Origin of the sequence: Aquimarina sp. MMG016, assembly GCF_018100805.1 — a bacterium.
Lineage (GTDB): Bacteria > Bacteroidota > Bacteroidia > Flavobacteriales > Flavobacteriaceae > Aquimarina.
The window spans coordinates 1-56,132 of the sequence record NZ_JAGJEA010000003.1 but is presented as its reverse complement, the minus strand read 5'-3'; the positions used below and the strand labels follow the sequence as shown (position 1 = coordinate 56,132).

Sequence of the window (56,132 nt, the reverse complement as noted above, 5' to 3'; positions counted from 1 at the left end):
GTAACCTTTTTGTTCAAAACGGCCATATAAACGTATGAAGAGTTCACTAAGAACAGAAAAGTAGCCGGAGTCTACTCGATCCCAATTATCGTTAAACCGAATGACAAAATTTGGGATTTCAAAACGTTTACTAGAATAATAACCTCGAGTTCTAATATGAGGTAGCACTTGATTTGTTACCCATTTCCTAAATTTTTTGGCATTTTCAGTGTCACTTTTGAAAAGTAAAGCGTACAAACCGCTTTCTGAAATTAATTCAACAAACTGGCGTTTCCCATTTCTAGTTAACCTTTTGGAAAAACGCTCTTCTTTGTCTAAAGTGTCTAGGATTTCTGTAAAATCTTCATTTAACTTCAAAATACGAATAACATCTTCTGCTATAAACCAAACTTGTTCTTTAATTTTTATTGATGGGAACTGTTGAAAATAATTAGGAGTTTCTTTTTTTGTTATTTCCATAATCATTAAAATTCTTTATTTTAAACTTCCATAAATTTCAGAACCTCATAAATAAGTATTGCAGGCCAGACAATAGCTTTTAAAAAACCTAAAACACCTATCCAAAAACCAGTTGCCTGACTAATAAAATAAATTGCCGCTCCAATAAACCCTAAGCCATAAATTGGATTGGAAGTAGTGTGCTTTTGTACTTTTTCTTTCATAAAAGAACTGTTTTGAAGATTATTTATTTAGCCTTCCAATAGCGCAACTTACATAAGATTTAGCTTTTCGGCCTAAGCTGTTTTTATCTCCCTCGATTGGATATCCTAGTTTTGTCAATTCCTTTTGTACGGTTTCTATACCGTCATCAGTTTCATAACGAAAAGAAACGGTACAATCCACGGTATTGACAGATATATCCTTAATTCCAGAGAGTTCGTGAAGTTTTTTTGCAATGGTACTTTCACATCCACTACATTTTAAATTCTGAATAGCTACAGTTGTCTTCATCATCTTAGTTTTAGGTTTGTCAAAATACAGGTACAATAACAACTAAACTATGATAAATGTCAGGGCTATTAAGGTTTTCACCTGATTTATATCATTTTTATTGCCTTAAGGCACTTTTATCTTTGGGTAATGTCTTAATTAGTTATTCATGACTCAATCACTTCGAATAGTAGAAAGAACAAAAGCTTTTTTTACAGAGATTGGCGATTTGTCATTTTTTGCTGGGCGATTTTTTAAAGAAGTATTTTCCAGACCTTTCGAATTTCGTGAATTATTAAGGCAGTGTTATCATATGGGAAACCGTTCATTACTATTAGTTGGAGTGACAGGGTTTATTCTTGGGTTGGTATTTACTTTACAGTCTAGACCAACTTTAATGGAGTTTGGTGCAGAATCGTGGATGCCTTCAATGGTTGGTATTTCTATAGTTAGAGAAATAGGGCCTGTGATTACTGCATTGATTTGCGCAGGTAGAATTGGTTCGGGAATTGGAGCAGAATTAGGTTCGATGCGAGTGACGGAACAAATTGATGCTATGGAAGTATCCGGGACTAATCCTTTTAAATATCTGGTTATTACTCGTATTACCGCAACTACCTTGATGCTTCCCATATTGATTGTTTTTGGAGATGCTATAGCTTTGTTTGGTTCCGCTATTGTAGAAAACCTAAAGGGAGCAGTATCCTATCAATTATATTTTAATCAGGTTTTTGATGCTATTGAATACAGTGATATAGTTCCGGCAACCATAAAATCTTTCTTTTTCGGTTTTGCCATTGGATTAGTAGGATGTTATAAGGGGTATCATTGTAAAAAAGGAACTGCCGGGGTTGGAGAAGCCTCAAACTCGGCAGTAGTGTATACATCCATGCTATTATTTATTATTGACTTTATAGCTGTATTTCTGGCTGATATTTTTTTTGAAATCTAATGGAAACAAAAATAGATATAGAACCCGTTTTACAGATCAAAGATCTGAGAAAAAGCTTTGGAAACAATCATGTGCTGAATGGGTTTAGTTTACAGTTATTTGAAGGCGAAAATTTAGTGGTAATGGGTAAGTCCGGTTCGGGTAAATCAGTTATGATCAAATGCCTTGTGGGTTTGATGCAAGCTGATAGTGGTAGTATTCGTATCAAAGGTCAGGATATTACTATCCTTGGTCAAACAGAACTAGATCTGTTGAGAACAGAAATAGGGTTTTTATTTCAGGGGAGTGCTTTGTATGATTCTATGACGGTTCGTGAAAACCTGGAATTTCCGCTGCGTAGGCATAAAGATAAATTAAATATGACCGGACATACTGAGACATTGGTTTTGGAGGCTTTAGAAAATGTGGGTTTGGCTGACGCAATTGATTTAATGCCTGCTGAGCTTTCTGGAGGTATGCAGAGAAGAGTAGCATTGGCAAGAGCACTTATTTTAAAACCCAAAATCATTTTATATGACGAACCTACCACAGGATTAGACCCAATTACAGCAAAAGAGATTATTCAGTTGATGCGAAATATACAGAAGAAATATGGTACTTCTTCATTGATTATTACCCACGATGTGGATTGTGCTCGAGTAATTTCTAACCGAATTATTCTATTGGTAGATGGTATCAATTATGCAGAAGGAACGTATCAAGAATTATTACATGCTGATGATCCACAAATAAAGGCATTTTTTAAGCATTAGAAACATAAGAAATAGTGTTATGAAAAAATCAACTTCACAAAAATTAAAATTAGGTGTTTTTGTAGTTGTAGGTACGCTAATATTAATTGCAGCCCTATACTCAATTGGAAACAGGCAGAATTTATTTGGGAGCAATATTAGACTGCTGACTCAATTTACCAATGTCAATGGCCTTGAATTAGGAAATAATGTTAGGTATTCTGGTATTAATGTAGGAACAGTTAGTAAGATTAAAATGATTGATGATTCCAAAATTGTTGTTGAAATGATTATTAAAGATGATATCGTAAGACATATTAAAAAAGATGCAGTGGCAACTATCGGTTCTGATGGATTGGTTGGTAATATGATTGTAAATATTATTCCTAGAGAAAGTAGAAAACCTCCGGTAGTTTCTGGAGATACAATTCAATCCTACAGCAAAATTGGCACTGATGATATGTTAACCACATTAAATGTTACGAATGAAAATGCAGCACTATTAACTGCAGATTTGCTAAAGATAACTACAGAAATTGTAGAAGGTAAAGGAACTATTGGATTATTGGTTAATGATTCTGTAATGGCAAGAGATCTTAAATTAACCATTTATGAACTAAGAAAAGCAAGTAAAGGAGCTTCTCAAGCAATTGTAGAGCTCAGAGATATTATTTCTACCATTGATAAAAGTGAAAGTGCTATTGGCGTTCTTCTAAATGATAGTTTATCAGGTCAAAAAGTTAAGACGATTATTAATAATCTGGAAAAATCAAGTGACGAAATAGGAGAGGTCACTCAAAATCTAAATATTATGATGAAAAATGTTTCAGAGGGTGAAGGAGCACTAAACTATTTAACAAGTAATCAGGATTTAGTAAAAAATATAGACTCTACAATGAATAATATCAAAGAAGGGACTACTAGATTTAATCAAAATATGGAAGCTTTAAAGCATAATTTTCTTTTCAGAGGGTATTTTAAGAAGTTAGAAAAGGAACAAAAAAAGAAGGATAAAAAAGGATAAAGATGTTGATTAATTTTAAACCGAAGTATAATGAAAATAGAACATCTAGAAGAGCGAGTTATTGACTATAGAAACTCTATTAAGACAGTAGTAGATAAAAGGATGCTTTGGAAAACGAGTACAAGACCTTTACTTGTCAAAACGTTACAAACTATTACTGAGCAATACAACATAGGTTGGAAAGTTCAGGAATTAAGTTGGATTCATAATAATGAAGCAGTAAATATAACATTTGATTCATTTCCTCCAGAGCTTATTGATTGCACAAACTTAATCCCGGCATATCAATTTATACCTGGAGGAGCTTTAGTATTTTCTCAGTCTTATAATGGAGATATTTATGTTGTGATGATATACCCTGAGATAGAGAATGCGCCCCAAGAAAGTAATCTGATCGAGCTAGGGATCTATGCTCCAAAATCTCTAACAGAGAAGTTAATCGTAGAAAAGGTAGATGAATTTCTAAAAGAAATGATAAGGTGGGAAGTCCCTCAATTGAAGAACAAAGTTGGATTTTAGGTGATTGGATATAACTATCATTTTTGTTTGATGGTTCTTATTAAATATGATAAATTGATTTGGTTAATACAGCATAAATGAAACCATTACCACTCCAAAAAATGCAATTGGGACAATAAACATTAAATAAATGAAAGAAATAGTATTGGCTTTAAAAAAAGCTCCCAACCAACTACTTTTATAAAAATTTCGGAGGGCTATCATCAAATAGACCACAAAAGATAAAAACACCAGAACTTCTAACCATGTTGGAATTCCGATTAATATATTTGCCAGAATTAAGATACAAAAAGATGTGAAAAGAAAGGTGAAAAAATAAAAACTAAATACCATATGATGTGCAAAATCAGCACGTTTCCAATAAAATAACTTTAATAAGAAACCAAATAGAGGTAACATTAAGAACATTGTAATAGGGATGGTGTCATATAATACCTTTAGAATACCACCACCTTGTTTTTCATAGAACTTTAGTATTTGTGCATAAAATTTTTGAGTAACAGCACCAGCATCTTCTTCCAATCCCATGGCCTTTAACTTATCTCCTTCTGGGGCATCAATTGCAATAAGAGAATCTAACTTATTTCTCTGAAAACTAAATGATACAGAAGGCTCCTTTTGCTTGGCAGATATAACTGAGTCAATTGCTTTAATATCCTCATCTGATACCCCTATTAATACTGAGTTGTCTTTAATAGCATTTTTGGCTCTTTCTAAACCAATAGAATCTTTTTTTAACTGTAACGAATCTATAACTACTCCTTTTTTAAAACCTTCTTTTAATACCTGTGTAAATTTATTATCTGCTTTTCTTATGCTAAAAGAGAAAATAAAAAAAAATACCACAGAGATAAAGAGATAGAATTGTGCCGGATGTAAATATGTGAGTCGCTTACCATCAACAAAACGCCTAGCCAAAACTCCAGGTTTTGTCATTAGTGGAATAAAACTTCTGAAGAAGCGAGCATCTATAGAAAAGTAATTGCTTATGGTATTACTAAACAGTACACTAAAAGTAAGTTTATCTGTTGTTTCTTGCCCACAATAAGGACAATAATCGAAGGATTCATCAAAAGATTTTTCGCAGTTTTTACATTGGTTAGTCGAAGGCATTACTAAGAATTTGCCTAAAAGTACAAAAACAATTTACAATTATTCTAAGGATATCATAGAGCTCGAAATGATATTCATCATAATCAAATATTTATAACATTCAGGTGTTCATGGTGTAGTAGGTTCTAAGTTATAATCGATGATATCAGCTTTAAAGTACTCTAATCTTGTATCTTTAAGATCCCAAATAGCGGTCATTGTTTCTGGAATTAATACCCCATCATAATCTTTGTATTTACCCACTTCTCCAATGAAATTTTCTAATACAGTATCTCTATATCTTTTGGTTTTGAATGAATCGATCATCCCATTTTCATCAAAGATGAAATGCCCTTCTAGCTTTATGCCTCCTTTAGATATGACACCTTTTACAGTTTTAGTATCTAATTGCTCCCAGAAAATATCAGAATCCAAAAAACCTATCGGAAACCATATCAACTCACCAAAATATCTCCCCAATGAGCTTTGATCCACCTCTGGACCCGAATGTTGAGCTATTTTTTTAAGGCCTAGCAAGCTTATCTTAACCTCTCCGTTTTCTTCTTGATATTTATCTCTGATGAGCATAGGAAAAGCTTTTGCGTTCCATATAAAACCTGGATTATAAGAAGAAATATATTGTGTGGCAGTAAAAGGTAACCAGTCTTTTTCTGGATTGGTTCTGATTTTGCCTTTTTGAGAAAAAACTGCATTACAATATTTTGGTTTCCCGATAACCTTAACATTGATTAAATAATTTTTCATCAAATCAGGAAATGAATCCAGGTCATCTTTTGAAATCAGTTTATCCTCATTGTTAGAAGTAAACAGAGCATTCTTTTCCTGATTAACATTTCTTTGAATGGAAGATATTCCTATAAAAACTATAGTAACGATAACTACAATGGTTATTCCAATAATAATTAATGTCATTTTGATTAGTTTTTGTTTCATTGTCTTCCGTTCGGATAGTGTTGGAATTAGCAATGTATATGATAGTATATCGAACAAAAATGATTTATATCATTTCTGGTTTGTTTATAATATGATAGCTTCATTCTTTCAACCTGAAACTCATAGAAATCATGAAAACTATTCTCTATTCTACTGATTATTCGGAACATTCTATATCTTCTTTACAATATGCTTATGATCTAAGTATGAAGCTACAGGCAGAATTGATCGTTTTACATATATTTGATGTTCCTACATTTTCTGGGACAACAATAATAAGTTCCTTAAGACAAACACAAAAAAGAGCTTATCAAGAACAACGTTCTATCATTGATGCTTACTGTACAAAACATTTAGGAGATAAAAATAAGCTAAAGAATGTACGAACTGAAGTGTTGAAAAGCATATCTATTGTTGATGGAATTCTAGAAATGGCCAAAAAACTATCTGCTGACATGATTATAATGGGAATGAAGGATAAACACAGTAATAGAGGTGTTTTGGTTGGAGATATAGCGAAGCAATTGTTAACCAAAGTTCCTTGTCCATTATTGATTCTTCCCGACAATAGTAGCGCTAAGGAAATAAAAAATATAGTATACGCTACGGATTTTGAAGAAGAAGATGTTTTTGCGATTGAAAAATTGGCAATACTTGCAGCAGCATATCAAGCAGAAATCCGTGTAATTCATATTTCATCTAAGAAGGAGTCGGATGGAGAAGATCAAATGTCCTGGTTTAAGGAAATGGTAAAGGAAAAAGTTGACTATGAGAATATAGATTTTGATATTGTTTTTTCGAATGATGTTTATGAAAAATTAAATGATTATGTCAATACTAATGAAACTGATATTGTTGCTTTATTGGAACGTGAAGATCGAGGCTTCTTTAATAGGCTATTTCATCGAGATTTAGTAAAACAGGTAGGGGCAAATACGGTAATTCCTTTATTGAGCTTTAATGCTAAGTAAATCAAAGTATTCTTCCATCGCCCATTTCTATAATGCGATCGGTTTTATTGGCAAAATCGATATCGTGAGTAACAACCAGGAGAGACAAACCTTGTTCATCACTTAGTTGTTTAAAAATATTAAACACATTATCAGAATTATAACTATCTAAATTTCCTGTGGGCTCATCCCCCATTATGATTGCAGGATCATTAATCAAAGCACGTGCAATGGCAACCCTTTGTTTTTCCCCTCCAGATATTCTGGAAGCTCTTTTTTTTGCTAGATGATCAATACCAAGAACACGAAGTTTTTCCATTGCATGATGTTCAATCTCTGCAGCAGTTTTTTCTCCAAGTTTTTTAGCTGGAAGCATTACATTTTCGAGCACTGAAAATTCAGACAACAAATAATGAAACTGGAATACAAAACCAATATGTTTATTCCTAATAAAGGAAAGTTTTTCCCTCTCTTGACCGGTAACAAGTTCATGATTCAGATATAACTCACCTTCATAATCGGTATCCATCGTAGATAAGATATAAAGCAGCGTTGATTTGCCACATCCAGATTTTCCCATAATAGAAGTGAATTCTCCTTCTTTTATTTTAAAACTAATGTCCTTCAGTACATGGAAAAGCACTGGTTTTCTGAAGTATTTGTTGATATTTTTAGCTTCGAGAACTGTATTCATATTTACTTTTATTGGCCTCTTATGATTTTAACCGGGTCAATCTTTTTTGCCTTACGAGAAGGTAAAAAGCCTGCCATAAAAGTTGAAATCATCGCAAATGTTATTCCTATAACATAAAACCAAGGATTATGATTTATTGGGTATGTTTCTATAGTAGGTAATGCCTCTGTCTGAAAAGGCACCTGATCAATGATATTGGATAATATAAAACCGATGAGTAAACCTAAAATTCCTCCAACTACTCCAATGATCATGGCTTGACTCATAAAGATCATTTGTACATCTTTACCAGAAAACCCCGTTGCTTTTAGGATTGCTATATCGTTCATCTTTTCATAAATAAGCATATTGAGTATGTTATAAATACCAAATCCTGCTACAATTAGTAAAGTGATGGAAACAGCATATGTAATTAGATTTCTAATAGTTGTTCCTGTCTCGAACTGGGCGTTAGCAGTATTAATATCAATTGCTTTGAGTTTAAACTGTTGTTCAATTTTCTTGGATAAAGGAATTGCATTATCAATATCATATAGTTTTACATTAATATCAGTAATGTAATTTTCGGCCTCACCTAAGATTCGTTGTACAGTTTTTATATTAGTAAAACTTTGAATATTATCAATATCTGCTATACCGCTTTGATAGATACCGACTATTTTTAATGGAAAAACGTCCCCTTTAATAGGACTTATCTGTACTCTGTCACCTATATCAAGAGACATTTTATCTGCAATTCCTGATCCCAATAAAATTCCATTCTCATTGTTTTTTAAATCTTGTGGTTCGCCTTTTACAATATAGTCTTTGAAGTTAAAAAGTTCTACCTCTTTCATAATATCAACACCAGTAATATTTCCACCTATTTCAATCGATCCTGCGATATAAAAAGCCTGTGTTTTTATCTGTGGAATTGCGCCGCGAACCTGAGGGTCTTTATTTAAATAATTAATGATTGGAAGCACATTGTGAATACGTTTCTGACTTTGTTTTGGTTTAATAGAATGTACTATGTTAAGGGTGTTTTCAAGTTCATGATATAGATCGACCGGTTGTTTTTCAGAAGGTTCTATTTCGTTATAGATATGAATATGCGGGGTTTGATTAAGAATTAAATCATCGAGCATTCCATTAAGCCCGGTCATAAAACATACCAGGGTAATATATGCTCCAATGCCAAATGTCACTCCAAGAGCAGCGGTTGCGGTTTGCTTGATTTTAGTCAGCAGATGTGTTTTGGCAATGTTCAATATGACTTTCCAGTTGATCATTATTTAGGTTTATAAATCCAGGTCTCTTTGGTGATTCCTGATACAACTTCTACGGTATCCATACTTTGTAATCCGGTGACAATTTCTATAATCCCATTTTCAGTTTTTACTTTGGTATCATCAATCAGATATTGTTTTGGAATTGTGAGCACATCCTTTTTTTTCGAAATGATGATATTTCCTTCACCTGATAATCCGGGGTATAAAACTTCTGGAGTTCTGTCAAACAAGGCTTCAACCATAAAAGTTTGATTACGTTCGTCTTTTTTAGGATAAATTTTACTCACTTTGGAAGTAAACACCTCTGCATTATACGCATCCAATGTGATGATTACCTTTTGGCCTTTTTTAATCTTTACAATATCCACTTCATCCACCAACATCTCTATAACAAATACTGTAGTACTGCCTACAGATGCTATAGGCTCCATAGTATTTACGATTTCTCCCGGGTTTTTGTATAAGGCGTATACCTTACCATTGATCTTGCTACTAATTGTGAAATCTTTAGTAGTTATAAGGGAAGTTTTATAATTGTTTTCTGCCTGTTTCAATTGTGTTTCTAATTCTTCCTTAGTTCTATCATATTTGTTCTTTAGCAGATCTAGTGAATTTGTAGAAAGTTCATAAGCTAGTTTTTTAGTATCATATGCTACTTTAGATCCAATTTGCTGATCCCAAAGATTTTTTTGTCTGCAATAGTTGATAGAATCATTATTCATTTTTAAGATAGCGGCATCAATTTCCTCTTGAATACTTCTAAGTATTGCAGCACTACCTTGATAATTGTTTTTTGCGAGCTCAAGAGATAGTTTGGCGTTCTCTGTATTTAATTTAGGACTATTATTGATAATTTGGATTAACGGGGTCTCTTTGGTTACCAGATCTCCTTCTTCTACCAGGTTTTTATCCAAAATACCATTTACAACTGAATGTACTTCGTATAAACTATCAGGTTGTATGATTATTGAGGAATAAACCGATTCGGTAATATCGGTTATGGCCGGAAGTATTCTTTCTTCTTTACTGTTACAGGATACTATAAGCACACTAAACAGAATCACCAAAACAGGCTTGTTCATAGGTTTTAATTTTGATTCAAATTTCAGGGATAGCCGTGATTTTCGGAATGATATTTATCATATTTAAAATGAAGGAGAGCTACTATTTTTGAATAGATGATAAAAATTAAAGAATATGGATGTGTCTGTTTTTTTAGCGAAGTTCTGGGGGTGGTATCTTATTATTTTTTTCTTCATTTTGAGTTTTAATCCATCCAGGATAAAGCAGATTTTCGAAGATTTAAAAGACCAGAAGTTTCTAATCATAACCTCCTTTGTTGCCATTCTTGTAGGATTACTTAATATACTTTTTCACAATGTATGGGAACCTAACTGGAAGTTTATCATTACAGCCATCGGTTGGATTGCCTTAGGAATGGGATTATTGTTATTTATTTTTCCAACGGGTACAGGTAAGTGGCTGGAATTTATCAATATAAAATTAGTGCAGATACTATATGTGCTCTTATTTTTAACTGGAGTATTCCTGTTAAATGCTGCCTATAAATTGGTGCCCTATTAAATGTTAACGCTCAGCTATGGATATGTTTGTTAAAAAATTTAAAGAAATTACAATTAAAGATATAGCCTCGGTAGGAGGGAAAAATGCTTCACTTGGTGAAATGATCAATCAATTGTCTCCCCAAGGGGTTAGTATTCCGGATGGATTTGCTACAACTGCTGATGCATTTTGGCTGTTTCTGAAAGAAAATTGCTTAGCAGAACAATTACAGAATCTTTTAAAAGGTTTGGATAGAAAGAATTTTTCAAACCTTAATGAGATTGGTTCGATTGCTCGAAAGCTCATATTTGATGGAAGTTTCTCTGAAGCTTTTTCAGCGTCTATTGTCGAAGCCTATAATAAGTTAGGAGAAAGGAAGGATATTGCGGTAGCGGTACGCAGCAGTGCCACAGCAGAAGATCTGCCCGAAGCTAGTTTTGCAGGGCAACACGATACATTCTTAAATATCAAAGGAGAAGAAGCTTTGTTAACAGCGATTAAAAAATGTTTTGCTTCTCTCTACACCAATCGGGCAATAAAATATCGCGAAGATAAAGGGTTCTTGCATCATGATATCGCATTATCGGTTGGAGTTCAACGAATGGTACGGTCAGATAAAGGATGTTCGGGAGTAGGTTTTACTATAGAACCAGAGTCTGGGTTTAAAAATATTATTCACTTGTCTGGAGTATGGGGGTTAGGGGAGAATATTGTTCAAGGAACCGTAAATCCTGATGAGTTTTATGTTTTTAAACCCACATTACAACAGGGTAAACAAGCTATTATACAAAAAAAACTAGGAGATAAGGAAAAAACTATGATCTATGCAGATTATGGAAAAAATTCTTCTGTTGTAAACATAAGTACACCACTTTCGAAGAAAGAAAAATATGTACTCTCAGACGCAGAGGTTATTACACTAGCTAAATGGGCTATGGCTATTGAACATCATTATCAAAAACCAATGGATATCGAATGGGCCAAAGATGGTGTAAACGGAGAGTTATTTATTACACAAGCCAGACCTGAAACGGTACATCATTCAAAGAGTGGAAAGGTACATGTAGAATATCAACTACAAGAAAAAGGAGAAGTGCTGGCAGTCGGAAATGCTATTGGTTCTAAAATAACGGTAGGAACTGCACGGATATTAAAAACACCAAAGGACTCTCATAAACTTCATGAAGGAGACATCATTATCACTGATGTTACTAGTCCAGATTGGGATCCACTACTAAAAAAAGCAGGAGCTATCGTTACTAACAGAGGAGGGCGAACAAGTCATGCGGCTATTGTAGCAAGAGAATTAGGAGTTCCAGCCGTTGTGGGAACTAATAGTGCTACACAAGGAATCAAAGAAGGACAGACTGTTACCGTCTGTTGTGCAGAGGGTAAAACAGGGTACATCTATCAAGGTGCTTTACCATACGTAAAGAAAGAAATAGATTTCAATAGAATTAAACTTCCTAATACCGAAGCCAAGTTCATTCTTTCAGATCCTGAAAAAGCTTTTCAGCTTTCGTTTTATCCTAATGATGGGATCGGTTTATTAAGAATGGAATTTATTATTACTCATATGGTCAAGGTACACCCTATGGCATTGGTAAAATTTGATCAAATAGAAAATTCAGAAGCAAAGACAAAGATCGAAATGCTAACACATGGTTATACCGATAAGCAGGAGTATTTTGTGGATCAACTTTCACAAGGTATTGCAACCATGGCAGCGGCTTTTTATCCTAAGGAAGTCATTGTACGTATGAGTGATTTTAAAACCAACGAATACGCTAACCTTATCGGAGGTAGACAATTTGAGCCTAAGGAAGAGAATCCAATGCTCGGTTTTAGGGGAGCTTCAAGATACTATAGTGATTTGTATCGAGAAGGTTTTGGATTAGAGTGTAAAGCCATTAAGAGGGTAAGGGAGGATATGGGATTAACCAATGTTAAAGTAATGATTCCATTCTGTAGAACTGTAGAAGAAGGAGAGAAAGTCATAGCAATCATGGCAGAGTACGGACTTCAACAAGGAGAAAACCAACTGGAAGTGTATGTTATGTCCGAAATTCCAAGTAATGTGATTCAGGCTGAAGAATTTGCTAAAATCTTTGACGGATTCTCTATTGGTTCCAATGATTTGACTCAATTAACTTTGGGTATTGACCGGGATTCAGAATTAATGGCATCTGTTTTTGATGAGAATGATCCAGCAACGAAAAAGATGATTACAATGGCTATAGAAAAAGCCAATTATTTGGGGAAAAAGATTGGACTATGCGGGCAGGCACCTAGTGACTTCCCAGAATATGCTTCTTTTTTAGTAGAAGCAGGTATCGATAGCGTTTCTTTTAACCCCGATGCTATACTAAAAGGGATAGAAAATATTAATAAAGCAGAGTCCTATACTACTGCCATTGCAAACTAAATAGAACTACTTGGGTACAATCGTTAACCGTTTAAGATGCGAAGAAGAAAAAGAATAATGATAAATATACTGGTAGTATTAGGGTTAACTTTGATGATATGGATAATACTTTCTATTGTAGTAGGTAAAAAAGGGCCAGAAAAGACAATTATTATAGGTCAATCTGATGCTGAACAAAAAGCATTTATCATATATGATCCTGATCCAATATATAATTTGGATGAAAAAATAAGCAGATCTTTTGCAGAAGGACTGGCCGAAAAAGGATGGATGTCAAAAATAGTAACTGTTGCTGCTGCCAAAAATTCAGAAGAACCATTCGACTTATATGTGTTTTGCGCAAACACTTATAATTGGACTCCTGATAAAGCCATAAGTGATTATATTAGAAATAATGATGACCTACGAGGAAAGAAAGTAGTTGCAATTACTTTGGGAAGTGGCTCAACAAAGAGGTCACAACGAATACTTGAGGATCTGATTAAACAGAAAGAAGCTGTGCTGATCGGCTCTAGAACGTTTTGGCTTATGAAGCCCAATTCAGAATCAAAAACAAAAAGATCAAATATTAAAATAGCCGTAGAAATGGCAAACACTTTTGGAAAAGAGGTAAGTGAAAATGTAAAAGGACTAGAATAATATTTTAAAATTTAAAACAATAATTATATGAAAACGAATATTCAATTTGTACAAATGCCTACGAGTGAAACTATGGAAAAGTATGTACATGAAAAACTAAATAAGCTCTACAAAAAATATGATTGGGTGATTAAATCTGATGTGTTTTTTAAAAAAGAAAATGACCCTAAAGGGAAAGGAAAGATTTGTGATATTGAACTTAGTTTATCTGGTCCTAAAATTTATGCAACTTCTAATGAAAAAAATTATGAGTTGGCGTTTAAAGAAACACTTAGTGACCTAGAACGACAGCTAAAAAAACGAAAGCAGGAAATGAAACCGTATATGTAAGAAAAAATCAAAAACTGATATTTATCATATTTCATAGATGATAAAAAATATACTTTAGTTCTGTAGTTAAAAAAATGGTTCTTTGTACTAAATAGTTAAAGAAATTGATTTTTATTATAGCAATGTGATAGAGATCATAGGAGATGTTAAAGGTGTTTTTAGACCTTGTGTTCTAACCACTTTAGTAATAAAGTGTTCTTTAGAAATACTGTAAGTGTTTGATCATATTATTAATATCTTCAAGGAAGCAGGTAGGTTTTCACTTACCTGTTTCTGTTTTCGTGATTATCAGTTTTGAGTTTCTATTTCAAAAACCTCTCTCCATTTGGTCTTATTGATCACAAAGGATATTACACCAGATGTCATTATTACTCCTGTTGCAATTCCTACCATCCTATAGAAAAGTGTTTTGAAATTATGTTCAAATTTTCTAAAAAAACAAACTATCTTCACAAGACAGTATAGTTTGTAATCAACCAAATTGATTTTGTAAATTCTATGTATTTCTTCTTTAGCTCATAATGATACTAGGTTAAGATATTCGTAAGTAAAATACTCGTGCATCTGATCAATATCATTGTTTCTATTTTGGTTTCTATCGAAATTTAGAATGCTTGTCCAAATATTACATTTTTAAAATATAACAGTTATGAAAACGTGTATCATCTATTTTACTTTTTCAGGGAATAATGAAATGTTAGCCAAAGACCTGGTAGAAGATATTGGAGCGGATTTGTTTCAAATATTAGAGCCTAAAAAACGTGGGATGTTCAGGATCATGCTTGATATGTTGTTTAATCGTTTTCCAAAGATCAATGACCTCACTATCGATTTGGAAGGCTATGCACATATATTTTTGATCGCACCCATCTGGAATTATCAGATAGCACATCCTATGAAAACCTTTATCAGGAACAATAAGCAGCATTTAAAAAACTATTCGTTTATAACATTATGCAGCGGCCGTGATACACAAAAAGAAAAGATTGCTGATCAATTAGAAAAATTGGTAAATCATAAACCTAAGGTCATTATAGAATTAGAGACCAGAATGATCATTACTCCAGAACAGGAGAGTAAAGGTGCTTACAAAGTAACCAGTGAAGATTTAAGAAAATTCAAACAGGAGGAAGGATATCAAATGCTACTAAATCATTACTTAACTGAAGAAGAGCTATCATGAATGCAATACAAAAAAAGGATAATGGCGAATGTTGCCCAGAATTCAGTATCGAAAAATGGGATGAGAAAACTTTTGATTGGAATAAAAAACCATTTATCAAATCATCAGTGCCTGCTATATTTCATGTGCCTTTTTTCAAGAAACTTGGAAAAAAGATTACTCAAATGATGCAAAAGGCAGAGGATGCTCATAGTATATCAGAGAACAAAGAAGATATTTTACTATTATTTAACGACCCACATCCATTTCGATCAGATATGTACCTATCTGTAGACGATGAGGTTGCCAAAGCAAGAAATGTTCATCTCTCAGGAGAGTTTATGACCAAGGTTTTTGATGGTCATCCTAAGGATATGCCGAAATACATAAAAAAAATGAATATCTATTTAGAGAGTCAACATAAAAAAGCAAAAGATTACTATGTACACTATGCCTATTGTCCAAAATGCGCAAAAAGTAAAGGTCATAACTATATGGTACTGTTTGCAGAAGTATAAAGAATGAGATAACTACATATTGGGATATTATACATTAATAGTATAGGCCAAAAAAATGAAAAACAATAAGATCATAAAATGGTTACTAGAAGGAGACGTGTCTGTACAATATCAGGTTCACAGGGATCTTTTGTCAAAGGAACGAAAAGACTTGCAGAACAGAATTTCTAAAGAAGGATTTGGGGCTAAATTTCTCTCGAAACGGCATGAAGAAGGTCATTGGGGAAAAACATTCTATCAACCCAAATGGACCTCATCTCACTATACACTTCTTGATTTGCGAAACCTCTGCATTTCCCCAAATAATCAACTCATAAAAGATTCCATTGAAATTATCCTCCAAAATGAAAAAGCAAATGACGGAGGCATTTCGCCCTTTGGCCTAAATCAATTAAGTGATCTATGTGTCAATGGAATGTTTTTAAACTATGCTTCCTACTTTAAAGCAAATGAATACGATTTAAGATCAGTTATTGATTGTATACTCACCCAAATAATGCCGGATGGCGGGTTTAATTGCAGGTCTAATAGATTTCAGACTGTCCACAGTTCTTTACATACAACAATATCTGTATTGGAAGGAATAGCGGAGTATGAGATCCAAGGTTATACATACAGATTAGGAGAATTAAAACAAGTGAAGAAATCATCCACTGAGTTTATTCTATTGCACCGGTTATTTCTCTCTGACAGAACCGGAGAAATAATAAATAAAAACTTTCTTAAGCTGACATATCCAAGTCGATGGCGATATAATATTCTTAGAGCTTTAGACCACTTTCAACATTCCAAGGTACAATGGGACGACAGAATGAACCCAGCAATACAAGTATTACAAAAAAAACGAAAAAAGAATTCGACCTGGAATGTACAATCTAAACATCCCGGTAAAGTACACTTTGAAATGGAAAAAGCTGGAAAACCAAGCAGATGGAACACCTTGAAAGCACTACGCGTATTAAAGTATTATAAAATAGAAAAATACAGATGGATATTAAAGGTTATATGATTTGTATTGGATAATTAAAAAATATTCATCACCAGATACTATCCCTATTCCTTGTTCTTGAACGATCAGTATTACTTCTTGTTCTGCTATCCTTGTTTCGAGTAGTGGAGCTTCTGCTTCTATCATACCTACTTCGGGCACTTCTACTATGGTTATAATATCTATTGGTACTGTGATAACTACGAATATTATCTCCATGATAATTCCTGATTCGCACATATCGAGTTCTATTTAGATTGATATATTGATATCTTGGTGGTAATACATTAACCGTGATCCATACGTCATTTTCAAAATAAATGTAATGTCTTAAAGAAATATCATAATAAATATTGTGATCAGGAAAGTATACATATCTTACTACTTCTACACGGTTAGGATAGAACCAAGGCGGGAGTGGAGCATCAGGTCTGGAGGAAATCACTATCGGCCCGCAGCTTTGTGTCATTATTGTTACTAGTAATAATAGTACTGGAATTAAAAATGTACTTCGAATCATTGTTTTTTCAGATTTTAAAACTTAATGTACCTCTGAACAGGGAAAAATGAAATGATTTTTATCAGCCTGTATTCGATAATCCATATTGTTTTTATCAAAATATTTTAAAAGTTTAAAAAAGACAAATGATCTAATACTTCAGTAGTTTCTCTTCAATGATAATTATCATATTTTTTTAACGATAATCCTACTATTTTTAAAATCATCGGTTTAGTGTTAAAATTTTAGAAATCATGAAAAAAACAATATTAGCGTTACTCATTATTATTATATGTACCACCTATTCTTTTACTCAAGAAAGAACAGAACAGTTATCGGAGGTATTTATAAGTGCAACTAACTATAAATATCTGGACAAAGTAGATTCTAAAGAAGTAGCAGTTCCAGTAGAATTACTGGAACGTAAAGTTGCTACTTTCAATTTACAAAATGCAGATTTTTACCAAGATGATTACGATCTTTATTATGTCTCTTTTTATATTCCAGAAGGAAAAATCTTGGCGGCCTATGACAAGCAAGGTAATGTTATACGTACTGCCGAAAGGTTTAAGGATATCGAATTACCAACTCAAGTAATCAAGGCTGTAGAGAAAAGATTTCCTAATTGGGTTATTACCCAAGATGTTTATGTTGTGAATTACCATGAAAAAAAAGGTGCGAAAAAAAGTTACAAGCTTAAATTAAAAAATGGAGAGAAAGTCATTCGGGTAAAAATGAATGAAAATGGCATTTTTCTTTAACCATTGTTAGAAACAAAAATTATAGAAAAGGAACAATCTAAAGAGATGGTTCCTTTTTTTTAGTATCATGGAGGAAATGCCAATATTTAATACTTTACTAAGCTTGGACATTTCCTCCTTGAATTTTATTCTTTGTCATTAATTCAACTGCAAATCCTTTCTGGCGAGATAAAAATCCACTTTTTCACAAGATTCATCTTGTATTCTGTTTTCCATTTCTTCTAATGTTTTTGGTGGTGGGACAATTACTTTATTACCTTTTTTCCAATTTAGTGGTAAGGCTACTTTGTGCTTGTCAGATACCTGTAAAGCTTCCAGTGCTCTTAGGATCTCATCCATATTTCGACCAACGTTCAGAGGGTAATACATAATAAGCCTAATCTTCATATACGGATCAATAAAGAATACTGCTCGTACAGCTGCAGTTTCACTTTCGTTAGGCTGTAACATACCATATAATTTAGCCACTTTCATATCGATATCAGCTATGATAGGAAAATCAAGATATATTCCCGTTTTTTCTCTTACATTATTTACCCAGGCAAGGTGGGAGTGTATACTATCAATACTTAGGCCTATAAGTTTTGTATTTAATACTTCAAACTCTTGTTTTCTTTTTGCAAACCCACTAAGTTCAGTAGTACATACTGGGGTGAAATCTGCAGGGTGAGAAAATAACACGACCCATTTACCTTCTGCAAAGTCAGAAAATTTTAAAACCCCATGAGTTGTATTTGCTTCAAAATCTGGTGCATCATCACCAATTCTGGGCATGATGTTTATTTCTTTTTCTATTGTTTCCATAACCTTTAATTATTTATAACTTAAAAATTTTATATTATTCATTACATAAAACTATTCTGTATAAGTTGTTGATAAAATGATAATTATCATCTTTTGCTTTAGCTATCAATATAAATTTATGATAGAAAGAGCGTTTAATAGAAAGGCTTCATATTAACTCAAATCATCAAGCCTTTAGGAGTAACTGTGTAATTAATTCATTAGAGAATGATAAAAAATAATCTATTGAATAATTTTTTCTGATATGACTAAAATCATAGTTATATACCACTAATTGAATTTTCTTTGCAAAAAGACTAAAAGATGGTTTTAACGATTCTTTTAATTCTGATTTTTTTAATGATAATTTATTTGTTGTTAATTCCGATTACCCTTTATATTGATACAACTGCAAATCAATATTACATACAATTACATGGTTTACTAAAGGCAAGTATATTGGAAGACAAGGAGGAATTTCTAAAAATAAATTTGAAGGTGTTTTTTTTGAATTTCTATTTCTATCCGTTAAAGAAAAAAGCTCCACGTGAAAAGAAAAAATTAAGAAAGAAAAACGAAAATAAAAGTAAAAATAGAATTAGTATTCGAACAGGTTTTAGAATGCTAAAATCTTTTAAAATTAAAAGATTGTTTCTAGATATAGATACAGGAAGTTGTATTTCTAACGCAAAATTATATCCTGTTTTTTCATTTCTGAAATACTACACCAAAGCAAATTTCAGAATTAATTTTGAAGGTAAAAATTGTTTGGTATTGTGTTTAAAGAATAGGCCAATATACTTGATTAAATCATACATTAATTTTTAAATAATAAAGTCATGGAATTACATTTTGAAGAATTATTAGACAAGATTACGGACTTTATAAAGTCTGAAGCAAAAACTGAAACAGTTGTTGGAGAACAATTTGAATTAGGTGAATTTATATGTGTACCTGTAATAAAAGTAGGTATGGGATTTGGATCTGGAGCCGGTGAAGCCCCTGAAAATAAGAAATATAGTGGTCAAGGCGGTGGAGGAGGAGCCGGAGTTGGAATCGAGCCCGTTGGTTTTTTAGTGACCAAAGGAGATGAAATTTCTTTCCTTGAGGCAGGAAAAACTCACGGATTAGCAGCAGCATTTGAGAAGGTGCCTGACCTAATCGAAAAGATAGCTATGAGCAGAAATAAGGAAAAAGAGACTGCTTAAACTTTTAAGGAAAGATAAAACTGAGTAAGCATTTATAGGCTTACTCAGTTTTTGTTTTTAAAATAGTAAAAACTCAATTTGAATACCATTGCGGATTGTTAATTACATTAATAGCATTCCTCCATCTATAACTTGCATAGTACCTGTCATATATTTACTATCATCTGATGCTAGAAATAGAACCAGGTTGGCTATTTCTTCAGGTTCTGCATATCTTTCAAAAGGAATTAAGTTTTCAAAACCTTTTTGGGCTTCTTCTGGATGGTTTGGAGAGATGTTTTTTTCTATTGAACGCATCATACGTGTATGTACAGGTCCGGGATGCACAGAGTTCACTCTGATTCCTCGCTCTGCAAATTCTAATGCAGCAGTACGCATAATCCCAAGCTCTCCATGTTTACTTACTACATACGGACCTAAACCTTTGAACCCTTTTAATCCTGCTACTGATGAGGTAATAATTACACTACCACCATCTGTCATCTTTGGTATCACATTTTGACAACCTAACCAAACACCTTTTATATTAACTGCTATTACCTGATCAAAAAGGTCTTCAGGATATTCTGCCATAGGTATTGATTTACCTTCAATACCTGCATTGTTAAAGAAAATATCAATTTTTCCGAATACCTTGAGTGTTTCTGCTACATAGTGTTTTACATCTTTTGATTTAGATACATCTGCAACACAATAGTCTACCAGGAGTGAATTAAGTTTTTCTACAGTAGCTTTAAGCTCTTTTTCTTTAATGTCCACTAGCATAACCTTTGCTCCGTGATCTAGAAATAACTTGGCCGTAGCTTTGCCAATACCAAGTGCTCCTCCGGTAATTATAGCGACTTTATCCTTTAACTTACTCATGTCACAATTTTTGGTTAGAGGTAATTAAAGGAAATAGTTTCCAGTTATCATCCTTGGTTTTTGCCACGGCTAGATTTGGAGATATTAAGTAAGATTCTATTGCAGGTGGCCATTTCATTTTATCCTTCGTAAGAATGATGTGCTCAGGACCTTTTAAGTGAAGTATTCTATCACCAGAAGAATTAATAACTATTTCATCATAACTATAAGAAACTACTTTTTTATCCAACAATTCGTTTTTACCTAATTCTTCTTTAGAAACTTTAAGAACTATTGCATGCCCTTGGTTAAATGGTATAGCATTAAGGTATTCTGGCTGAATTACTGTTTTACCGGTTTTGTCGATATAACCGTAGTATGTAATACCATCAGTCATTTTTTTGATAAGACATTTACCCTCATTAAAAACCGGATATTCTACAGGTTCTTTTTTGATTTTCTTCTTTTTGGACTTAGAATCATAGTATGAAGACCAAACCAGATCATCTCTGTAATCAATAACAATTTCTCCTTTGGTATTAATAAATGCCCATTTTTCACCTTTTTTTACAGCCGCAAGATCTTCATGAAATGGTGTGATCTGATCAATACCTTCTATAACTTGTGCAGAACCTGCATAAGGTAAAGCAATTAAGCTTATCATTAAAATTAGTATACTTTTCATTGCTATATGTTTTAAGAATTATAATCTTAAAAATACCACCTGTAGCAATGCTATACTATGAGAAATGTCATATAGAAATATGAGTCAATAGATAGTTACTTAATACAGAATTTCGAAATCAGTAAAGCTCTTGATTTTATCTTCTTTAAAAGAAACGTCTTGCACCATTGCGAATTGAGGCCCTTCTTTACACCAATCTAATAGATTTTGGAGTTGGTCTTCGGTTCCTTCTGCTTCGATATATACACTTCCGTCAGGTACATTTTTTACGAATCCTTTTAGATTTAATTCAGTGGCTTTTTGGAGAGTACTTTGACGATACCATACGCCTTGGACTTTTCCTGTAGCCTTAATGTTATAGTGTTTTAACATAAATTAAAAATACTAACTAAAATATTAATCAGCTAAATTTTGATTGCATTCTTCTAAAATACGTATCGCCATCTCATCAGTTACCGTATGAAATTGGTCATAAAATTGCCCTACAGCTTGAAAATTATAAGGTGCTTCTAGATACACCACTTCATCCACATATGGGGAAATATTTAACTTTTCTAAAGCTGAAGGAGGAGCAACAGGAATAGCAACCACAATTCGCGAAGGGTCTTTTTTATATACTAGTTCTATGGTGGCAAGGATAGTATTTCCTGTAGCTATACCGTCATCAATAATGATCACGGTTTTGCCTTTTACGTCCTGGGGTTCAGAATTTTTATAATATTGATCCCTACGTTTGCTTAATACATGACGTATTCTATTAGTTTCTTTTTCTATATAGGCTTCAGAAGCTTCTATCGGACTGCTCAAGATTCTACTATCTAGGCTGATCGCCCCAATTGCATATTCCTTGTTATGTGGATGACCAATTTTTTTAGTAAGTGCTACATCCAGTGGTGCTTCTAAGGTTTTGGCAACAATAGCTGCCAAAGGCAAACCACCTCTGGGAATAGCAATAACTACTGTGTCATAATCTTTAAAATGGATCAGTTTTTCTGCTAACTGTATACCCGCATCAGTTCTGTCTTTAAACATAGTCATTAGATCGCAGAGTTTAACTTATTTACAAACCAATTGGCTGATATTTGTGCCACCTGTTCCAGTTTCCCTGGTTCTTCAAAGAGATGTGAAGCCTCAGGTACAATCTCTAACTTGCGTTCGCATTGTAATTTTTGATATGCCTTCTCATTCAGTTGGATCACAGTGCCATCCCATCCCCCAACAATCAATAAGGTATTGGCTGTCACCTTGTGTAATTTTTTCATAGCCAGATCGGGACGTCCACCTCTAGAGACTATTGCTTTTACCTCGTTTCCAAAAAAAGCTGCAGCTCTTAGTGCTGATGCAGCGCCTGTACTGGCTCCAAAATAGCAAATAGACAATGCTTTGGTATCAGGATGATTTTTGATCCAATTTGTTACAGCAATCAACCTCTGTGTTAGCAGATCTATATCAAACCGGTTTTCGTAAATGAGGTCTTCTTTTTCTGTTAAAAGGTCAAATAGCAATGTAGCCAATCCACTTTGTTGTAATGACCTAGCAACAAAGTTGTTTCTGGGGCTTAGTCTACTGCTTCCGCTTCCGTGAGAAAAAATTACAATTCCGGTAACATTTTCAGGAATCACAAGGTTGCCTTGTAAACTTATATCGTCCAGTTGTATGGAAATGGATTCGTATTTTTTATCTAGTATCATCTTTTTTTAAGTACTTAGTTGTAGAGAAGTTTTATATTTTAATAATGTAATAGTTAATGCTCCGTAAGCAATGGCTATAATCAGTAGAGAAATAATTCCTCCCAGAATTGGTATAAAGGTGATTAAACGAATTACCATTGCTATGGCAAGTGCCAATAACACTACTGTCCAGAAGTTCCAGGGTTTATCATTTCTTTTGTCCAAGTAATGAACAATTAGTAGGGCTACGACCAGATGTCCAAACAATAAACTGAACAGATATAGAGAAGTCAATAATAACCCTATTGGAATCCCAATTAGAATAATAAAAGTTATGATTATTACTAGTGGAATTCCGATAAGATAAGCCATACCATATCCCAGGCTTTTCAATACTTCTTTATCTAGATACGCAACAGCTTTGGAGAATAAATTCTTAAAAAGTAAGTTGAGAATGAGTAATACGAGAAAAACGGATAATATATAGAAGAACCAAAAACTCAACGCTGCTGCTCCGAAAAATCCCCAGGAAACCTGATATTGCTCTCTAGCCAGATCTTCATTAATTACTGCCGAAGCATTAATTAGCGAATTCTTAAAATCTACCTCTCCATCTTCAGTCCAATATTCTACATCGTCATAGAATTTTGCATCATCACCAATTTCAATAGTTTCTGCCACAATTTTGGATTTACCTCTAATTTCTCCGTTAATGATTACCTTACCACCATAGAAAGAGGCTTGTTTTGCAATTTTTCCGTTTAGTGTAATATCACCACCGCAGACTTTGGCTAAGCCTCTTACGTCGCCATCAATATCTAAATCACCCCCACAGGAAATCAGATTACCATTGATGATCGTGTCATCTGTTATCAGTATTTCACCTCCCACAACTATCAGGTCGTCTCCTACTTGGCTGTCAATGGTAAGTTCACCTCCTGCAGTGCGAATATCATCTGCTACATAACCTCTTATGTCGATTTCTCCGCCTGCACATATTAAATCCTGGCTAATAGAATCCATTATCCTAATTTTCCCACCTGCGCTAACTACATCACCGTATACTTTGGCATCTAGTTTTACCTTTTCTCCAGTAAGATATAGGTCGTCATTTTGTGTCTCAGTTACTATAATCTCTTCATCTGCCTGAAATTGGGCTATGGTGAGAATAGGAAACAGTAATACAAGGAATAATATTATAGTTTTCATTTTATGAGAGGTTTTTGGTTGTAAGAATTAAGGTATTAATAGTCAGTGTTTTATAAAATGATATTGGTCAGTATTTACAAGTATTTTAATCGAATTCTAAACTTGATAGCTCAGACTGTTAGAGGTTAGAAATACAATCTAAATTAAAAGCAAGGATAATTTTAAGACCAAAATATGAATACCACGATTTCATTGACAAAAAGATCAAAAGGCTCATTTATTAAAAAAGTGGTATAACTAAAATCTTCAACTGATCAATATCAGTTTTTGTGCAATATTCCTTTTGTAACTTTTTGGAAACTATAAAAATGGAAAGTAAAACAAAGGATTTTGTGCAGTTAGATGTTTCAACATCTATTTGGAGTAGATTCTTCACTATAGCTCCTTTAGTAATCATCGGAACCAAAGAAGAGAAAGGATATGATATGGCTCCTAAACATCTGGCGATGCCTATGGGTTTCAACAATTACTTTGGTTTTGTCTGTACTCCCAGGCATTCAACTTATCATAATGTTCTAGAACATAAGGAGTTTTCGGTAAGTTTTCCATTATCAAACCAAGTAGTGTTAGCTTCTATAAGTGCTTCCCCTAGAAATAAATACATATCTAAATCGGAACAGATTATTCATGTGCTGCCTACCATAAAAGCCAATACTATTGATGCATTATTGGTTAAGGACTCATACGTATATCTGGAATGTAAATTATTCAAAATTATTGATGGGTTTGATGATAATAGTATGATCGCAGGAAAAATTTGCGCTGCAGCCGTGCATCCTGATTATATAAAGGTTTCCGAAAAAGATGAGCAAGAACAATTATCTAAGCATCCCTTACTAGCTTATTTAGCGGATGGGCGTTTTGCTACAATATCCGAAACATTCAATTTTCCATTTCCAAAGAACTTTACAAGATGATGAAGATAGAGGACATAGCTAGAAAAATAGAAAAACATCTTGAATCATGTAAAAACGAAATGTTGCGATTTCTAAAAGAACTAGTTACTATTGAATCTCCTTCACATTCGATTATTTCACAATATCAAATTTTTGATTTTATAAAAACAAAGTTTGAAACTATTGGATACTATACTTTACATGTTCCTGGTAACACAACAGGTGGTTATTTGTATGCCAGACCAATAAGAAGAGAACCGCAACTGCCTATACAATTAGTAATTGGTCATTGTGATACGGTTTGGCCAATAGATACTATACATCAAATGCCAATTATAGATAGTAATAATACTTTAAAAGGCCCTGGTATTTATGATATGAAGGTAGGTTTGACACAGATGATTTTTGCTTTAAGTACTATCAAAGAGTTGTCACTATCATTACAGGTTACCCCCATAATTATTATCAATTCTGATGAAGAAATCGGTAGTAGAGAATCCACCAATGCAATAAGGCGATTAGCTAGAATTGCTAATAGAGCATATGTCCTTGAACCTCCTTTAGGCTTAGAAGGAAAATTAAAAACCGCCAGAAAAGGAGTTGGGCGCTTTACTGTTACGGTAAAAGGCAAAGCTGCCCATGCTGGGTTAGATCCTACTAAAGGAATCAATGCAATTGTGGAACTATCTCATCAGGTTCAACAATTGTATACTATGAATGATATCCAAAAAGGCATTACAGTAAATATCGGAATGATTGAAGGAGGTATTTCTCCAAATGTAGTAGCTCCAGAAAGCAAAGCAGTAGTGGATGTTAGGGTATTAACTGAAGCTGATGGGGCATACATTACCAGAAAAATTAAAGGACTTAAGCCTAATCTCCCCGATGTGGAGTTAAAAATAGAAGGAGCTATAGGAAGACCACCTATGGAAAGAACGATACGTAATCAAGAATTGTGGAATGAAGCTCATAAACTGGGGAAGTTGATTGATCTTGACCTGGAACAAGCAATCGCAGGAGGAGGTTCTGATGCCAATACCACAAGTAAGTTTACTGCTACATTAGATGGCTTAGGAACTCCGGGTGATGGAGCACACGCAGAACACGAATACATTTTATACCATAAATTGGTAGAAAGGACAAGTCTACTCACCTTATTATTATTACATGAACCATTAAATTGTTAAGTTATGAATTATCGATATATCTATACTTCATTAACCAGAATTTCTGATCTGGCAGAGAAAGATTTTGTGTTAAGGCAATTACCCAAAGAACAGTGGGGAACCGGAGATTATATTATTGGTAAGATTTTGGATGCTGGTAGTAATACACTAAGTTTAGAACTCCCGAATGGAAGAATGCGAGGGATTATTGGAGGAGAATCAATTGTGGGTGCATTAGGAGAGCGTTTTGCAACTTTAGAAGCCACGGGAACCTGGAGAGAGGTAGGAGAAGACCTTACTATGGACGTGCTTACAGGGGCGGGATTATTGGGTAAAATGACTTCAAAGTCTGTATTTATTCCTAATATGATGAAGATAGTATACGTGGCACATGCGTTTAGGGGAGAAACAAAATTGACCATGGATAGTTTTATGGAACCTGTGAAGGAGATTCCCTTTAAAACTCCTGTTGTTCTTTTTGTAGGGACTTCTATGTCTGCTGGTAAAACTACTTCGGCAAGAATAGTGACTAACCTTTTAAAACATATTGGATTAAAGGTTGTAGGAGCTAAGCTTACAGGGGCAGGACGCTATAAAGATATTTTGGCTATGAAAGATGTTGGGGCAGATGCTGTCATGGATTTTGTGGATGTAGGATTACCCTCCTCAATTTATCCCAGAGAAAAATATCAGCAAAAGCTACGACAATTACTAAGTAAAATCGAAATGGAAAAGGCTGATATAGGAGTTATAGAAATAGGAGCATCACCTCTGGAGCCTTATAATGGAGATATTGCTATTAATGCAATAAGAAAGCAAATTAAATGTGTCATTCTTAGTGCTTCAGATCCATATGCAGTGCATGGGCTTATGAAAGCGTTTGATATTGTTCCTGATATAGTTACCGGAATATCTACAAACACACTTGCAGGAAGAAAGATGGTAGAAGAGTTATGCAAAGTAAAAGCCCTAAATCTAATTGATCCTAATACTACTGATGAACTTAGACGAATCTTATCATCTACCACTGGTTTTTCACTTTAAAACAAGGTTGTATTGCTGACAGTTGTCATTTTTTTCTGCAGAAGAGTTCAATATATTTAGTAAAATAAACTAAAATGAACCGTACCGTAAAAATAATCTTAGTCTTTTTATCAGTCATTATTTTATTAACTGTGGTGGCTACCTGGTATAAATATGAATTTTCGATGGGGGTAGTTGAGGCATATCAAGTAAATGCTCCAAATCTGGATCGTAAATTATTGATTGCTACCCAAGGAAGCGAGTTCAAAGATGTTATTACCGAAGGTATAGTAAACCATTATAGATCAGATTCTATATTTATTAAAGTGATTGATGTTTCTTCTTTAAATGATGTAAATCCTGATGACTATACTTCCATTGTAATCATGCATACCTGGGAAAACTGGAAACCACCTGTGGTAGTTAAAAAGTTCATAGAAGAAACGTTAGATTATCACAATAGAATGGTAGTTTTGACTACCTCTGGACAAGGTTCTTATTCCATAAAACAGATAGATATTATGTATGATATGGAAAGTATAGATGCACTGGCAGGCGAATCGGACCTCACAAAAACCACATCTTTTATAAAACAAATAGTAGATAAATTAAATCCAATGTTGGAATCCGAATAAAGACTAGATTATAATATAAATTAATAGATGAAGAGATTAAATAATATTATAAATTATGTTTTAGAAAAACAATTTGTTATAGATCATATCTTTTAAATTCTTAGGCAACTCATCTCTGATATCTTCCATTTCTCCAGGTGACACATATTTTCTTAGTAGAAAAAATGTAGTATGGATGTAATGTTCCGCGATTTCGTTAGATTCAAAATCGTAAACCGAAGTAACCCCATCAAACTTTCTTACCAGGTCAATGAATTCTTCCATATGTTTTATTTTAGGTTTTCTAGTTTTACTTGACCAACCATTTACATAAACCGCTTTTAAAAACATAGGTAGTTGTGCAATAAATTGTAGAGATTCTTCAATAGAAATAATTTCACGCAGTCCATGTAGAATGGCTGAAAGAATACGCCCTGCTTTTTCCGGTTGATCATTTAGGTTCAATTCTTCAGTATATTCCTTTAAAAAAGTGTTTGCTTCCTTCGCATATTGGTTAAAGTTAAGTGCCATGATTAATAAGTTTAATTGGGTAATTGATTGATATATAAAGATATAGTCTAAAGAGAAATATTAGTATGATAATTGTCATATGAATTAGGAATACCATCCTATAATTTTGGTAGTATAAAAACAGAAAACGATGAAAAAAATTCTTGTACCTGTAGATTTTTCAGAAAACTCGGAATATGCATTACAGGCGGCTGCCAAAATAGCCAAGCAGCAAAATGCTGAAATTGTAGTACTGCATATGTTAGGACTATCAGAATCAATATTAACCAAAGATGAAGGCCAGGAGGCTGCAGAAGCGCTCTATTATATGAAACTAGCAGAGAAGCGATTCGGCACCTTTTTGGATAAAGACTATCTGAAAGGGATTAAAGTCTCAGAAACCGTACAGAATTATAAAATCTTCAGTGAGATTAATGATGTAGCGAATGAACACGACATAGATCTTATAGTAATGGGGTCTCACGGCGTTAGCGGTTTAATCGAGGAGGTCTTTATAGGGTCTAATACCGAAAAGGTAGTAAGGACGTCTGATATTCCTGTATTGGTAATTAAAAATCAGCTTGAGGATTTTAAAATAAAAGAGGTAGTTTTTGCTTGTGATTTTAAAATAGAAAATATTCGTCCATATCATAATGCGATGAAATTATTTGAGGTTTTTGATGCTAATGTTCATTTGCTATATGTAAACCTACCTGGTGATAGATTTAGAAACACAAAGCAAATGGAGGAGAGAGTAAAAGAATTTTTGTTCAAAGCAGATTCAGGAAACCTGGGGATGCACGATAGAGTGGTCTATTATAATGATTATACTGTAGAGAGCGGAGTATTTAATTATTCTAATGAAATAGATGCTGATCTTATAGCTATACCTACTCATGGGAGAAGAGGGCTAGCACATTTCTTTAGTGGAAGCATTGGTGAAGATATTGCCAATCACGCTAATAAACCGGTAATCACTTTCAAAATATAAAGTAAATTAGGTTACTAACTACTTTTATAAGATAATTATAGTTCCTTCTCCCCAAGGAGAGGGAACTCAATTTTTTTGATTATTAGTTTTTGATTTTCATAAAGTACCCAGAGCAATCTCAATCATTTTACCAAAGGTAGTTTCTCTTTCCGCAGAAGATGTCCTTTCTCCAGTAACCAGTGAATCTGAAATGGTTAAAATAGCCAAAGCCTTTACATTAAACTTTGCGGCTACCGTGTATAATCCTGCAGCTTCCATTTCTACACAGAGTACGCCAAACTTTGCCCAATGCTTGTATGCATCAGGATCATCTTCATAGAATTCGTCTGATGATAGTACATTGCCAGCTTTGATAGAGATTTGATGCTCTTCAGCGTGTTTTACAGCTTTCATAAATAATTCGAAGTCCGCCGTAGGAGAATAATCTGAATTAATAAATCGAGAATTATTAATGCCCGAAGTAGAAGAAGCAGCCATGGCGATCACGATGTCTCGAATCTTAACGTTTTTTTGATAAGATCCCGCAGAGCCTACCCTAATTAGATTTTTAACACCATAATCATTGATCAACTCGTGGCAATATATTAATGATGAAGGGATACCCATCCCGGTTCCCTGTACAGAAACGCGTTTACCTTTATAAGTTCCTGTATAGCCGTACATTCCTCTTACTTCGTTATAGCAGAGAGGGTTTTCAAAAAAAGTTTCTGCAATCCATTTGGCGCGCATAGGATCTCCTGGTAATAAAACGGTTTCTGCAATATCTCCTTTTTGGGCTTCGATATGAATGCTCATCTGATTTTATTTTGAGTTTACTATAGCTATTCCTGATGAGGTACCAATCCTAGAGACGCCTATGTCAATATATTTTCGAACTGTTCCTGTGTCTCTAATACCTCCCGAGGCTTTGATTTTTATGTGATCTCTTACTTCGTTTTTCATCAACTTTACATCTTCTATTGTGGCACCACTGGTTCCAAAGCCAGTAGAAGTTTTAATATAATCAGCTCCCGCATTCAGTGATAACCGACAAGCTATTTTCTTTTCTTCATCTGTTAGGTAACAATTTTCAAAAATCACTTTTAATACACGATCTCCAATCACTTTTTTTACAGATCGTATTTCATCTTCCACAATATCATAATATCCTGATTTTAATAGTCCTATATTCAGTACCATATCAATTTCATTCGCACCTTGATCAATACATTGTTTAGCTTCATATACTTTGACACGATTGATCATTGATCCAAGCGGAAAACCAACTACTGCTGCTGTTTTAATATCCGTATGCATAAGTTCACTATTAGCTAGGGCAACATAATAACTACTTACACATACTGCATAAAAATTATGTTTTTTGGCTTCTGTACAAAGCTTTTTGATATCGTCAACGGTTGCATCAGCTTTGAGCAAAGTATGATCTATATATGAATTAAGTTGCATAACTATTGATGAGAATTAATAATATTTATGATATCATTTTTTTGTAATACTCCTGATTGCCTCCAAAGTTGTTTTCCTTCTTTAAATAAAATCATAGTAGGTACACCACGCACCTGATATTTTGAAGCTAATGGTTGATTTTTATCTACATCAATCTTAATGATTTTAATATTTTCTGCCAGCTCATCTTTAACCTGTTTAAGAATTGGAGCTAACATTTTACAAGGGCCACACCAATCTGCGTAAAAATCGACTAATACAGGAGTTTTAGAATCTATAATGTTGCCGAAACTATCTTTCATTGTAATATTTCTTTAATAGTTTTAAAATACTCTTTTTTGTCATCATAAATGTATAGAATTCGAAAGAATATAATAACCACCCAAAAGCAAGAATAAATATGACTCTTTGATAGATGCCTCTATAATCAGAATGTATAAACATTGAATAGGATAAAACCAAAGCTATTATACCAATGAGTATGGCTAATATCTTATGATTTCTTTTTTGAGCAATAAAACTTATAGTTACACTATATACACAAAATGAGATTCCTGTAAGTGTGGAAAACATAGAATGTAGCTCGTTTTCATAAGAGTTAAATGCTAATGCTCTATTAATTGGAGCGTGTTGATAGACGCTGGTCAAAAAGAAAGATATTGCAAATACGAATAGTAAAATGATTTGAAGATAAAATCCTTTTAACCTTTGATATCCTGTAATAATAGTTATACAACTTAATGCCATAAAAATGATGTTCATCACCCAATTATAAGGTGTGTTCTGGGCTCCTAATTCGCTAAGTGTATTTTCTAGAATAGTATATTTTGGTGCAGTAAAAAAAGGTAATATAAATGATGCCAGTATCATTACTAGATATAGCACGGTAAAAAGAGAATAATACCTTTTCATCATCCAGGATTTTATAGTTATTACCCTATTATTGGTGGATTGTTATAACTTTTGATCAAATGCATAATCTCTTTAATCGGAATTTCGACAGAATAGGTTCCCGTATATGACGGACAAATAACACAGTCATCAAAATAGAATTCTATAGTGTCATCATTAATCACAAAATTGTTTTTATAGGCTTTGAAATCACCTTCGGATAGCTCCCAACAATCATAGTAGAGCTCACCAGAATGAATAGCATTAGTTATGATTCTATTTATATTGGTAAATAGCTCTTTCTCGGAACCTTTCTCAAAGAAATCATTATAGTATATGAACTGGTATTTATCTAACTCAAAGTTTAAACATTCGAACATATAGGTTGAATGCTTCATGCCGGAGTAGTAATTTTCCTTGTACAGTAGCACACTCATCAGGTTGTTTTTTGCAGTATAAATCTTATAATCAATAATTCTTTTATCCATACATCTACTAGCACCCAGACTATCGCAGAATATTACTTTATCCTCTAGGATTTCATTTTCTGTAGCTTCAATGTCCAGATAAGTTTCTGTAATGTATTTATTAAATACAGCGTAGGATGAATCGATACTTTCATTTAGATATGGGTATTTATAATCCAAAACATAAAAATCTTCTTCTTTGTAGAATTGTTTGGAGATTACCAATTTTTGTAATTGAATTTTGTCATCGATGGCAGCAATTAACCGATCTCTTTTAATCGATTTGGTCTTTTCCTGGTCTAGCTCCTCTAGGCTTTCTTCAGAAAAAACAGGAGCATCCTCATTATTGTTAGTTTCATTGATTATTTGTTCAGTCTCTTTTTCGGTAGGTTCTATAGTTTTTTGAGGAGATATCTCATTTTTACACCCAATAAAACTTAGTAGTATAAGAATTGTGATTATAGTTTTCATCTGTTTGTATATATAAGTTTTTAATGGTCAGATGGAATCGCCATATAATCATATCGGTTGGTATCAACATAATTGTTATGGCTTATTTCATATGATTAATTTTATTGAAGTAATCTGGACTTATTAAATCAATTCAAAACTGTTTAATGTTTTTTGTGCATTTCTTAATTAATTTATACGCCCAGTCATAATGACTAGAAGAAGCAGAAATAAGATAAGCAGCTAATGAGGTGGTCCCTGTCCATTTATATCTTTTTTTTTCAAATAGTTCTTCTTCACTGTGTTTATGAATTACTTTTTGTAAAGTATTAAAAGAAGTTTGCAATAGTTTTTTCACCTCTTCCAACTTTGTATTATTATATTTTTTCCATATTTCTCGGTTAAGATCAGGTACCGTTCTCCAGGTATATCCCTTTGCAGGAATATCAGGTTTGTTTCCTGTCATACCAATTTTATACCAGTCCAATAACATAAGATGCCAATGATGAAGGTGTGCAAGCACATCTCTAATGTTTCTGTTTAAATATCCTTCAGGAAATTCTGATGCTAATTCTTTTTTAGAAAAGGAATCAATATAATCCATCAATCTTTTATAATTCTTATTACTAAGTTCGATTAGATCTTTTTTGGTTTTTGGTCTTGGCATATTACTAGGTTTATAGTATAAATGTAATTGAGATAACCTTGTGAAAATATGATATCTATCAGTACTGATTAATTATAAGTTTTCATATAATCTTAACCTATTTCTAAGCAGATTCATTTCCTCTTCTATCTCACGGACACGTTCTAATAAACGTATAACGACTTCAACCCCTTCCAGATTAATTTCTAATTCTTTATTAAAGAGTAATATTTGCTCCAGTTTGGGCAGTTCTTCTGTATTTATAAACTCAGTTTGTTGAATCTTTATGATTTCTATTAGTCCAAACTGGTGTAATGAGTTAATAAATGAAAACTCAATCTCGTGTCTTGTACAAAATTCTATTGCAGGTATGAGATGTTCATTATTCATGATAATTGATATTATAATTTGGACAACTCTTTGAATAAATCTTTTTGTTTTGGAGATAAGTTCTCTGGTGTTTTAACTGTATAAGTAATGTATAAATCTCCAAATTCTCCTTTCTTTTTATAAACAGGAAATCCTTTTCCTTTTAGTTTTATTTTAGCTCCATTTTGGGTTTCGGGTTTTACTTTAAGTTTTACTTTTCCGTCGATAGTATCTACAGTGATTTCTCCTCCTAAAACTGCTGTATACAGATCGATATTTTTATTTAGATACAAGTCACTTTTATCACGTTTAAAAGATGTTCTGTTTTCTATAACAAAGGTGATATACAAATCACCATTTGGTCCTCCATTAACTCCTTGTCCACCGTGACCTTTGATTTTTATGGTTTGACCATTTTCCACTCCTGCAGGAATTGTAATCCTGATATTTTTGTGATTAACAGTAAGTGTTCTTTTATGAGTGGTATAGACATCCATCAGGTCAAGGTGTAATTCTGCATTGTAATCTTCTCCTCTAAATTTTACTTGCCTTCTCTGATAGCTTCTTCCTGCGCCTCCAAACATAGATTCAAAGAAATCAGAAAAATCACTTTCTGAGAAATCGCCATAATATTGCCCTCCCCCTTGTTGACTATATTGTCTTTGTGATTGCCTTGCTTTTTCAAATTCCTCAGCGTGTTTCCAATCTTTACCGTATTGATCGTATTTTTTTCGATTTTCAGGATTACCTAATACTTCATTTGCTTCATTGATTTCCTTAAATTTTCTTTCTGCTTCTTTATCATTTGGATTTAGATCCGGATGATATTTTCGAGCTAGTTTTCGATATGCTTTTTTGATATCGCTTTCAGAAGCCTTTTTGGAAACACCAAGAATCTTGTAATAATCAATAAATTCCATTTTTTCATCAATAGATTATGTTAAGGATTACTTTTCTAGCAGGAGTTTTAAACGACCAAGCATCATGAGTTCGGATTTATTTTTTCCCGAAAACGCACCTGCAATAGTATTACAGGTATCCCAAACTAATTGTTTCATTTTATCGGTAAAACGTGATTTATTTTCATTAAAAAAATCTTCAAATTGTTTGAAACACTCCTCTGCGTTTAATTCTTCCTTATAGTCTAACCAGTCAAAAACTATTTCGATTTGAAAAGCCGCATCTGCACCAAATTCATCTTCGATATCATCTACATCTAACCATTCTGATTTTACAATTTTTCTTAAAGAATCGTATTCTGATTTCCGTACTACTTTATCTGCAGCAGCCATTGCGTAGAACAGCTTTCCTAGGTTTTGGTAAAATGTAACTGCTATGTTTTGCGTAGCATTCATAATGTATAATATTTATGTATTTATAAGATAAATTTAGTCAGACGAGATGAAGTTTTTTATGATATTAATCAGTTGCGCTTAGATTAAACCGTATTATCTGGTAATCAAATTGGACTGAATTAGCATAAATTCACTTAAGTTGCTAAGATCTATAGCTCCAACCAATTTATCTTTATCGGTTACGGCGAAGAAATCTGTTTTTTCGGTATTGATTAGTTTAAAGACTTCCTTGAGGTCAGAATCGATAGCAATAGTTTTAAAAGATGTGGTCAGGACTTTTTCTATCGGCAGATCTTTGTTTTTTGAATTGCTAATGATATCCTTATGATGAAGAATACCTGCTATTGCTGAGTTATGAACCACAACAAAGTTTTTTTCTGTCCCAGAAAGCAAAAGCTCAATGACATCCTCAATTGTGTTTTCAGGTTTTAGTATAGAGATATTTGTGAGCATTGCTTCTCTCACTTTATGTCCTTTTACCAATGCTAATTGTTCTACCATTTTGTTTTCGCTGTAAGCACCAAAAAAAATAAAAAGAGCAATAAGAATAAGGAATGGATTGTATAAAATACCTAAAAATACAAAGACCAAGGCAAGAAATTGGCCTATTCCTGATGCAATGCTGGTGGCAGTAACCCGATCCATTTTCATAGCCAGTAGTGCTCTTAATACACGCCCTCCATCCATAGGAAAAGCAGGAATAAAGTTAAAGAGTGCTAGCATGATATTAGCCGAAAACAGATAAATTACCAAGTTATTCAGGTTAATATGACCCACTAATTCTTTTATTTGATCAGGATTCGAATCTATAAAAACGGAAAGATTTATAAATAATAATAGTATCAAGGCGATAGCCAGATTAACAGCTGGTCCTGCTATGGCAATCCATAATTCTTGTTTAGGGTTCTCTGGAATTGTCTCCATAGAAGCTACACCTCCTATTGGGAGTAGTGTGATTTTTTTGGTCGCTACCCCAAATTTACGAGCGATTAGAATATGGCCAAATTCATGACATACTACACAAACAAATAAGAGTAAAATAAAAATAGTGTTCATTAGAGCATTCTGAAGAGTTCCACCAGATTCTAATTCTGAAAATATCACCCAAGCAAGTATGAAAATAAAAGTCCAGTGAATTTCAATTTTTACATTAAACACTTTTCCTAAATTTAGAACACCTTTCATGATTCCTAATTTTTGGTTAAAGTATCTAAACAAGTGTTAGTAAGAAATGACAGATATCATCATTTCTGTTTATTTATGGTATTTTTACAGGCAATTGTATACCTAAATACAACAGGTATGAATATATTTAATTAATGAAAGTTTTCGAAAAGAACAACAATATTTTTAAGTTATTATCTGAAGCTGTTTCAGAAGGAATAATCGTTGTCAATAAGGATCAAATAATTGTCGCTACCAATGGTTCTGCAAACGATATGTTTGGATATGGGACTGATGAGTTATTAGGAAAAAGTCTTAATATTTTAATTCCACAAAAATATCATAAAGAACATAAAGGACATTTTAAGACGTTTGTCGATCACTCCGAATCGCGAAAAATGGGTATTGGTAGAGAATTATTTGGAGTTCGAAAAAATGGTGATATATTTCCGGTAGAAGCTGGATTGAACCCATTTACTATTTATCAAAACGACTATGTAATGGCATTAGTAATGGATATTACTATTCGTAAAAAGGCAGAACAAGAACTAAAACATTGGGCTACAATATTTGATGAGTCCCTTAATGAAATCTTTATTTTTGATGCAGAGTCTCTAAAATTTATTGATGTCAATCGTGGAGCACAAAAAAATATTGGCTATTCTCTGGAAGAGCTTAAAGAACTTACTCCTGTCGATATTAAACCAGGTTATACAGAACCTAAATTTTTAGGATTAATAGAACCCCTACTCCAAAAAATTGAAGAAAAGCTTCAATTCGAAACGGTACATCAGCGCAAGGATGGAACAACATACCCTGTAGAAGTACACCTGCAGTTATCAACTCTGGGTGATCAGGCAGTTTTTGTTGCCATTATTGTAGACATCACAGAAAGAAAGCATTATACTGAAAAACTAGAAAAAACGGTTAAGAAACGAACTCAACAACTTAGCGAAGCTCTGGCCAAAGAAAAAGATCTTAATGAGTTAAAAACCAAATTTCTTTCTCTGGTGTCTCACGAATTTAAAACACCATTAAGTGGGATTCTTACTTCAACAACATTAATTGGGAAATATACAAAAACTGAGCAACAAGAAAAAAGAGATAAGCACCTTGCCACTATTAAAAACAAGGTGAAATATCTGGACAATATCCTTAATGATTTTTTATCTGTAGAACGTTTAGAAAGTGGTAAGGTAAATTATAAGTTCACCACGTTTCCATTGAGTAAAGTTATTAATGAGGTAATATACGATGCCAATATGTTATTAAAAGATGGGCAAAGAATAAAATACCCACAGAATATCGATGACTATATTATAGATTTTGATGAGAAAATATTAGAATTGGTGCTAACGAATCTAATACGTAATGCTATAAAATATTCTGGAGAGAACACAACTATTGATCTACAAGCTGTTTTTGAAAATAATCTCCTTACCTTTCATATCATTGATCAAGGTATTGGTATCCCAGAAAAAGAACAAGAGTTCATTTTTAAACGTTATTTTAGAGCAGAAAATGCATTGTTGGATCAAGGTACGGGAATTGGACTTAATATTGTAAAAACCCATTTGGAAAATCTGGGAGGGAATATTATTTTTACTAGTAAAGAAAACCAAGGTTCTACATTTACAGTACAAATACCTATTGCTAAATAATTATAATTAATGATGAAAACTATTCTATTAATAGAGGATGATACGGCTCTTAGAGAAAACACAGCAGAGCTTCTGGAATTATCTGATTATAAAGTAATTACGTCTCCAAATGGAAAAATAGGTATCACTAAAGCAAAAGAGAAAAAGCCAGATATTATAGTCTGTGATATTATGATGCCAGAAGTCGATGGTTACGGGGTTCTTGAGGCATTATCCCATGATGTAAATACAAATCAGATACCATTTATTTTCTTATCTGCTAAAACAGAGCATAAAGAAATTCGAAAAGGAATGGATATGGGAGCAGATGATTATCTTACCAAGCCTTTTGATGAAGATGAATTATTGAGTGCTATAGAAAGTCGTTTGGCAAAAGCTGAAATTATTTCCAAAATACTGAAAGAACAATCTCAAATCCCAAAGGAAGAATCAGAAGATAGTCTTAGAAACCTGAATGAACTCAAGAATTTTTTCGACGATTATGGTGATTTATCCAAATGTAAGAAAGGAGAACCTATTTTTAAAGAAGGAGAGCATTCTAATAAAATATACCTGATCCTAAAAGGTGTCGTGAAAACACATAAAATGGATGAAAATGGTAAGGAACTTATTACCGCATTGTTTAAATCAGACGATTTTTTAGGGTTTACTTCATTTGTTGATAATACCCCTTATCAGGAATCGGCGACTGCTGTAGAGGATACTGAATTAGCAGGGATATCAAAAAGCAACCTAAAAGAGATATTAGAAAAAAGTAAAAATATTTCTTTAGAACTCATGGAACTGCTTAGTGATAATCTTTCTGAAATTAAAGAACAATTATTACAAATGGCTTATAGTTCTGTACGTAAAAAGACAGCTCAAACCATTTTACAATTTGCTCAGGTATTAAACAAGAAACCAGAAGAAAGTATTAAAATATCCAGAAATGATCTGGCCAGTGTTGCAGGTATTGCTACAGAAAGTTTAATACGTACATTATCCAGTTTTAAAAAAGACGGACTTATAGAAATTGAAGGACGTAATATTAGAATTATAGACCTACCAGGACTTCAGTTAGTAGAATAAAAAAAATCTAAACTGATTTATATCATTCTTTCATTTTTTTCTTCCTAATACATTTGTGTATAGTAAGATAGTACAAAATGAAGAATATATTGATACCAACGGATTTTTCAGAAAATTCGTGGAACGCCATTGTATATGCCTTGTCATTTTTCAAAAAAGTAAAATGTAATTTTTATTTGTTACATGTGTCTCCCTATCAGGAAGTGATAGGAAGTAATTCTTTTTATGGATCGAAGGACCATGTTCTAGAAAGGATTACACATAGTGATAAAGAGCAAATGCAACTCCTACTCAAAAGAATCCAGAAATTACCTCTAAATACAAAACATCGTTTTTTCACTATCAATGAATATATCTTTTTTGTAGATAGTATAAGAAAACAGGTCGAAGAAAAAAACATTGATTTTATTGTTATGGGGACCAAAGGTGCCTCTGGACTAAAAGAGAAAACAATAGGAAGCAATACCGGCGATGTTATTACCAAGGTAAAATGTCCTGTACTAGTGATTCCTGAAAAAGCAAAATACTCTAAACTTAATGAGATTGCGTTTCCAACAGATTACAACATTTTTTATAAAAATAGAGTACTCAATACTATTACAGAAATTCTTACAATGAATCATTCGGCATTAAGAATATTGCATATCTCCAAAAAAGAACAAGAACTAACCGATTCACAAAAAAAGAATAAAGATTTTCTTGATGATTATTTAGAAGATAGTGTAGAACATAGTTTTCATTTTTTATCAAATCCTAGTATTGAACAAGCTATACAATGTTTTGTAGAAAGTAGAGATATAGATATGATTACGATGATTGCTAAAAACCTTAATTTTTTTCAGAGAATCTTATTTCATCCAACAATAGAAAAGATAAGTTATCATATCAGTGTACCCTTTTTGGTATTACATGAGTAAGCTTTTAAATAGTGAAATAAGTCCTTTTTGGAAACAAGTATTAGTTTGACCATAGAAAGCTTTTTAATCGGAAATAAAACAAAAACATATGCATACCAACCTAATTCATAAATACAATGTTCCTGGTCCTAGATATACCAGTTACCCTACAGTTCCATATTGGGATACAGATGTATTTTCTTTAAAGGATTGGAAAATATCAATACAAAAATCTTTTTCTGAAAGCAATACTTCTGAAGGGATCAGCCTATATATTCATCTACCGTTTTGTGAGAGCATGTGTACTTTTTGTGGATGTAATAAGAGGATTACCAAAAGGCATGATGTAGAAGTACCATATATTAATGCAGTATTAAAAGAATGGCAGTTGTACTTAAAACTTTTTGATGGGAAGCCTAAAATTAAAGAATTACACCTGGGAGGAGGTACACCTACATTTTTCTCTCCTAAAAATCTGAACTATCTTCTCACTAGTATATTTTATTTTGCCAAACTTGACCCTAACATAGAATTGAGTTTTGAAGGGCACCCTAATAATACAACCAAAGAACATTTACAGGCATTGTATGATGTAGGGTTTAGGAGGGTGAGTTTTGGAGTTCAGGATTATAACGAAACCGTTCAGAAAGCTATTCATCGTGTTCAACCTTTTGAAAATGTAAAATATGTAACAGAGACTGCAAGAAAGATTGGGTTCACTTCTGTAGGTCATGATATTATTTTTGGACTGCCTTTTCAGACTGAAGAAGCCGTTATGGAGACTATTTATAAAACAAAAGAATTACTGCCCGATCGTTTAGCATTCTATAGCTATGCACATGTACCTTGGCAAAAAGGTAATGGACAAAGAGGCTTTAAAGAAACTGATTTACCAAATGCCGAGGAAAAGCGCAGACAATACGAAATAGGTAAAAAACTACTCTCAGAAGTTGGTTATGTAGAGATAGGAATGGATCATTTTGCTTTAAAGACAGATTCCTTATACAAGTCTATGAAGAATGATACACTACATCGTAACTTTATGGGATACACTGCTTCTAAAACTCAATTGATGGTTGGTTTGGGGGTATCAGCCATTAGTGATAGTTGGTATGGTTTTGCCCAAAATGTAAAAGGAATAGAGGAGTATCAACATTTAGTACATGAAGGAATCATCCCAGTTTATCGAGGTCATATCTTAACTAAAAAAGATGAAATTATTAGAAAACATATTCTAAATCTTATGTGTCATTTTGAAACGGATTGGAGTATAGATTCACTACATTTTGATGAGTTAGCTGATGTATCCGAACGACTTCGGGAAATGGAAAAAGACGAATTAATAGAAATTAGTAATCATAATATAAGAGTAACCGAAAAAGGACATCCTTATGTGCGTAATATTTGTATGGCTTTTGATCTTCGTTTACAACGTAATAAACCTGAAACCCAATTATTTTCAATGACTGTATAAAAAGGTTTCAGGTTGTATTTTATTACTTTTCTATCATCACACAGATATCTACAATATGTTTTCCTTCTGGATGCGTATCTGGTTCGTTTTTGTAGGACTCATACATCATTTTTGCCGAAGGTATAATTTTTTCATTTCTGATGTAATCAAAAACCTGACTCCAGGCATCTCCATATTGGCTTGGAAGAATTTCAAAAGAACCAACTACATAGTTGCCTTCAGGGATTTCTAACATTTGAATCTCTCCTTCGGGTGTAGTGCTTTCGGGAACAGTGAATCCTACACTGATTCTTTGTTGATCCTCAGGAACTGTTTCGGCATCATCGTGATATACAGTAATAGCTTCTGAGCTAGGATCATGCATTAAACCTTTGGGTTGTGCCCATTTCATTACAGTAGTAAATAACCTGCCAAAAAGTTCGGTATCTCCCTGGTAAGGTCCAATATTCTGAATATAAGCAAGCGTTCTTTTAGGAAGCTTTTCTATACTAATTTTTGAAGTTATCACTGACATGGTGAAGTTTTTTTGATTAAGATAATCTGGAATATAGAATAATCAAAGATGATAATCTATGACTTTGGTCAGCATAACCTGTGTGTTGATTTTATGCAGTTTAACTTAATAAAAGTTGTTTTTCAATGTAACTTTTGTTACTGATTTATAGTATCAATCCACATTATCTTTGTCTTAGATGATTGATACATTTTGATTGATTGGTTTATAAGGAAGTGATTTGCTATCTGACGAATCGCTTCCTTATTATTTTTGTAGTTTTCTAAAACCATAAACAATCTGATTAAAGAAGTTTTTAGGGATTTTTTCATCCCCCGGAAAACCAATTTCTATGGTCCCACTATCTTCGGGGATATAATTGGTTTTAAAAATATAATCCCATAGACTTAAGCTAATTCCAAAATTTACTCCATAAGACCCTTTTGGCAATACATATGAATGATGGTATAAGTGCATCACGGGATTGTTGAAGATATATTTCAAAGGTCCCCAGGTGATTTTAATATTTGCATGATTGAGATGCCCAATAGCAATGGCAAAGAAATGTACTATGTATGCTTGTTCGGGCTCAAAACCTCCTAAAATCATGACTCCCAAGGTTTTTAATGGTTTGTAAAAAATGTTTTCCATCCAATGATATCTAAGATGGGCAGCAAACCCCATTTCCTTAACAGAGTGATGAATCTTATGAAACCTCCAAAGGAAGGAGTATTTATGTAATAAGATGTGGGTGAACCATTGCACAAAATCTAGAATAATAAAAAATATAACCAATTGTACCCCCATGGGCCAACCAGAAATGTCCATTATGGTAAAGGTAGTTGCAGACACTCCCAAATCTCCAAAGATTAGACCTAGTAACTTATAAAATCCACTTATAGCAATAGCAAAAAGAAAAAAGTTAAAGTACATATAGAACCCATCCAACCAAAAATCTTTTCTGAAAATGGATTGATTTTTTCTCCATGGGAAAACCATTTCCAATCCCCAAACTAATAAAGAGATGGCAGTAAGCCCCCAAAAGTAGTTTGTGTACCAAGGAACTTCGAAAAGCACGGATTTCCAGGTCCATTGTACGCTGTTCATAAAAGCATCACCAAACGCACTTATATATTTTTCCATAATTTATTTTTTTATTGTTGTTATACTATCTTTTTCAGAAGGTAATTCTTTAAAATAACTCCATTCTACCCATGAACCATCATAGTTTTTTACATTTTTATAGCCTAGTAATTCGGTTAATACAAAGGTAGTGTGGGCAGATCGAACACCACTATGACAATAGGTAATAATAGGGTCATTTTTTGATGCTTTCATATGATTATAGGTGTTTTCTAGTTCATCGTAGGATTTAAATTTATGAGTTTCATTATAGTCGATGGCTTCAGACCAATCAATTAGAATACTTTTAGGGATCCTACCTCCTTTAGAAGCTCCGTTTTTTTGTCTTTTGCCACTAAATTCATCTATATTTCTGGTATCCAGAATGATATCATTTCCATTCGAATTCAGAGTTTCCATAATTTCATCCTTGCCAATCCATAGGTCAAAAGAACTATTTGCTGGCAAAGTAAATTCTGAAGGATCTATAGAAACAGTTTCAGCAGTAGTGGTGCCACCTACTTTTTGCCAAGCTTTTAACCCTCCATTTAATAATTTTACAGATTCAAAATTGTAGTTTTTTAGGACCCACCACAAACGAGCTGCGTCGCAAGCTCCTCGATCATCGTAGACAATTAGTGTATCTTCATTTTTAATTCCCAATTTGCTAAATAAGGTCTCAATCTGTTCTTTTTTAGCCATCATACCTTTATAAGGATATGAGTTGTTTTCAATATCTGTTCGCCAGATATTTAGAGCGCCATTGATATGAGCTTTGTTATAAATTTTAGATTTTCTGAAGTCTATTATTTTTATATGTTTTTGTTTTGAAATTGATAATAACTCTTCAGCTTCGATGATATGTTCAGTACTGAAATATGTTTTTATTTCAGCTTTGGTTACAGGAGCAGCTTCTTTTTCTACTTTTTCCTTAGTTTTTGAACAGGAGAAAAGCAATAACCCTAAAATAGTAATTAAGCTAATCCTGTAAATCATACCATTCTATATCTGTTAATATTTCTCGTCTTCCTTTTTTCTTTGGAGGGTAATTGGCAACCAGATAATTTACTATGATTTTTTCATTACCCCCCAGATCCCATAAATTTTGGGTTTCTTGCATCCATCGTATTGTGGCAATCCATCGTTCTTCATTCATCCTGTTTTGAGTAACGAGTTTCGCCGAATGACAGTTGGTACAATTATTCACCACTGTCATTAAACCTTCTGCATCAATAAGCCCAGTTCTTAGATGTATTCCGTTTTCTATTTTATCTTCATCCTCCTCTAAGGCTACATCTGGCGATTCAATGGTTGAACTCTCAAACGCAGATAATGTTGGATCTGTAATAAGATAAATTCCGGCAGCAGTAATCAATCCGACCATGGTAAATATTACCAGCAGAAGTCGATAAATGGTTTTTACCTGTTGTCTGAATTGAGTTTGCTGATCCATTTACTTCACTTTTACGGCAATGCGATGACAGGCATTATTTAAATACCCTTTTGGATTCCATCCAGGCAGAAGCATAGGTTGACTTGTACCATTTGAATCTGTAGCGCGTGCCCATACTTCATAATATCCCTTTTCAGGAAAATCTATGGTTGCAGAAAAATGTTGCCAAGCTAATCGGTTTGCCGGTTTCTCCACAGGACATTCTTTCCAGGTAGCACCAAAGTCAATAGAGTATTCCATTTTAGTAACTTCCAGTTCACCAGCCCAGGCATGACCTCTTATTTTTAATTGTTTTCCTTGATTAATCATAGCACCCGATTTTGGATATGTGATGAGGGATTTTACAGGCATCGATTCTATGATACACATATCTTCATCTTTTACTTTCTCTCCCGGAGCTACAGGTTCGCAGGGAACTCTGTATGCCGTTCCTGTCATTTTAGTACCATCGTGTACTTTATTACGCACACTAATCCTATTCACCCATTTTCCTGAAACTGATGCAGGCCATCCTCCAGCTACCAATCGAAGAGGGTAACCATGCGCTAATGGGATGTCTTCTCCATTCATTTTAAAGGCCAACAATGTTTCATCTTGCAATGCTTTTACCATCGGAGCACCTCGTGAGATTGGTTCTTTTTTTTGGTCGCCACTAAGATGAGTATCAGCAGCATGATATCCTATATAAACAGCATTATTCTTGATGCCAGCATCTTCAAGAACGTCGCGTAATCTAATGCCGGTCCATTCGGCACAAGAAACAGCCCCAACTGTCCATTGATTTCCCTTTGCAGGAGGATCAAATTCGCTGCGACCATTACCTCCACACTCTAAAGTAAGTTGGTATGTGTATTCTGAAAATTTTGATTTTAGATCAGCCAAAGAATATGTTTTCTTTTGTTTTACAGACTCTCCATCAATAGTTAATGTCCAGTTCTTAACATCAATATCTTTAGGAATGAGACCATTATTTCGAATGAACATGTATTTATTAGGGGTTATTTTATCATCCAACAAATGAGCTTTTGCTTCAATATTCCATGGTTTATCATTGAGAACCTCCATCCCCCGATCTTTATTGAACATCTTAAACGGGTCTTGATCCTGAAGTACTATAGGCTGATACCCTTTAAGCATTTTGGATCCAAAAACAATATCAGCACCTATGATTGTTGCCATAGATGCCAGTACAGTTTTCTTAACAAAATTTCGTCGTTTCATTTACAAATGAGTGTGTATTGATCTTTAAAATTAGAATTTTATTGTTTTACGTTCTGTAACATTTGTTACAATTCCATTTTTACCTGTCTATATCTTTATTATTGATGAAGCTTATCTAATAACTATTACAAGATATGATTTACTTACTTAATAGATTGTAAAATATTTATTTCCAGATGTTTTAGGTCTTTTGTAACCTATGTTACTGTAACAGTGTACTCAAGAGTGTATTTTTAAGCATAATAAAGAAAAACTCAAAATAAATGAAAACACATTATCAAATATTGATAATAGGTGGAGGAACAGGAGGAATCATGACAGCAGCTCAATTTCTCAAAAAAGACAAAAACTTAGATATAGCAATTATTGAACCTTCTCATACCCATTATTATCAACCGGCTTGGACATTGGTAGGGGCCGGCACTTATGATTTTAAAAAGACAGCACGGCCCATGGCCGATGTAATGCCAAGTGGAGTATCCTGGATTAAGGATTTTGCCACTGGTTTTGACCCAGAGAATAATTCTGTTGCTACAAAAATCAATGGAGATATTACTTACGATTATTTAGTAGTTTCACCCGGATTAGTTATGGATAATTCGCTAATAGAGGGACTCCAGGAATCATTAGATAAAGGAATTGTTTGTAGTAATTATATTGACCCTGAACATACCTGGGAAGTTATGAAAAATTTCAAAGGAGGGAACGCTGTATTCACTCAACCCACTACACCAATTAAATGTGGAGGGGCTCCCCAAAAAACAGCGTACTTGGCTGCAGATTATTTCAGAAAGAAAGGTTTGAAGGATAAAACCAATGTAGTTTTTGCTACACCAGGATCCGTAATCTTTGGAGTAAAACCAATAAGGGAGACCTTAATGAAAGTGATTCACAGATATGGGATACACTTTAAACCTTTTTATGCACCGTTTAAGATTGATCCCGATAAGAAGATTATCTATTTCCGGAATACTACCCCTGAAGAAAATCAATGTATTATTACTGAAGATAATACTCTTGGAGAAAGTATGAGCGGGGATACTATTATCGAAATACCTTTTGATATGTTGCATCTGGCTCCACCACAAACCGCCCCAAAGTTTGTGAAGGATTCCATGCTGGTTAATGAGGCTGGTTGGCTAGATGTTGATCATCATTCATTACAGCATAAAAAATATAATAATATTTTTGGATTAGGAGATGTAACAGCTTTGCCAACTGCCAAAACAGGAGCAGCAATTAGAAAACAGGTTCCCGTAGTTGTGGATAATATTATGAGGCTTATTCATAATAGAGAAGCCAATAACTTTTCTTATAACGGATACTCATCTTGTCCATTGGTTACAGCTTATGGAAAAATGGTATTAGGAGAGTTTGATTATGAAAATAATTTCACACCGGATCCAAAGCTTAAACAGATGCTAATTTTTGATAGTTCTAAAGAGCACTGGAGGTTATGGATTCTTAAAAAGTACATGCTTCCGTATCTATATTGGAACAAAATGTTGAAAGGAAAAAAAGTTTAGGTCGTAGAGTCTATTTTTTAAGATAAAATATTGATCAACCTGATAAACATCATAGTATAATATATAGCCAATAACTAGTTTCATGATTTAGAAAATTATCCTAATCAAATTAAATTATAAGGCGATGAAAACTATAATTGTACTTTTATTATTCTTAACCGGAATTATCGGTTATAATCAAGAAAATATGGATAGCAAGGCTATTCAGGATATGAAATATATGCTGGAAGAAGAAAAACTGGCATTGGATGTTTATATGTTCTTAGGTGAAAAATGGAGGTTGAAGATTTTTGATAATATTAAGCAAAGCGAAGAACGACACTTCAAAGCAATAGAAGAGTTATTAATACAAAATCAAGTATCATACAACGTTTATAATGAAAAAGGAAAATTCTATAACCCTGAAGTACAAAAATTATATAATTATTTGACTGAATTAGGTTCAAATTCAGTTAAGGATGCCTTGAATGTAGGGGTGCTTATCGAAGAAACTGATATCACTGATATACAAAAAGCGATTAATAATACTCAAGATGAGTATACCAAACAAGTATATTCTAATTTACTTCGTGCTTCTAAAAATCACTTAAGAGCTTTTAATAGACAGTTGTCAAGATACTAGTTTTATTATGTTATTTGCTGCTTTTAAGATTTGTTAAAATTAATGATTAATGTCATTATTTTTTGCCCATTTAGGTAATACATTGCAGTAAATATAAACCTTAAAATCATGAGAAAACTAATATTATTTTTTGGATTATTAACCCTGGGAACAATAAGCCTAACCGCTCAAAACCAAGAACCAAACCTTGAAGAAACTATTCTTATGTATGTAGATGGTGATATGCTACAAGTTATTGATCGGGATCATTTAGTTCTGGAAGAAAGTGTCATATTAGAGGACTGCACAGTTCTTAACTCTGATGGCAGTTTTCAAGCCATGGATGGAGGCCAATCTCGACTAAAAGATGGAGAATGTATGGATATGTATGGGATTAAATACCGAAACGAATATCAATACAGGTATAAAGTAAAAAAAGAAAACAAGGATCTTACCGGCACACAATTGGACAGTAGATATGAAAAGAAGTACCATTTTATAAAAATTGGTAGCAAGGTCTATCAGATTACCGATGTCTCTCAGAAACGTTTACGTAAAGATATTACTATCGGAAACGGAATTGTATTGGACCCTTATGGTACATATCAAGAGCCAGGACAAGAACGTGTTCGATTAAGAGATGGTGAATGCCTTAATATGGGAGGAGTAAAGTTTGATAATAGTTATGATCAACGAAAACTTATGGCTAAAAAAATCAAAAAGACTAATGCAGCTGTTCAATAAAAATACAATGTAGGTATAATCTTAATTATTGAAGCTCAATTTAAAGCTTTTTGAAAGAAAGGCTTTTCTTATTAGTGGCATTCAAAATTAGCCGAAACAATTTCTGTCACAGGTTTTGGTGACAGATATGGGATACCAAGTCCTAACCCGCGTACTATAAATAACAAACCAATGATAACGACAAAAACAGGAATGGCTTTTTGGATACGTTGTCTTACTTTCCCTTTTAAAATGTTTCCTAGATAAACTGTTACCGTCATTAACGGGATCGTTCCTAATCCAAATAAAAGCATATACAAGCTTCCTTGGAATAAAGTACCCATAGCTATTGTACCAAAAACAGCCATGTACACTAATCCACATGGTAAAAAACCGTTTAAGAAACCTATAGTAAGAAAAGTATCTGGTGTTTTCTTTTTAAGTTCTCTACCTAATGCATTTTTGAGTTTTGAAATAATGCGATACACAGGTTTTGAAACATTGTATTTCATTAAAAGTTTAGATGGAATTAAAACTAAAATAATCATCAAAATACCAATGCTTATAGATAGCCATTGTTGCATTCCAAAAATGTTAAGGCTTTTACCAATGAACCCAAAGAATAGTCCTATGATGCTGTAAGCTAGTAATCGACCAAAATGGTATAGAAAGATTTGCAGGAATTTTTTAATAGTATTGGAACGGTCTACGGGTAACATAAAAGCAATAGGACCGCACATCCCAATACAATGGAAGCTTCCTAATAAGCCTAATATGAGTGCAGAGCTTAACATCTAATAGGTAAAAGATTTTTTAAACATATACGATGTATCATTATATTTCCAATCTATGGTAATTTTCCAGCGACCTTCGATCAGGTGTTTAGCCGGAATTACAGTTTGGTAGCCGTTAAGCGCTATAGGAATTTCGAAATCTAGCTTCTTATTAGAAGGACGATATAAGGCTATAGTTCCGGAGATTTTTGTATACTCTTTATCTTCTGGAAAAGTAACAAGTAATCCCTCATTAATTTTTTTGATCGTAATATTAGCGTTCAGGGTCTTTGCATTTTTTTCTGCATCAATCTCTTTTTGAAAAGCTAACTCTTGTTTATAATAATCTTCTGTTACCAGATCATGTTCGTACTGTTTATTGGTATTCATTTTTATCACGAAATACAGGATAAACGAAATAAATCCTATAAATGCTAGTACTATGGCGGTTCCCCAATTTAGTTTCATTTTTTATATTTTAAGTTATTGAGTAAGGGAGTATTTGAGAGGTGAGTGTTTTATAACTCATCTTAGAGTTTTTCTTTTCTAAAACACTCACCTCTAAAACACTCACACACTATCGATAGCTTCTCGGTCCCAGAAAAGCAGCCTTTGTGGTTTCAATCAATTTATCTCCACTATACACTCCGATTCTCACTTTATCTTTATCCCCACTTAGAGCAGAAGCATTTACTTCTATGAATAGTGTTCCTTCTGCCAAGCCTTGTTTTGGAACAGTAAAATTTTTATGAGTGACCAATTTAATTGTTCCTTTATGTGATAGTAATTCAAAATGCACATCTTTGATATCCTCAATAGTTTTATTTACTAATTTATAGGTGTATACATTACTAATGATGTTATTATCCTTTCGTTCATACAATTGTCCTGGTAGTCTTAGCACATTAGCTTCCACATCATTTCTTAAGAAGGACATACCCAGAAATATACCTGTAAGAATTATCAGTACTGCCGTATATCCTTTTAATCTTGGTGTAAACTTAAATTTTGCTTTCTTCGCTATATTATCTTCACTGGCATATCGTATCAACCCCTTAGGCAAGTTCACACTTTCCATCATATGATCACAAGCATCAATACAAGCTGTACAATTCACACATTCCAGTTGTGTGCCATTACGAATGTCAATTCCAGTAGGACATACGTGCACGCATTGAAAGCAATCAATACAATCGCCTTTTCCCGTAGCTGGTCGATCTTCATTTTTCTTGAATTTTGCTCTACCAGCTTCTTTTTCTCCACGTTTATAATCGTAGGCAACCACAATAGATTTCGAATCCAGAAGTACACCTTGCAGACGTCCATATGGACAGGCAATAACGCATACTTGCTCTCTAAACCAGGCAAATACAAAATAGAAAACCGTAGTAAAAATAAGTAAGGAAACTAAAGTGCTCATATGTTTTAATGGGCCATCAATAAATATATATTGAATTAAATTATCACTTCCGATTAGATATGCTAGAAATATATTAGCAATCAAGAAAGAAATAATGAAGAATATTGTCCACTTCAATGCCTTTTTCCTAATTTTTTCACCATTCCAGGGCTGTTTGGCTAATCGGATCTGTTTCCCGCGATCTCCTTCGATCCAATATTCAATTCTCCGGAATACCATTTCCATAAAAATGGTTTGTGGACATATCCAACCGCAAAACAATCGTCCAAAGGCAACGGTAAAGAGTGTCACAAAAATCACTCCGATGATCATAGAAATTACGAATAAGTGGAAATCTTGTGGCCAGAATGGAGCTCCGAATATATTAAAGCGTCGTTCTAATACATTAAATAATAAGAATTGGTTTCCGTTGATCTTTATAAAGGGAGCAGCAAATAGAAATATGAGTAATCCATAACTCACCCATTTACGATATTCATAAAAGGTGCCACTGGGTTTTTTAGGAAATATCCACGCACGTTTGCCTTCTTCGTTTATAGTAGCGATAGAATCTCTGAACTTTTCGTTTTCCGGTGCTTCCAATTCTTATTATTAATTTGTATTATTCACTTGTAACACGCCCAAGTTTTTTTATTAAAGCAAAGCTTTATTGAAATATTATCCCTCCTAAGAAGGAATTTTTTAAGTCTCCCCTTTGAGGCGAGATTTAGGGGTGTGTTTAGTTTTTTAATATGTATTATTATGATATTTCAAAAAGAGGGCATTGTTTTTCATTCATTCATTCACCGCTACAGCAGTAGAATCTGATACAGTTTCTTGTATTTCTTTTGTTGGCACTTCTTCTTTTGGAGCATCGGGATCTACCCAAATTTCACCATCCGGAGCTTTGGGCTCAGCTGGCGTGGTTCCTCCAAGTGAGATTACATAGCTTGCTACTTGTGCCATTTCTGCCGGTTTTAGCGTTTGTTTCCAGGCTACCATTCCTTTTCCGTCACGACCTCCCTCAGAAATGGTTCTGAATACATTTTTGATGCCCCCACCTAGAATCCAATATTCATCAGTAAGATTAGGGCCAATACCTCCGCCACCATCTGCTTTATGACAAGCAACACAATTGGTGGTAAATACAGCTTTTCCTGCGCTAAGATCGGATGCATCGGTTAATAGAGTTACAGTATTAACATCCACCAAATCTTTGGCAGTTCTTTTGTATTCTTCGATATCGATTAATGCCTGTGCAACTTCGGTTTCATATTCTTCTGTCTGAGTATAATCATTAAATACATGGAATCGAATCATATAAATTACTCCAAATAGGATGGTCACATAGAAACCATATACCCACCACGGGGGTAAATTATTATCCAACTCTTTGATACCATCATAATTGTGATCCAATATGATTTCCTCTTCTTCCTCTACCGGTTTACTATCCAGAAGTTTGAGGTATATATTCCAAAACCAAGCAAATTGTTTTTCTTTTCTTGCTTTTTCAGCTAAAAGATAACGTTCTTGTGCTTCAGGCTTTAGGGATTGGAATAGTATATTTTTGAATGCAGCAAAACTAATCTCTATGGCAATAGCAAATAACATAATCATACCCATTGCTAACCAGGTAAGTGGCTCAGCTATAAAAGCTGAAGTTTCTCCACTGTCAACTGTATTTTCAATAAGTATATATGCAATGATTAAAAAAACGATTACTCTTATATATGATGCTGTGGTTCTCATAATGTATTGTCGTTATTAGTTTCAGTTTCTAATGGAATATTACTTACTTCTTTGATGTGTTCTTTTTTGGCAGTAAAAACCCACCAGAACAATGCAGCAAAGAAGATGAAAAATATGAGTAAAGAAATCATAGGGTATATCTCTATACCTTCTATACTTTCCATATGTCCTTTTACGAATTTTAGCATGGTACTTAATCTTTAGTTTGAACTATATCTTCTTTTACTTTTATATCAGTCCCTAATCGTTGTATGTAAGCGATAAGAGCTACAACTTCTCGGTTACGCATTTCTACGAAATCCAAACCATTTTCTTTAGCATACTTCTTATCTGCTTCATAGGTTTTTGCAAAATCAGGATCGCTATACAGGTTTTTCTCTATCTGTGTTGCCTGCTCATCCATCCATTGCTGGGCTGTGGCAATTTCTTCTGGAGTATAAGGCACTCCTAGAGTCACCATAGCTTCCATTTTGGTTTCGGTTTGAGAACGGTCAAGTTTGTTGTTGATTAACCATTTATAACTTGGCATTATAGAACCAGATGAGGTACTTTGTGGGTCATAGAAATGATTCAGGTGCCAGTTATCAGAATATTTTCCGCCTATACGATGTAAATCAGGCCCAGTACGTTTACTTCCCCATAAGAAGGGGTGATCATATACAAACTCTCCGGCTTTAGAATACTCTCCGTAACGCTCTACTTCGCTACGGAAAGGCCTAATCATTTGTGAGTGACAGCTTACACAACTCTCTCTGATATATAAATCTCTTCCTTCTAATTCTAATGGGGTATATGGTTTTACACTACTAATGGTAGGAATATTAGAATCCACCATTAGTGTGGGTACAATCTGTACAGCTCCACCAATCAATATAGCAATGGTTGCGAATATGGTTAGTTTTACTGGTCTTCTTTCTAACCAAGTGTGATAACCTTCTTTAGCGGTTCTGTGTTTAGTTACTTTGGTTAAAGGAGCTGCTTCGGCCAATTCATCAGTTACCGTACTACCTGCTTTAATTGTTTTAATCACATTGTACAACATAATAAACATCCCGAAGATGAACATACTACCACCAATGGCACGCATCCAGTACATTGGGATAATTTCGTTTACGGTTTCTAAGAAGTTACCATATACTAAACTTCCGTCTGGATTAAATTGTTTCCACATAGAAGCCTGTACAAATCCTGCTACGTACATGGGTAAAGCATACATAATGATACCCAACGTACCAATCCAGAAATGCGCATTTGCTAATCCTGTAGACCATAATTTGGTTTTAAATATTTTTGGAATTAACCAATACGCCATCCCAAAAGTGAAGAAACCATTCCATGCTAAAGCACCGACATGTACGTGTGCAATTACCCAATCACTAAAATGTGCAATCGCATTTACATTTTTTAAGGAGAGCATAGGTCCTTCAAACGTGGCCATACCATATCCTGTAATTGCTACTACCATAAATTTAAGTACTGGATCAGTACGTACCTTATCCCAAGCTCCACGTAATGTCAATAGACCGTTGATCATACCTCCCCAAGATGGCGCTATCAGCATAATGGAGAAAGCAACTCCCAGGTTTTGTGCCCAGTCTGGTAATGAAGAATATAATAAATGGTGTGGTCCTGCCCAGATATAAATAAATATTAATGACCAAAAGTGTACAATAGATAATCTATAGGAATATACAGGTCTGTTTGCTGCTTTTGGAACGAAATAATACATCAACCCTAAGAATGGAGTAGTCAGGAAGAATGCCACTGCATTATGTCCATACCACCATTGCACCAAGGCATCCTGTACCCCCGCGTATACAGAGTAACTTTTTAAAGCACTCACAGGTAATTCCAGACTGTTAAAAATATGCAATACGGCAACAGTTACCACCGTAGCCAGGTAAAACCAAATGGCTACATAAAGATGGCGTTGTCTACGTTTTAGGATGGTACCAATCAGGTTCCACCCAAAAACCACCCAGACTACAGCTATGGCAATATCAAAGGGCCACTCCAGTTCTGCATATTCTTTGGATGTCGTATATCCCAGTGGTAAAGTAATTGCAGCACCTATAATGATTAATTGCCAAGCCCAGAAGTTAATATTACTTAGGGTGTCATTAAACATTCTGGTTTTTAGCAATCGCTGTGTGGAGTAATAGACCCCTGCAAAAATGGCATTACCTACAAAGGCAAAGATCACCGCATTGGTATGCAAAGGACGTAAACGCCCAAAGCTTAACCATGAGATCCCATCAGTGAGGTTGGGGAATAAAAACATAAATGCCAATAGGAGACCTACAGACATCCCCACAATACCCCAGAGCATTGTAGCATACAAGAATTTTTTTACGACTTTATTATCGTAATAGAATTGTTCCATTTCCATATTATGATTGATTGTTTTTAGTGGATACTGAAGTTTTTTCTTTGGGTTCTTTTATCAGTTCGTCATCAAAGAGCATTCTGATAGATGGTGTATAGACATCATCATACTGACCATTCTTAACGGAAAGAATAAAAGCCACAAAAAAGATAATGGCTACGACGATGCTAATGGTTAAAAGGATATAGATAACACCCATACAATTTTTTTTATGCTTCAAAAGTATGTGTGAACATTTTCTTAAAAAATGATAAATGTCAGGTTTTGGTATCCTAATTTTATTTTAGCGCTGTACTTAAAATCATCAAAGGTTTAAAATGTATTTTTAGATAGGGGGTATACTTGTTACTGTTTTCATGAATGGGGAATTTTATGTTACTTTATAAAAACAAATAATTACAAGCGTTTATAAATGCGTACAATTGATAATATATGTATCATTAATTTGGCAAATAGTTTGTCTTCGCTATCGCTACGCAAACGATTATCACCAAACAAAACATACACTTAGTGTTGGGTGTAATTTGTGTTAAAGATGTAACTTGATAAAATTACCAAAATTTGGTATATTTGGCTTTAAAATCATAAATAATGAAAAATACATCTATATCACTAGGTAATTATTTTGACCAATTTGTACAAAGTCAGGTTTCGGCTGGAAGATATAAAAATGTAAGTGAAGTTATCAGAGCAGGGCTTCGACTTTTAGAGAATGAAGAAAGCAAAGTGATTGCTTTACGAAATGCAATACAAGAAGGACTTAATAGTCCATTAATCGAAGATTTTGATTTTGACGAAAATCTAAAAAGATTAAAAGCTGAAAAAAGAAAAAATGGCTAAAGTTATCTTAAGACAAGAAGCCATAGATGACTTGAATAGCATTTGGGATTATACTTTTGAAAAGTGGTCAGAAAAACAAGCGGATAAATATTATGCTGCTATAAAAATTGCTTGTAATGGAATTGGGAAAAATCCTAATGTCGGAAAGGAATATGACGGAATAAGTAAAAATCTTCTAGGATTTAAATCAGGAAAACACATAATATTCTATCAAATAATTTCAATGGATAGAATTGAAGTTATCAGAATACTTCACGAACGAATGGACTTGAAAAACAGGATGATCTAATAAAAACTACACTCAACAATTTGTCCTATGTAAAGCCCTTTTCCCAAGCTTAGGTCATAAAAATACG

At 33.6% G+C, this 56,132-nt stretch carries 67 protein-coding genes (1 of these 67 running past the window's edge); 28 read left to right on the top strand and 39 right to left on the bottom strand.

All coding sequences use genetic code 11. The features are described 5' to 3' along the window. The 3 genes in view from J8M14_RS06510 to J8M14_RS06500 are tightly spaced (at most 20 nt apart) and all read right to left on the bottom strand, a layout consistent with a single transcriptional unit that may run on beyond the window. Positions 1 to 459 carry the 5' portion of a Bro-N domain-containing protein gene (locus J8M14_RS06510; protein ID WP_211073792.1) on the bottom strand. The gene continues 300 nt to the left of window position 1, outside the view, so the window shows 459 of its 759 coding nt (coding positions 1-459); its start codon is at positions 457 to 459; the stop codon falls past the left edge of the window. Positions 460 to 479: 20 nt separating this feature from the next. Continuing rightward, on the bottom strand, positions 480 to 662 hold the full coding sequence (locus J8M14_RS06505; RefSeq protein WP_211073791.1) for a hypothetical protein: 183 nt from the start codon (positions 660 to 662) through the stop codon (positions 480 to 482). 19 nt (positions 663 to 681) lie between these two features. After that, complete coding sequence (locus tag J8M14_RS06500) at positions 682 to 954, bottom strand: heavy metal-associated domain-containing protein (protein WP_247672570.1); 273 nt, start codon at positions 952 to 954, stop codon at positions 682 to 684. 145 nt (positions 955 to 1,099) lie between these two features. On the opposite strand from J8M14_RS06500, the gene J8M14_RS06495 reads away from it, so the two are divergent. From J8M14_RS06495 to J8M14_RS06480, 4 genes are read left to right on the top strand one after another with little or no spacing between them, the layout of a single operon-like run. Then, positions 1,100 to 1,882, top strand: a complete 783-nt coding sequence (locus tag J8M14_RS06495) for an ABC transporter permease (RefSeq protein ID WP_211073790.1) — start codon at positions 1,100 to 1,102, stop codon at positions 1,880 to 1,882. Continuing rightward, entirely contained in the window at positions 1,882 to 2,634 is a 753-nt protein-coding gene (locus J8M14_RS06490; RefSeq protein WP_211073789.1) for an ATP-binding cassette domain-containing protein, read from the top strand. The genes J8M14_RS06495 and J8M14_RS06490 overlap by 1 nt, the downstream gene beginning before the upstream one ends. A gap of 19 nt (positions 2,635 to 2,653) precedes the next feature. Beyond that, positions 2,654 to 3,637 carry an MlaD family protein gene (locus J8M14_RS06485; protein WP_211073788.1) on the top strand — a complete coding sequence of 328 codons (984 nt, stop codon included), beginning with the start codon at positions 2,654 to 2,656 and terminating at the stop codon, positions 3,635 to 3,637. 30 nt (positions 3,638 to 3,667) lie between these two features. Beyond that, positions 3,668 to 4,156, top strand: a complete 489-nt coding sequence (locus J8M14_RS06480; RefSeq protein WP_211073787.1) for a hypothetical protein — start codon at positions 3,668 to 3,670, stop codon at positions 4,154 to 4,156. A 63-nt stretch (positions 4,157 to 4,219) separates the two neighbouring features. Here the strand turns inward: J8M14_RS06480 and J8M14_RS06475 are convergent, their stop codons facing one another. Both J8M14_RS06475 and J8M14_RS06470 read right to left on the bottom strand, forming a co-directional pair. After that, positions 4,220 to 5,269 (bottom strand): DUF3667 domain-containing protein, encoded by a 1,050-nt coding sequence (locus J8M14_RS06475; RefSeq protein WP_211073786.1) that lies wholly within the window; start codon positions 5,267 to 5,269, stop codon positions 4,220 to 4,222. 108 nt (positions 5,270 to 5,377) lie between these two features. After that, the gene (locus tag J8M14_RS06470) at positions 5,378 to 6,181 is read right to left on the bottom strand and encodes a DUF6544 family protein (protein ID WP_211073785.1); all 804 of its coding nucleotides are present in this window, start codon (positions 6,179 to 6,181) and stop codon (positions 5,378 to 5,380) included. A gap of 152 nt (positions 6,182 to 6,333) precedes the next feature. On the opposite strand from J8M14_RS06470, the gene J8M14_RS06465 reads away from it, so the two are divergent. After that, positions 6,334 to 7,173: a universal stress protein gene (locus tag J8M14_RS06465; protein ID WP_211073784.1), complete on the top strand. Its 840-nt coding sequence runs from the start codon at positions 6,334 to 6,336 to the stop codon at positions 7,171 to 7,173. Position 7,174: 1 nt separating this feature from the next. Here the strand turns inward: J8M14_RS06465 and J8M14_RS06460 are convergent, their stop codons facing one another. From J8M14_RS06460 to J8M14_RS06450, 3 genes are read right to left on the bottom strand one after another with little or no spacing between them, the layout of a single operon-like run. After that, complete coding sequence (locus tag J8M14_RS06460; protein WP_211073783.1) at positions 7,175 to 7,846, bottom strand: ABC transporter ATP-binding protein; 672 nt, start codon at positions 7,844 to 7,846, stop codon at positions 7,175 to 7,177. Positions 7,847 to 7,854: 8 nt separating this feature from the next. Further along, the gene (locus tag J8M14_RS06455; protein ID WP_211073782.1) at positions 7,855 to 9,117 is read right to left on the bottom strand and encodes an FtsX-like permease family protein; all 1,263 of its coding nucleotides are present in this window, start codon (positions 9,115 to 9,117) and stop codon (positions 7,855 to 7,857) included. Next, positions 9,117 to 10,199 (bottom strand): HlyD family efflux transporter periplasmic adaptor subunit, encoded by a 1,083-nt coding sequence (locus tag J8M14_RS06450; RefSeq protein ID WP_211073781.1) that lies wholly within the window; start codon positions 10,197 to 10,199, stop codon positions 9,117 to 9,119. The genes J8M14_RS06455 and J8M14_RS06450 overlap by 1 nt, the downstream gene beginning before the upstream one ends. 115 nt (positions 10,200 to 10,314) lie before the next feature. Here J8M14_RS06450 and J8M14_RS06445 point away from each other — a divergent pair, with 115 nt between their 5' ends. The 7 genes from J8M14_RS06445 (at position 10,315) to J8M14_RS06415 (ending at position 16,763) form a co-directional block, all read left to right on the top strand. Continuing rightward, positions 10,315 to 10,701, top strand: a complete 387-nt coding sequence (locus J8M14_RS06445; protein ID WP_211073780.1) for a hypothetical protein — start codon at positions 10,315 to 10,317, stop codon at positions 10,699 to 10,701. A 22-nt stretch (positions 10,702 to 10,723) separates the two neighbouring features. Beyond that, positions 10,724 to 13,105, top strand: a complete 2,382-nt coding sequence (ppsA, locus tag J8M14_RS06440; RefSeq protein WP_348772826.1) for a phosphoenolpyruvate synthase — start codon at positions 10,724 to 10,726, stop codon at positions 13,103 to 13,105. A gap of 36 nt (positions 13,106 to 13,141) precedes the next feature. Next, positions 13,142 to 13,744: a hypothetical protein gene (locus J8M14_RS06435; RefSeq protein WP_211073778.1), complete on the top strand. Its 603-nt coding sequence runs from the start codon at positions 13,142 to 13,144 to the stop codon at positions 13,742 to 13,744. A 27-nt stretch (positions 13,745 to 13,771) separates the two neighbouring features. After that, positions 13,772 to 14,074 carry a ribosome-associated translation inhibitor RaiA gene (gene raiA, locus J8M14_RS06430; RefSeq protein ID WP_211073777.1) on the top strand — a complete coding sequence of 101 codons (303 nt, stop codon included), beginning with the start codon at positions 13,772 to 13,774 and terminating at the stop codon, positions 14,072 to 14,074. A 649-nt stretch (positions 14,075 to 14,723) separates the two neighbouring features. Next, a complete protein-coding gene (locus J8M14_RS06425) occupies positions 14,724 to 15,257 on the top strand; it encodes a hypothetical protein (RefSeq protein ID WP_211073776.1) in 534 nt (177 codons plus the stop codon). Next, positions 15,254 to 15,754, top strand: a complete 501-nt coding sequence (locus J8M14_RS06420; RefSeq protein WP_211073775.1) for a hydrolase — start codon at positions 15,254 to 15,256, stop codon at positions 15,752 to 15,754. The genes J8M14_RS06425 and J8M14_RS06420 overlap by 4 nt, the downstream gene beginning before the upstream one ends. 55 nt (positions 15,755 to 15,809) lie before the next feature. Then, positions 15,810 to 16,763, top strand: a complete 954-nt coding sequence (locus J8M14_RS06415; RefSeq protein ID WP_211073774.1) for a hypothetical protein — start codon at positions 15,810 to 15,812, stop codon at positions 16,761 to 16,763. Between the two features lie 28 nt (positions 16,764 to 16,791). On the opposite strand, the gene J8M14_RS06410 is transcribed toward J8M14_RS06415, so the two are convergent. After that, positions 16,792 to 17,262, bottom strand: a complete 471-nt coding sequence (locus tag J8M14_RS06410) for a hypothetical protein (protein WP_211073773.1) — start codon at positions 17,260 to 17,262, stop codon at positions 16,792 to 16,794. A 233-nt stretch (positions 17,263 to 17,495) separates the two neighbouring features. On the opposite strand from J8M14_RS06410, the gene J8M14_RS06405 reads away from it, so the two are divergent. Then, a complete protein-coding gene (locus tag J8M14_RS06405; RefSeq protein WP_211073772.1) occupies positions 17,496 to 18,002 on the top strand; it encodes a nicotinate-nucleotide adenylyltransferase in 507 nt (168 codons plus the stop codon). A gap of 138 nt (positions 18,003 to 18,140) precedes the next feature. Here J8M14_RS06405 and J8M14_RS06400 read toward each other — a convergent pair whose 3' ends face one another. After that, positions 18,141 to 18,806, bottom strand: coding sequence for a peroxiredoxin (locus J8M14_RS06400; protein WP_211073771.1), 666 nt, complete (start codon positions 18,804 to 18,806; stop codon positions 18,141 to 18,143). An 818-nt stretch (positions 18,807 to 19,624) separates the two neighbouring features. Here J8M14_RS06400 and J8M14_RS06395 point away from each other — a divergent pair. Next, the gene (locus J8M14_RS06395; protein WP_211073770.1) at positions 19,625 to 19,993 is read left to right on the top strand and encodes a spore germination protein GerW family protein; all 369 of its coding nucleotides are present in this window, start codon (positions 19,625 to 19,627) and stop codon (positions 19,991 to 19,993) included. A gap of 102 nt (positions 19,994 to 20,095) precedes the next feature. Here the strand turns inward: J8M14_RS06395 and J8M14_RS06390 are convergent, their stop codons facing one another. The 6 genes from J8M14_RS06390 to J8M14_RS06365 all read right to left on the bottom strand — a co-directional run bounded on the left by J8M14_RS06390 (position 20,096) and on the right by J8M14_RS06365 (position 24,400). After that, positions 20,096 to 20,857, bottom strand: coding sequence for an SDR family NAD(P)-dependent oxidoreductase (locus J8M14_RS06390; RefSeq protein WP_211073769.1), 762 nt, complete (start codon positions 20,855 to 20,857; stop codon positions 20,096 to 20,098). 1 nt (position 20,858) lies between these two features. After that, positions 20,859 to 21,521 carry a WG repeat-containing protein gene (locus J8M14_RS06385; RefSeq protein WP_211073768.1) on the bottom strand — a complete coding sequence of 221 codons (663 nt, stop codon included), beginning with the start codon at positions 21,519 to 21,521 and terminating at the stop codon, positions 20,859 to 20,861. Between the two features lie 99 nt (positions 21,522 to 21,620). Further along, positions 21,621 to 21,893: an acylphosphatase gene (locus J8M14_RS06380; RefSeq protein WP_211073767.1), complete on the bottom strand. Its 273-nt coding sequence runs from the start codon at positions 21,891 to 21,893 to the stop codon at positions 21,621 to 21,623. Positions 21,894 to 21,917: 24 nt separating this feature from the next. After that, positions 21,918 to 22,559, bottom strand: coding sequence for a phosphoribosyltransferase family protein (locus J8M14_RS06375; protein WP_247672569.1), 642 nt, complete (start codon positions 22,557 to 22,559; stop codon positions 21,918 to 21,920). Then, entirely contained in the window at positions 22,559 to 23,212 is a 654-nt protein-coding gene (locus J8M14_RS06370; protein WP_211073766.1) for a dienelactone hydrolase family protein, read from the bottom strand. Before J8M14_RS06370 ends, J8M14_RS06375 begins: the two co-directional genes overlap by 1 nt. 6 nt (positions 23,213 to 23,218) lie before the next feature. After that, positions 23,219 to 24,400 (bottom strand): polymer-forming cytoskeletal protein, encoded by a 1,182-nt coding sequence (locus J8M14_RS06365; RefSeq protein ID WP_211073765.1) that lies wholly within the window; start codon positions 24,398 to 24,400, stop codon positions 23,219 to 23,221. Positions 24,401 to 24,708: 308 nt separating this feature from the next. Here J8M14_RS06365 and J8M14_RS06360 point away from each other — a divergent pair, with 308 nt between their 5' ends. From J8M14_RS06360 to J8M14_RS06345, 4 genes are all read left to right on the top strand, one after another. After that, the gene (locus J8M14_RS06360; protein ID WP_211073764.1) at positions 24,709 to 25,317 is read left to right on the top strand and encodes a flavin reductase; all 609 of its coding nucleotides are present in this window, start codon (positions 24,709 to 24,711) and stop codon (positions 25,315 to 25,317) included. Further along, entirely contained in the window at positions 25,314 to 26,483 is a 1,170-nt protein-coding gene (locus tag J8M14_RS06355) for a M20 family metallopeptidase (protein WP_211073763.1), read from the top strand. The genes J8M14_RS06360 and J8M14_RS06355 overlap by 4 nt, the downstream gene beginning before the upstream one ends. A 3-nt stretch (positions 26,484 to 26,486) precedes the next feature. Then, positions 26,487 to 27,506, top strand: a complete 1,020-nt coding sequence (locus J8M14_RS06350) for a hypothetical protein (RefSeq protein WP_211073762.1) — start codon at positions 26,487 to 26,489, stop codon at positions 27,504 to 27,506. A gap of 74 nt (positions 27,507 to 27,580) precedes the next feature. After that, a complete protein-coding gene (locus tag J8M14_RS06345) occupies positions 27,581 to 28,120 on the top strand; it encodes a hypothetical protein (protein WP_211073761.1) in 540 nt (179 codons plus the stop codon). Between the two features lie 60 nt (positions 28,121 to 28,180). Here J8M14_RS06345 and J8M14_RS06340 read toward each other — a convergent pair whose 3' ends face one another. Continuing rightward, positions 28,181 to 28,630, bottom strand: coding sequence for a DUF2267 domain-containing protein (locus J8M14_RS06340; protein WP_211073760.1), 450 nt, complete (start codon positions 28,628 to 28,630; stop codon positions 28,181 to 28,183). A gap of 130 nt (positions 28,631 to 28,760) precedes the next feature. On the opposite strand from J8M14_RS06340, the gene J8M14_RS06335 reads away from it, so the two are divergent. Beyond that, positions 28,761 to 29,600 carry a universal stress protein gene (locus tag J8M14_RS06335; RefSeq protein WP_211073759.1) on the top strand — a complete coding sequence of 280 codons (840 nt, stop codon included), beginning with the start codon at positions 28,761 to 28,763 and terminating at the stop codon, positions 29,598 to 29,600. Positions 29,601 to 29,696: 96 nt separating this feature from the next. On the opposite strand, the gene deoD is transcribed toward J8M14_RS06335, so the two are convergent. The 10 genes from deoD to J8M14_RS06285 all read right to left on the bottom strand — a co-directional run bounded on the left by deoD (position 29,697) and on the right by J8M14_RS06285 (position 36,409). Further along, a complete protein-coding gene (deoD, locus tag J8M14_RS06330) occupies positions 29,697 to 30,395 on the bottom strand; it encodes a purine-nucleoside phosphorylase (RefSeq protein ID WP_211073758.1) in 699 nt (232 codons plus the stop codon). Positions 30,396 to 30,401: 6 nt separating this feature from the next. After that, on the bottom strand, positions 30,402 to 31,046 hold the full coding sequence (deoC, locus tag J8M14_RS06325; protein ID WP_211073757.1) for a deoxyribose-phosphate aldolase: 645 nt from the start codon (positions 31,044 to 31,046) through the stop codon (positions 30,402 to 30,404). A 2-nt stretch (positions 31,047 to 31,048) separates the two neighbouring features. Beyond that, entirely contained in the window at positions 31,049 to 31,348 is a 300-nt protein-coding gene (trxA, locus tag J8M14_RS06320; RefSeq protein WP_211073756.1) for a thioredoxin, read from the bottom strand. Next, a complete protein-coding gene (locus J8M14_RS06315; protein WP_211073755.1) occupies positions 31,338 to 31,958 on the bottom strand; it encodes a DUF998 domain-containing protein in 621 nt (206 codons plus the stop codon). The genes trxA and J8M14_RS06315 overlap by 11 nt, the downstream gene beginning before the upstream one ends. Before the next feature lie 20 nt (positions 31,959 to 31,978). Next, entirely contained in the window at positions 31,979 to 32,875 is an 897-nt protein-coding gene (locus J8M14_RS06310) for an RsiV family protein (RefSeq protein ID WP_211073754.1), read from the bottom strand. A gap of 133 nt (positions 32,876 to 33,008) precedes the next feature. Further along, positions 33,009 to 33,521: a ClbS/DfsB family four-helix bundle protein gene (locus J8M14_RS06305; RefSeq protein ID WP_211073753.1), complete on the bottom strand. Its 513-nt coding sequence runs from the start codon at positions 33,519 to 33,521 to the stop codon at positions 33,009 to 33,011. A gap of 72 nt (positions 33,522 to 33,593) precedes the next feature. Then, positions 33,594 to 33,890 (bottom strand): chaperone modulator CbpM, encoded by a 297-nt coding sequence (locus J8M14_RS06300; protein ID WP_211073752.1) that lies wholly within the window; start codon positions 33,888 to 33,890, stop codon positions 33,594 to 33,596. Positions 33,891 to 33,901: 11 nt separating this feature from the next. Then, positions 33,902 to 34,789 (bottom strand): J domain-containing protein, encoded by an 888-nt coding sequence (locus J8M14_RS06295; protein WP_211073751.1) that lies wholly within the window; start codon positions 34,787 to 34,789, stop codon positions 33,902 to 33,904. A 27-nt stretch (positions 34,790 to 34,816) separates the two neighbouring features. Then, a complete protein-coding gene (locus tag J8M14_RS06290) occupies positions 34,817 to 35,224 on the bottom strand; it encodes a hypothetical protein (RefSeq protein WP_211073750.1) in 408 nt (135 codons plus the stop codon). Between the two features lie 93 nt (positions 35,225 to 35,317). Further along, positions 35,318 to 36,409 (bottom strand): site-2 protease family protein, encoded by a 1,092-nt coding sequence (locus J8M14_RS06285; RefSeq protein WP_211073749.1) that lies wholly within the window; start codon positions 36,407 to 36,409, stop codon positions 35,318 to 35,320. 134 nt (positions 36,410 to 36,543) lie between these two features. Between J8M14_RS06285 and J8M14_RS06280 the strand changes: the two genes are divergently transcribed. The 4 genes from J8M14_RS06280 to hemN all read left to right on the top strand — a co-directional run bounded on the left by J8M14_RS06280 (position 36,544) and on the right by hemN (position 41,487). Next, positions 36,544 to 38,049 (top strand): PAS domain-containing sensor histidine kinase, encoded by a 1,506-nt coding sequence (locus J8M14_RS06280; RefSeq protein ID WP_211073748.1) that lies wholly within the window; start codon positions 36,544 to 36,546, stop codon positions 38,047 to 38,049. Positions 38,050 to 38,061: 12 nt separating this feature from the next. Then, positions 38,062 to 39,117: a response regulator gene (locus tag J8M14_RS06275; protein ID WP_211074259.1), complete on the top strand. Its 1,056-nt coding sequence runs from the start codon at positions 38,062 to 38,064 to the stop codon at positions 39,115 to 39,117. A gap of 77 nt (positions 39,118 to 39,194) precedes the next feature. Then, entirely contained in the window at positions 39,195 to 40,034 is an 840-nt protein-coding gene (locus J8M14_RS06270; RefSeq protein ID WP_211073747.1) for a universal stress protein, read from the top strand. An 88-nt stretch (positions 40,035 to 40,122) separates the two neighbouring features. Further along, positions 40,123 to 41,487, top strand: a complete 1,365-nt coding sequence (hemN, locus tag J8M14_RS06265; RefSeq protein WP_211073746.1) for an oxygen-independent coproporphyrinogen III oxidase — start codon at positions 40,123 to 40,125, stop codon at positions 41,485 to 41,487. 22 nt (positions 41,488 to 41,509) lie between these two features. Here hemN and J8M14_RS06260 read toward each other — a convergent pair whose 3' ends face one another. From J8M14_RS06260 to J8M14_RS06240, 5 genes are all read right to left on the bottom strand, one after another. Further along, positions 41,510 to 42,001 (bottom strand): GyrI-like domain-containing protein, encoded by a 492-nt coding sequence (locus J8M14_RS06260; RefSeq protein ID WP_211073745.1) that lies wholly within the window; start codon positions 41,999 to 42,001, stop codon positions 41,510 to 41,512. A gap of 246 nt (positions 42,002 to 42,247) precedes the next feature. Next, on the bottom strand, positions 42,248 to 43,123 hold the full coding sequence (locus J8M14_RS06255; RefSeq protein ID WP_211073744.1) for a sterol desaturase family protein: 876 nt from the start codon (positions 43,121 to 43,123) through the stop codon (positions 42,248 to 42,250). Positions 43,124 to 43,126: 3 nt separating this feature from the next. Next, the gene (locus J8M14_RS06250) at positions 43,127 to 44,098 is read right to left on the bottom strand and encodes a sulfurtransferase (protein ID WP_211073743.1); all 972 of its coding nucleotides are present in this window, start codon (positions 44,096 to 44,098) and stop codon (positions 43,127 to 43,129) included. Beyond that, a complete protein-coding gene (locus tag J8M14_RS06245) occupies positions 44,082 to 44,555 on the bottom strand; it encodes a monoheme cytochrome C (protein WP_211073742.1) in 474 nt (157 codons plus the stop codon). The genes J8M14_RS06250 and J8M14_RS06245 overlap by 17 nt, the downstream gene beginning before the upstream one ends. Next, positions 44,556 to 45,776 carry a sulfite oxidase gene (locus tag J8M14_RS06240; protein WP_211073741.1) on the bottom strand — a complete coding sequence of 407 codons (1,221 nt, stop codon included), beginning with the start codon at positions 45,774 to 45,776 and terminating at the stop codon, positions 44,556 to 44,558. 263 nt (positions 45,777 to 46,039) lie between these two features. Here J8M14_RS06240 and J8M14_RS06235 point away from each other — a divergent pair, with 263 nt between their 5' ends. The 3 genes from J8M14_RS06235 (at position 46,040) to J8M14_RS06225 (ending at position 48,647) form a co-directional block, all read left to right on the top strand. After that, complete coding sequence (locus J8M14_RS06235; protein ID WP_211073740.1) at positions 46,040 to 47,302, top strand: FAD/NAD(P)-binding oxidoreductase; 1,263 nt, start codon at positions 46,040 to 46,042, stop codon at positions 47,300 to 47,302. Between the two features lie 124 nt (positions 47,303 to 47,426). Further along, entirely contained in the window at positions 47,427 to 47,924 is a 498-nt protein-coding gene (locus J8M14_RS06230) for a DUF2202 domain-containing protein (RefSeq protein WP_211073739.1), read from the top strand. 108 nt (positions 47,925 to 48,032) lie between these two features. Then, entirely contained in the window at positions 48,033 to 48,647 is a 615-nt protein-coding gene (locus J8M14_RS06225; protein ID WP_211073738.1) for a DUF6799 domain-containing protein, read from the top strand. A 71-nt stretch (positions 48,648 to 48,718) separates the two neighbouring features. On the opposite strand, the gene J8M14_RS06220 is transcribed toward J8M14_RS06225, so the two are convergent. The 7 genes from J8M14_RS06220 to ccoS form a co-directional block, all read right to left on the bottom strand. After that, a complete protein-coding gene (locus J8M14_RS06220; RefSeq protein ID WP_211073737.1) occupies positions 48,719 to 49,420 on the bottom strand; it encodes a sulfite exporter TauE/SafE family protein in 702 nt (233 codons plus the stop codon). Further along, on the bottom strand, positions 49,421 to 49,867 hold the full coding sequence (locus J8M14_RS06215) for a FixH family protein (RefSeq protein WP_211073736.1): 447 nt from the start codon (positions 49,865 to 49,867) through the stop codon (positions 49,421 to 49,423). Between the two features lie 109 nt (positions 49,868 to 49,976). Further along, a complete protein-coding gene (gene ccoG / locus J8M14_RS06210) occupies positions 49,977 to 51,401 on the bottom strand; it encodes a cytochrome c oxidase accessory protein CcoG (protein WP_211073735.1) in 1,425 nt (474 codons plus the stop codon). 192 nt (positions 51,402 to 51,593) lie between these two features. Next, the gene (locus J8M14_RS06205) at positions 51,594 to 52,550 is read right to left on the bottom strand and encodes a cbb3-type cytochrome c oxidase N-terminal domain-containing protein (RefSeq protein WP_211073734.1); all 957 of its coding nucleotides are present in this window, start codon (positions 52,548 to 52,550) and stop codon (positions 51,594 to 51,596) included. After that, on the bottom strand, positions 52,547 to 52,738 hold the full coding sequence (locus J8M14_RS06200; protein ID WP_211073733.1) for a CcoQ/FixQ family Cbb3-type cytochrome c oxidase assembly chaperone: 192 nt from the start codon (positions 52,736 to 52,738) through the stop codon (positions 52,547 to 52,549). Before J8M14_RS06200 ends, J8M14_RS06205 begins: the two co-directional genes overlap by 4 nt. Before the next feature lie 5 nt (positions 52,739 to 52,743). Next, positions 52,744 to 54,939, bottom strand: coding sequence for a cytochrome-c oxidase, cbb3-type subunit I (gene ccoN / locus J8M14_RS06195; protein WP_211073732.1), 2,196 nt, complete (start codon positions 54,937 to 54,939; stop codon positions 52,744 to 52,746). Between the two features lies 1 nt (position 54,940). Then, positions 54,941 to 55,135: a cbb3-type cytochrome oxidase assembly protein CcoS gene (gene ccoS, locus J8M14_RS06190; protein WP_211073731.1), complete on the bottom strand. Its 195-nt coding sequence runs from the start codon at positions 55,133 to 55,135 to the stop codon at positions 54,941 to 54,943. Between the two features lie 392 nt (positions 55,136 to 55,527). Here ccoS and J8M14_RS06185 point away from each other — a divergent pair, with 392 nt between their 5' ends. Next, the gene (locus J8M14_RS06185; RefSeq protein ID WP_211073730.1) at positions 55,528 to 55,776 is read left to right on the top strand and encodes a type II toxin-antitoxin system ParD family antitoxin; all 249 of its coding nucleotides are present in this window, start codon (positions 55,528 to 55,530) and stop codon (positions 55,774 to 55,776) included. After that, entirely contained in the window at positions 55,769 to 56,065 is a 297-nt protein-coding gene (locus J8M14_RS06180; protein ID WP_211073729.1) for a type II toxin-antitoxin system RelE/ParE family toxin, read from the top strand. The genes J8M14_RS06185 and J8M14_RS06180 overlap by 8 nt, the downstream gene beginning before the upstream one ends. The last annotated feature ends 67 nt before the right edge of the window (positions 56,066 to 56,132 follow it).

Coding starts and splice junctions, on each gene's coding strand:
- J8M14_RS06505 (WP_211073791.1), bottom strand. CDS start 662: ATGAAAGAAAAAGTACAAAAGCACACTACTTCCAATCCAATTTATGGC.
- J8M14_RS06500 (WP_247672570.1), bottom strand. CDS start 954: ATGATGAAGACAACTGTAGCTATTCAGAATTTAAAATGTAGTGGATGT.
- J8M14_RS06495 (WP_211073790.1), top strand. CDS start 1,100: ATGACTCAATCACTTCGAATAGTAGAAAGAACAAAAGCTTTTTTTACA.
- J8M14_RS06490 (WP_211073789.1), top strand. CDS start 1,882: ATGGAAACAAAAATAGATATAGAACCCGTTTTACAGATCAAAGATCTG.
- J8M14_RS06485 (WP_211073788.1), top strand. CDS start 2,654: ATGAAAAAATCAACTTCACAAAAATTAAAATTAGGTGTTTTTGTAGTT.
- J8M14_RS06480 (WP_211073787.1), top strand. CDS start 3,668: ATGAAAATAGAACATCTAGAAGAGCGAGTTATTGACTATAGAAACTCT.
- J8M14_RS06475 (WP_211073786.1), bottom strand. CDS start 5,269: ATGCCTTCGACTAACCAATGTAAAAACTGCGAAAAATCTTTTGATGAA.
- J8M14_RS06470 (WP_211073785.1), bottom strand. CDS start 6,181: ATGACATTAATTATTATTGGAATAACCATTGTAGTTATCGTTACTATA.
- J8M14_RS06465 (WP_211073784.1), top strand. CDS start 6,334: ATGAAAACTATTCTCTATTCTACTGATTATTCGGAACATTCTATATCT.
- J8M14_RS06460 (WP_211073783.1), bottom strand. CDS start 7,846: ATGAATACAGTTCTCGAAGCTAAAAATATCAACAAATACTTCAGAAAA.
- J8M14_RS06455 (WP_211073782.1), bottom strand. CDS start 9,117: ATGATCAACTGGAAAGTCATATTGAACATTGCCAAAACACATCTGCTG.
- J8M14_RS06450 (WP_211073781.1), bottom strand. CDS start 10,199: ATGAACAAGCCTGTTTTGGTGATTCTGTTTAGTGTGCTTATAGTATCC.
- J8M14_RS06445 (WP_211073780.1), top strand. CDS start 10,315: ATGGATGTGTCTGTTTTTTTAGCGAAGTTCTGGGGGTGGTATCTTATT.
- ppsA (WP_348772826.1), top strand. CDS start 10,724: ATGTTTGTTAAAAAATTTAAAGAAATTACAATTAAAGATATAGCCTCG.
- J8M14_RS06435 (WP_211073778.1), top strand. CDS start 13,142: ATGCGAAGAAGAAAAAGAATAATGATAAATATACTGGTAGTATTAGGG.
- raiA (WP_211073777.1), top strand. CDS start 13,772: ATGAAAACGAATATTCAATTTGTACAAATGCCTACGAGTGAAACTATG.
- J8M14_RS06425 (WP_211073776.1), top strand. CDS start 14,724: ATGAAAACGTGTATCATCTATTTTACTTTTTCAGGGAATAATGAAATG.
- J8M14_RS06420 (WP_211073775.1), top strand. CDS start 15,254: ATGAATGCAATACAAAAAAAGGATAATGGCGAATGTTGCCCAGAATTC.
- J8M14_RS06415 (WP_211073774.1), top strand. CDS start 15,810: ATGAAAAACAATAAGATCATAAAATGGTTACTAGAAGGAGACGTGTCT.
- J8M14_RS06410 (WP_211073773.1), bottom strand. CDS start 17,262: ATGATTCGAAGTACATTTTTAATTCCAGTACTATTATTACTAGTAACA.
- J8M14_RS06405 (WP_211073772.1), top strand. CDS start 17,496: ATGAAAAAAACAATATTAGCGTTACTCATTATTATTATATGTACCACC.
- J8M14_RS06400 (WP_211073771.1), bottom strand. CDS start 18,806: ATGGAAACAATAGAAAAAGAAATAAACATCATGCCCAGAATTGGTGAT.
- J8M14_RS06395 (WP_211073770.1), top strand. CDS start 19,625: ATGGAATTACATTTTGAAGAATTATTAGACAAGATTACGGACTTTATA.
- J8M14_RS06390 (WP_211073769.1), bottom strand. CDS start 20,857: ATGAGTAAGTTAAAGGATAAAGTCGCTATAATTACCGGAGGAGCACTT.
- J8M14_RS06385 (WP_211073768.1), bottom strand. CDS start 21,521: ATGAAAAGTATACTAATTTTAATGATAAGCTTAATTGCTTTACCTTAT.
- J8M14_RS06380 (WP_211073767.1), bottom strand. CDS start 21,893: ATGTTAAAACACTATAACATTAAGGCTACAGGAAAAGTCCAAGGCGTA.
- J8M14_RS06375 (WP_247672569.1), bottom strand. CDS start 22,559: ATGACTATGTTTAAAGACAGAACTGATGCGGGTATACAGTTAGCAGAA.
- J8M14_RS06370 (WP_211073766.1), bottom strand. CDS start 23,212: ATGATACTAGATAAAAAATACGAATCCATTTCCATACAACTGGACGAT.
- J8M14_RS06365 (WP_211073765.1), bottom strand. CDS start 24,400: ATGAAAACTATAATATTATTCCTTGTATTACTGTTTCCTATTCTCACC.
- J8M14_RS06360 (WP_211073764.1), top strand. CDS start 24,709: ATGGAAAGTAAAACAAAGGATTTTGTGCAGTTAGATGTTTCAACATCT.
- J8M14_RS06355 (WP_211073763.1), top strand. CDS start 25,314: ATGATGAAGATAGAGGACATAGCTAGAAAAATAGAAAAACATCTTGAA.
- J8M14_RS06350 (WP_211073762.1), top strand. CDS start 26,487: ATGAATTATCGATATATCTATACTTCATTAACCAGAATTTCTGATCTG.
- J8M14_RS06345 (WP_211073761.1), top strand. CDS start 27,581: ATGAACCGTACCGTAAAAATAATCTTAGTCTTTTTATCAGTCATTATT.
- J8M14_RS06340 (WP_211073760.1), bottom strand. CDS start 28,630: ATGGCACTTAACTTTAACCAATATGCGAAGGAAGCAAACACTTTTTTA.
- J8M14_RS06335 (WP_211073759.1), top strand. CDS start 28,761: ATGAAAAAAATTCTTGTACCTGTAGATTTTTCAGAAAACTCGGAATAT.
- deoD (WP_211073758.1), bottom strand. CDS start 30,395: ATGAGCATTCATATCGAAGCCCAAAAAGGAGATATTGCAGAAACCGTT.
- deoC (WP_211073757.1), bottom strand. CDS start 31,046: ATGCAACTTAATTCATATATAGATCATACTTTGCTCAAAGCTGATGCA.
- trxA (WP_211073756.1), bottom strand. CDS start 31,348: ATGAAAGATAGTTTCGGCAACATTATAGATTCTAAAACTCCTGTATTA.
- J8M14_RS06315 (WP_211073755.1), bottom strand. CDS start 31,958: ATGAAAAGGTATTATTCTCTTTTTACCGTGCTATATCTAGTAATGATA.
- J8M14_RS06310 (WP_211073754.1), bottom strand. CDS start 32,875: ATGAAAACTATAATCACAATTCTTATACTACTAAGTTTTATTGGGTGT.
- J8M14_RS06305 (WP_211073753.1), bottom strand. CDS start 33,521: ATGCCAAGACCAAAAACCAAAAAAGATCTAATCGAACTTAGTAATAAG.
- J8M14_RS06300 (WP_211073752.1), bottom strand. CDS start 33,890: ATGAATAATGAACATCTCATACCTGCAATAGAATTTTGTACAAGACAC.
- J8M14_RS06295 (WP_211073751.1), bottom strand. CDS start 34,789: ATGGAATTTATTGATTATTACAAGATTCTTGGTGTTTCCAAAAAGGCT.
- J8M14_RS06290 (WP_211073750.1), bottom strand. CDS start 35,224: ATGAATGCTACGCAAAACATAGCAGTTACATTTTACCAAAACCTAGGA.
- J8M14_RS06285 (WP_211073749.1), bottom strand. CDS start 36,409: ATGAAAGGTGTTCTAAATTTAGGAAAAGTGTTTAATGTAAAAATTGAA.
- J8M14_RS06280 (WP_211073748.1), top strand. CDS start 36,544: ATGAAAGTTTTCGAAAAGAACAACAATATTTTTAAGTTATTATCTGAA.
- J8M14_RS06275 (WP_211074259.1), top strand. CDS start 38,062: ATGAAAACTATTCTATTAATAGAGGATGATACGGCTCTTAGAGAAAAC.
- J8M14_RS06270 (WP_211073747.1), top strand. CDS start 39,195: ATGAAGAATATATTGATACCAACGGATTTTTCAGAAAATTCGTGGAAC.
- hemN (WP_211073746.1), top strand. CDS start 40,123: ATGCATACCAACCTAATTCATAAATACAATGTTCCTGGTCCTAGATAT.
- J8M14_RS06260 (WP_211073745.1), bottom strand. CDS start 42,001: ATGTCAGTGATAACTTCAAAAATTAGTATAGAAAAGCTTCCTAAAAGA.
- J8M14_RS06255 (WP_211073744.1), bottom strand. CDS start 43,123: ATGGAAAAATATATAAGTGCGTTTGGTGATGCTTTTATGAACAGCGTA.
- J8M14_RS06250 (WP_211073743.1), bottom strand. CDS start 44,098: ATGATTTACAGGATTAGCTTAATTACTATTTTAGGGTTATTGCTTTTC.
- J8M14_RS06245 (WP_211073742.1), bottom strand. CDS start 44,555: ATGGATCAGCAAACTCAATTCAGACAACAGGTAAAAACCATTTATCGA.
- J8M14_RS06240 (WP_211073741.1), bottom strand. CDS start 45,776: ATGAAACGACGAAATTTTGTTAAGAAAACTGTACTGGCATCTATGGCA.
- J8M14_RS06235 (WP_211073740.1), top strand. CDS start 46,040: ATGAAAACACATTATCAAATATTGATAATAGGTGGAGGAACAGGAGGA.
- J8M14_RS06230 (WP_211073739.1), top strand. CDS start 47,427: ATGAAAACTATAATTGTACTTTTATTATTCTTAACCGGAATTATCGGT.
- J8M14_RS06225 (WP_211073738.1), top strand. CDS start 48,033: ATGAGAAAACTAATATTATTTTTTGGATTATTAACCCTGGGAACAATA.
- J8M14_RS06220 (WP_211073737.1), bottom strand. CDS start 49,420: ATGTTAAGCTCTGCACTCATATTAGGCTTATTAGGAAGCTTCCATTGT.
- J8M14_RS06215 (WP_211073736.1), bottom strand. CDS start 49,867: ATGAAACTAAATTGGGGAACCGCCATAGTACTAGCATTTATAGGATTT.
- J8M14_RS06205 (WP_211073734.1), bottom strand. CDS start 52,550: ATGAGAACCACAGCATCATATATAAGAGTAATCGTTTTTTTAATCATT.
- J8M14_RS06200 (WP_211073733.1), bottom strand. CDS start 52,738: ATGCTAAAATTCGTAAAAGGACATATGGAAAGTATAGAAGGTATAGAG.
- ccoN (WP_211073732.1), bottom strand. CDS start 54,939: ATGGAAATGGAACAATTCTATTACGATAATAAAGTCGTAAAAAAATTC.
- ccoS (WP_211073731.1), bottom strand. CDS start 55,135: ATGGGTGTTATCTATATCCTTTTAACCATTAGCATCGTCGTAGCCATT.
- J8M14_RS06185 (WP_211073730.1), top strand. CDS start 55,528: ATGAAAAATACATCTATATCACTAGGTAATTATTTTGACCAATTTGTA.
- J8M14_RS06180 (WP_211073729.1), top strand. CDS start 55,769: ATGGCTAAAGTTATCTTAAGACAAGAAGCCATAGATGACTTGAATAGC.